The organism is Thalassoroseus sp., from assembly GCF_984380535.1.
Genome location: NZ_CFHRBF010000002.1, coordinates 519,042 through 576,712, shown reverse-complemented (window position 1 = coordinate 576,712; position 57,671 = coordinate 519,042). Strand labels below are relative to the sequence as shown.

The 57,671-nt window shown below is 55.2% G+C and carries 45 protein-coding genes and 1 tRNA gene (2 of these 46 cut by a window edge); 23 read left to right on the top strand and 23 right to left on the bottom strand.

Translation table 11 applies throughout. The annotated features are described in order from the left end of the window. From AC5DDB_RS04625 to AC5DDB_RS04610, 4 genes are all read left to right on the top strand, one after another. On the top strand, positions 1 to 1,261 hold the 3' portion of the coding sequence (locus tag AC5DDB_RS04625) for an MFS transporter (protein WP_491738506.1). It extends 314 nt beyond the left edge of the window; only the last 1,261 of its 1,575 coding nucleotides appear in the window; its start codon lies beyond the left edge, outside the window; the stop codon is at positions 1,259 to 1,261. A gap of 268 nt (positions 1,262 to 1,529) precedes the next feature. Next, the gene (locus AC5DDB_RS04620; RefSeq protein ID WP_491738505.1) at positions 1,530 to 2,288 is read left to right on the top strand and encodes a 4'-phosphopantetheinyl transferase family protein; all 759 of its coding nucleotides are present in this window, start codon (positions 1,530 to 1,532) and stop codon (positions 2,286 to 2,288) included. Positions 2,289 to 2,477: 189 nt separating this feature from the next. After that, a complete protein-coding gene (locus AC5DDB_RS04615) occupies positions 2,478 to 3,518 on the top strand; it encodes a ribose-phosphate diphosphokinase (RefSeq protein ID WP_491738504.1) in 1,041 nt (346 codons plus the stop codon). Positions 3,519 to 3,694: 176 nt separating this feature from the next. Next, a complete protein-coding gene (locus tag AC5DDB_RS04610; protein WP_491738503.1) occupies positions 3,695 to 5,200 on the top strand; it encodes a sigma 54-interacting transcriptional regulator in 1,506 nt (501 codons plus the stop codon). Position 5,201: 1 nt separating this feature from the next. Here the strand turns inward: AC5DDB_RS04610 and AC5DDB_RS04605 are convergent, their stop codons facing one another. The 5 genes from AC5DDB_RS04605 to AC5DDB_RS04585 form a co-directional block, all read right to left on the bottom strand. After that, complete coding sequence (locus AC5DDB_RS04605) at positions 5,202 to 6,080, bottom strand: phosphoribosylaminoimidazolesuccinocarboxamide synthase (protein WP_491738502.1); 879 nt, start codon at positions 6,078 to 6,080, stop codon at positions 5,202 to 5,204. Between the two features lie 97 nt (positions 6,081 to 6,177). Beyond that, positions 6,178 to 7,773 (bottom strand): hybrid sensor histidine kinase/response regulator, encoded by a 1,596-nt coding sequence (locus tag AC5DDB_RS04600; RefSeq protein ID WP_491738501.1) that lies wholly within the window; start codon positions 7,771 to 7,773, stop codon positions 6,178 to 6,180. A gap of 190 nt (positions 7,774 to 7,963) precedes the next feature. After that, positions 7,964 to 8,266: a circadian clock KaiB family protein gene (locus tag AC5DDB_RS04595; RefSeq protein ID WP_491738500.1), complete on the bottom strand. Its 303-nt coding sequence runs from the start codon at positions 8,264 to 8,266 to the stop codon at positions 7,964 to 7,966. Positions 8,267 to 8,369: 103 nt separating this feature from the next. Next, on the bottom strand, positions 8,370 to 9,164 hold the full coding sequence (locus AC5DDB_RS04590) for a response regulator (protein ID WP_491738499.1): 795 nt from the start codon (positions 9,162 to 9,164) through the stop codon (positions 8,370 to 8,372). A 338-nt stretch (positions 9,165 to 9,502) separates the two neighbouring features. Then, complete coding sequence (locus AC5DDB_RS04585; protein ID WP_491738498.1) at positions 9,503 to 10,009, bottom strand: hypothetical protein; 507 nt, start codon at positions 10,007 to 10,009, stop codon at positions 9,503 to 9,505. A gap of 190 nt (positions 10,010 to 10,199) precedes the next feature. Between AC5DDB_RS04585 and AC5DDB_RS04580 the strand changes: the two genes are divergently transcribed. The 4 genes from AC5DDB_RS04580 (at position 10,200) to AC5DDB_RS04565 (ending at position 16,829) form a co-directional block, all read left to right on the top strand. Next, entirely contained in the window at positions 10,200 to 12,671 is a 2,472-nt protein-coding gene (locus tag AC5DDB_RS04580; RefSeq protein WP_491738497.1) for a BatA domain-containing protein, read from the top strand. A 40-nt stretch (positions 12,672 to 12,711) separates the two neighbouring features. Beyond that, entirely contained in the window at positions 12,712 to 15,009 is a 2,298-nt protein-coding gene (locus AC5DDB_RS04575) for a hypothetical protein (RefSeq protein WP_491738496.1), read from the top strand. A gap of 233 nt (positions 15,010 to 15,242) precedes the next feature. After that, the gene (locus AC5DDB_RS04570) at positions 15,243 to 15,596 is read left to right on the top strand and encodes a hypothetical protein (protein ID WP_491738495.1); all 354 of its coding nucleotides are present in this window, start codon (positions 15,243 to 15,245) and stop codon (positions 15,594 to 15,596) included. 219 nt (positions 15,597 to 15,815) lie between these two features. Beyond that, the gene (locus tag AC5DDB_RS04565; protein ID WP_491738494.1) at positions 15,816 to 16,829 is read left to right on the top strand and encodes a zinc-dependent alcohol dehydrogenase family protein; all 1,014 of its coding nucleotides are present in this window, start codon (positions 15,816 to 15,818) and stop codon (positions 16,827 to 16,829) included. A gap of 69 nt (positions 16,830 to 16,898) precedes the next feature. On the opposite strand, the gene smpB is transcribed toward AC5DDB_RS04565, so the two are convergent. Both smpB and AC5DDB_RS04555 read right to left on the bottom strand, forming a co-directional pair. Next, positions 16,899 to 17,393, bottom strand: a complete 495-nt coding sequence (gene smpB / locus AC5DDB_RS04560; RefSeq protein ID WP_491738493.1) for an SsrA-binding protein SmpB — start codon at positions 17,391 to 17,393, stop codon at positions 16,899 to 16,901. Positions 17,394 to 17,560: 167 nt separating this feature from the next. Then, entirely contained in the window at positions 17,561 to 20,446 is a 2,886-nt protein-coding gene (locus AC5DDB_RS04555; RefSeq protein WP_491738492.1) for a TolC family protein, read from the bottom strand. Positions 20,447 to 20,621: 175 nt separating this feature from the next. Between AC5DDB_RS04555 and AC5DDB_RS04550 the strand changes: the two genes are divergently transcribed. Next, positions 20,622 to 21,521, top strand: a complete 900-nt coding sequence (locus AC5DDB_RS04550; RefSeq protein ID WP_491738491.1) for a CpsB/CapC family capsule biosynthesis tyrosine phosphatase — start codon at positions 20,622 to 20,624, stop codon at positions 21,519 to 21,521. Positions 21,522 to 21,623: 102 nt separating this feature from the next. On the opposite strand, the gene AC5DDB_RS04545 is transcribed toward AC5DDB_RS04550, so the two are convergent. Next, a complete protein-coding gene (locus tag AC5DDB_RS04545) occupies positions 21,624 to 24,221 on the bottom strand; it encodes a heme-binding protein (RefSeq protein WP_491738490.1) in 2,598 nt (865 codons plus the stop codon). 213 nt (positions 24,222 to 24,434) lie between these two features. Between AC5DDB_RS04545 and AC5DDB_RS04540 the strand changes: the two genes are divergently transcribed. Then, a complete protein-coding gene (locus AC5DDB_RS04540) occupies positions 24,435 to 26,276 on the top strand; it encodes a glycoside hydrolase family 15 protein (RefSeq protein ID WP_491738489.1) in 1,842 nt (613 codons plus the stop codon). Positions 26,277 to 26,373: 97 nt separating this feature from the next. Next, positions 26,374 to 26,646, top strand: a complete 273-nt coding sequence (locus AC5DDB_RS04535; protein ID WP_491738488.1) for a hypothetical protein — start codon at positions 26,374 to 26,376, stop codon at positions 26,644 to 26,646. A gap of 6 nt (positions 26,647 to 26,652) precedes the next feature. Here the strand turns inward: AC5DDB_RS04535 and AC5DDB_RS04530 are convergent, their stop codons facing one another. The 4 genes from AC5DDB_RS04530 to AC5DDB_RS04515 form a co-directional block, all read right to left on the bottom strand. Then, positions 26,653 to 27,858, bottom strand: a complete 1,206-nt coding sequence (locus tag AC5DDB_RS04530; protein ID WP_491738487.1) for a sialidase family protein — start codon at positions 27,856 to 27,858, stop codon at positions 26,653 to 26,655. Between the two features lie 32 nt (positions 27,859 to 27,890). Beyond that, a complete protein-coding gene (locus tag AC5DDB_RS04525) occupies positions 27,891 to 29,327 on the bottom strand; it encodes a pectate lyase (protein ID WP_491738486.1) in 1,437 nt (478 codons plus the stop codon). A 65-nt stretch (positions 29,328 to 29,392) separates the two neighbouring features. Continuing rightward, entirely contained in the window at positions 29,393 to 31,186 is a 1,794-nt protein-coding gene (locus AC5DDB_RS04520; RefSeq protein WP_491738485.1) for a M3 family oligoendopeptidase, read from the bottom strand. Between the two features lie 12 nt (positions 31,187 to 31,198). Next, entirely contained in the window at positions 31,199 to 32,680 is a 1,482-nt protein-coding gene (locus tag AC5DDB_RS04515) for an endo-1,4-beta-xylanase (protein ID WP_491738484.1), read from the bottom strand. Between the two features lie 285 nt (positions 32,681 to 32,965). Here AC5DDB_RS04515 and AC5DDB_RS04510 point away from each other — a divergent pair, with 285 nt between their 5' ends. Beyond that, positions 32,966 to 33,850 (top strand): hypothetical protein, encoded by an 885-nt coding sequence (locus AC5DDB_RS04510; RefSeq protein ID WP_491738483.1) that lies wholly within the window; start codon positions 32,966 to 32,968, stop codon positions 33,848 to 33,850. Here the strand turns inward: AC5DDB_RS04510 and AC5DDB_RS04505 are convergent. From AC5DDB_RS04505 to AC5DDB_RS04490, 4 genes are all read right to left on the bottom strand, one after another. After that, positions 33,794 to 35,932: a DUF1553 domain-containing protein gene (locus tag AC5DDB_RS04505; RefSeq protein ID WP_491738482.1), complete on the bottom strand. Its 2,139-nt coding sequence runs from the start codon at positions 35,930 to 35,932 to the stop codon at positions 33,794 to 33,796. The genes AC5DDB_RS04510 and AC5DDB_RS04505 overlap by 57 nt on opposite strands. Beyond that, the gene (locus AC5DDB_RS04500; protein ID WP_491738481.1) at positions 35,929 to 36,492 is read right to left on the bottom strand and encodes a sigma-70 family RNA polymerase sigma factor; all 564 of its coding nucleotides are present in this window, start codon (positions 36,490 to 36,492) and stop codon (positions 35,929 to 35,931) included. Before AC5DDB_RS04500 ends, AC5DDB_RS04505 begins: the two co-directional genes overlap by 4 nt. Before the next feature lie 76 nt (positions 36,493 to 36,568). Beyond that, positions 36,569 to 37,840 (bottom strand): DUF1501 domain-containing protein, encoded by a 1,272-nt coding sequence (locus AC5DDB_RS04495; protein ID WP_491738480.1) that lies wholly within the window; start codon positions 37,838 to 37,840, stop codon positions 36,569 to 36,571. Positions 37,841 to 37,916: 76 nt separating this feature from the next. Continuing rightward, complete coding sequence (locus AC5DDB_RS04490; protein WP_491738479.1) at positions 37,917 to 39,554, bottom strand: DUF1549 domain-containing protein; 1,638 nt, start codon at positions 39,552 to 39,554, stop codon at positions 37,917 to 37,919. 295 nt (positions 39,555 to 39,849) lie between these two features. On the opposite strand from AC5DDB_RS04490, the gene AC5DDB_RS04485 reads away from it, so the two are divergent. From AC5DDB_RS04485 to AC5DDB_RS04470, 4 genes are all read left to right on the top strand, one after another. Beyond that, on the top strand, positions 39,850 to 40,629 hold the full coding sequence (locus AC5DDB_RS04485) for an SDR family NAD(P)-dependent oxidoreductase (RefSeq protein ID WP_491738478.1): 780 nt from the start codon (positions 39,850 to 39,852) through the stop codon (positions 40,627 to 40,629). A 165-nt stretch (positions 40,630 to 40,794) separates the two neighbouring features. Next, a complete protein-coding gene (locus tag AC5DDB_RS04480; protein WP_491738477.1) occupies positions 40,795 to 41,154 on the top strand; it encodes a 4a-hydroxytetrahydrobiopterin dehydratase in 360 nt (119 codons plus the stop codon). Between the two features lie 128 nt (positions 41,155 to 41,282). Next, positions 41,283 to 41,759 (top strand): hypothetical protein, encoded by a 477-nt coding sequence (locus AC5DDB_RS04475; protein WP_491738476.1) that lies wholly within the window; start codon positions 41,283 to 41,285, stop codon positions 41,757 to 41,759. Between the two features lie 284 nt (positions 41,760 to 42,043). Further along, on the top strand, positions 42,044 to 43,789 hold the full coding sequence (locus tag AC5DDB_RS04470) for a di-heme oxidoredictase family protein (protein WP_491738475.1): 1,746 nt from the start codon (positions 42,044 to 42,046) through the stop codon (positions 43,787 to 43,789). A gap of 77 nt (positions 43,790 to 43,866) precedes the next feature. Here the strand turns inward: AC5DDB_RS04470 and AC5DDB_RS04465 are convergent, their stop codons facing one another. Then, the gene (locus AC5DDB_RS04465; protein ID WP_491738474.1) at positions 43,867 to 46,320 is read right to left on the bottom strand and encodes a hypothetical protein; all 2,454 of its coding nucleotides are present in this window, start codon (positions 46,318 to 46,320) and stop codon (positions 43,867 to 43,869) included. A gap of 435 nt (positions 46,321 to 46,755) precedes the next feature. On the opposite strand from AC5DDB_RS04465, the gene AC5DDB_RS04460 reads away from it, so the two are divergent. Then, positions 46,756 to 47,511, top strand: coding sequence for a Bax inhibitor-1/YccA family protein (locus AC5DDB_RS04460; RefSeq protein ID WP_491738473.1), 756 nt, complete (start codon positions 46,756 to 46,758; stop codon positions 47,509 to 47,511). A gap of 230 nt (positions 47,512 to 47,741) precedes the next feature. On the opposite strand, the gene rpsD is transcribed toward AC5DDB_RS04460, so the two are convergent. After that, on the bottom strand, positions 47,742 to 48,350 hold the full coding sequence (gene rpsD / locus AC5DDB_RS04455) for a 30S ribosomal protein S4 (RefSeq protein WP_491738472.1): 609 nt from the start codon (positions 48,348 to 48,350) through the stop codon (positions 47,742 to 47,744). Positions 48,351 to 48,764: 414 nt separating this feature from the next. Here rpsD and AC5DDB_RS04450 point away from each other — a divergent pair, with 414 nt between their 5' ends. Next, positions 48,765 to 49,334: a YqgE/AlgH family protein gene (locus AC5DDB_RS04450; protein ID WP_491738471.1), complete on the top strand. Its 570-nt coding sequence runs from the start codon at positions 48,765 to 48,767 to the stop codon at positions 49,332 to 49,334. A 91-nt stretch (positions 49,335 to 49,425) separates the two neighbouring features. Here AC5DDB_RS04450 and AC5DDB_RS04445 read toward each other — a convergent pair whose 3' ends face one another. After that, a complete protein-coding gene (locus AC5DDB_RS04445) occupies positions 49,426 to 49,998 on the bottom strand; it encodes a hypothetical protein (RefSeq protein WP_491738470.1) in 573 nt (190 codons plus the stop codon). Positions 49,999 to 50,200: 202 nt separating this feature from the next. Next, positions 50,201 to 50,271, bottom strand: a tRNA-Gln gene (locus AC5DDB_RS04440). A gap of 221 nt (positions 50,272 to 50,492) precedes the next feature. Between AC5DDB_RS04440 and AC5DDB_RS04435 the strand changes: the two genes are divergently transcribed. The 5 genes from AC5DDB_RS04435 (at position 50,493) to AC5DDB_RS04415 (ending at position 55,506) form a co-directional block, all read left to right on the top strand. Next, positions 50,493 to 50,786: a hypothetical protein gene (locus tag AC5DDB_RS04435; protein ID WP_491738469.1), complete on the top strand. Its 294-nt coding sequence runs from the start codon at positions 50,493 to 50,495 to the stop codon at positions 50,784 to 50,786. Between the two features lie 166 nt (positions 50,787 to 50,952). After that, positions 50,953 to 51,882 carry an FAD-dependent thymidylate synthase gene (gene thyX / locus AC5DDB_RS04430; protein WP_491738468.1) on the top strand — a complete coding sequence of 310 codons (930 nt, stop codon included), beginning with the start codon at positions 50,953 to 50,955 and terminating at the stop codon, positions 51,880 to 51,882. Beyond that, a complete protein-coding gene (hemB, locus tag AC5DDB_RS04425) occupies positions 51,879 to 52,886 on the top strand; it encodes a porphobilinogen synthase (protein WP_491738467.1) in 1,008 nt (335 codons plus the stop codon). The genes thyX and hemB overlap by 4 nt, the downstream gene beginning before the upstream one ends. Before the next feature lie 133 nt (positions 52,887 to 53,019). Further along, positions 53,020 to 54,687, top strand: coding sequence for an energy-dependent translational throttle protein EttA (ettA, locus tag AC5DDB_RS04420; RefSeq protein ID WP_491738466.1), 1,668 nt, complete (start codon positions 53,020 to 53,022; stop codon positions 54,685 to 54,687). A 69-nt stretch (positions 54,688 to 54,756) separates the two neighbouring features. Next, positions 54,757 to 55,506 (top strand): DUF4058 family protein, encoded by a 750-nt coding sequence (locus AC5DDB_RS04415; RefSeq protein ID WP_491738465.1) that lies wholly within the window; start codon positions 54,757 to 54,759, stop codon positions 55,504 to 55,506. 1 nt (position 55,507) lies between these two features. Here AC5DDB_RS04415 and AC5DDB_RS04410 read toward each other — a convergent pair whose 3' ends face one another. The 3 genes from AC5DDB_RS04410 to AC5DDB_RS04400 form a co-directional block, all read right to left on the bottom strand. Continuing rightward, the gene (locus tag AC5DDB_RS04410) at positions 55,508 to 55,846 is read right to left on the bottom strand and encodes an exodeoxyribonuclease VII small subunit (RefSeq protein ID WP_491738464.1); all 339 of its coding nucleotides are present in this window, start codon (positions 55,844 to 55,846) and stop codon (positions 55,508 to 55,510) included. Further along, on the bottom strand, positions 55,843 to 57,084 hold the full coding sequence (gene xseA, locus AC5DDB_RS04405) for an exodeoxyribonuclease VII large subunit (protein ID WP_491738463.1): 1,242 nt from the start codon (positions 57,082 to 57,084) through the stop codon (positions 55,843 to 55,845). The genes AC5DDB_RS04410 and xseA overlap by 4 nt, the downstream gene beginning before the upstream one ends. A gap of 93 nt (positions 57,085 to 57,177) precedes the next feature. Further along, positions 57,178 to 57,671, bottom strand: the 3' portion of a protein-coding gene (locus tag AC5DDB_RS04400; RefSeq protein ID WP_491738462.1) for a sugar phosphate isomerase/epimerase family protein. 295 nt of this gene lie beyond the right edge of the window; only the last 494 of its 789 coding nucleotides appear in the window; its start codon lies beyond the right edge, outside the window; the stop codon is at positions 57,178 to 57,180.

Sequence of the window (57,671 nt, the reverse complement as noted above, 5' to 3'; positions counted from 1 at the left end):
GGAATCGACGCCCGAACCCGATCGCAGTGGGTTCGTGGTGCGTTGTCCCGCTTGTGATACTCCATTCGCACCGACATTGATCAATCAGCCACAGGTCGTGTTGTGTCCGGAGTGCTTGGAAGACGTGCCCGTTCCAGCCAAGGACGATGTTCCCGAGCAAAAGACGAAGGACAAGGTTTCGAGGAAGACCACGCCGAGCAAGTCGTCACCGTCTCTTCCACCGAAGAAAACACGTGCGGTTCCCGCCGCGGACGGTATTTTCGACGCAGAGGAAATCCCATATGAGACCAAAGAGCCGAAGTCCCGCACAAAAACGTCTCGCCCCGGTGCACGAAAGAAAAAACGGAAACGCCAGGAGCATCGAGACTACGAGGAACGTGACCGCGGCAACAATCCCACGGTCAGTCGCGAGGCGGTCGGTCGAGTTTTTGATCGGATGGCGGAAATCCGCACGGTGGGCGAAGCGCCGCCGCCACGCTGGACGTTCTTCACCGGCACATTGAATTTTCCTTGGCGAGCAGATACTTGGTTCCGCTGGACCGTCTTGTCGGTCGCGATGACAATTTCACTGCTACTGATGGCCATGATGACGGTTCTTTACACCGCTCAGCACCAGGGCACCATTCTCGGGGTGGCCTTTCTCGCGATGCCCACGTTCTGGATTCTCATGGGGACACTTGCCTATGCCGCTTCGGGCGGGTTGTGCATTTTGATCGAAACCGCCGGCGGCAGCGATACCATCGACGAATGGCCCGAACGGGATTGGAAAGAATGGGCCGGTTCGCTGGTGTTCGTTGTCTTTCAGCTCTTCGTGGCCAATGTCATCGCGTTTTTTCTTGGGCAGTTCATTGGTCTATTCGTGGAATTGTCCTGGTACTGGACGGGATTCGCGATGTTGTTGATTGCCCCGGTGGTGTTGCTTTCGTCACTGGAGGCCAATCACCCGCTCACGCCGATCACCGAACCGATTCTCCGCACACTCGTTTTCTATCCACAAGGGTGGATGTTGTTCCACCTCATTACCGGCAGTTGGGTGGTGGGAATGGTCTTCGTCAGTGACGCACTCCGCGAGCACCCATTTCTTGCGGCGTTAGTGCTCGGGCCGATTGTCGCCGCGTTTTTAATGATCTATCCGAGGTTGCTCGGTCGTGTTGCGTGGGGGGCGTCGACGATGTTGGAAATCGACGATGATGAAGACGACGCTCCCGACCGAAAGAAAAAACGCCGCTCGCGAAAGCGTCTGCCACCCCCATCGGAGTGAAGGACCACTTACAACGATGGTGCGGAATTCATCACCTCTAGGTGTTCTGCGGACAGGTTCCGGAATTGTCGACGCTTTCGGTGACAAGCCGTAGGCAATTGTGGTTTCGGGTATCGGATGTGAAGACAATAGTTCTACTGATCGTTGAGTTTGAACTTTACTTCACATCAATTGTTTGACAACCCGAACGACATCGGCCCCGAACGTCCTATGATTTCAAGAGTTCTGCCTACCGGGTGCCGGTGACGTCCGTTGCCGAGCCAATCTTATGCAATCACCCGCCTACAGTACGCAGTACGTATTGTTTGACGATGTTCGTCAACAATCCCTAGCGGAATGTTCCCAAAAACTAACATCCGACGAGCAGTCCGAGTGCGTCCGTCTGCCAGTCGGTCCGTCACGTGATCGATGGCTGATTGGTCGCTGGGTCGCCAAGCAGGTCATTAGGGACTCGCTCGCTACGATCGAACTGCGGAACAATTCCATCGAAATTCTCTCACGGAACACGACCGGCGGTCGGATGCGTCCGCAAGTGAGGATTGATGGAACCTTCAAACCATGGGGGTTGTCCATCGCGTATTCCGAGCAAGCGGTTTACGTCGGATTCACACGGGAACCGGAATTTCGGATCGGTGTCGATCTGGCGGAACCCGAGCAACTGGCTTCGGAAAGCTTGGTGTTCTGGTTCAGTGAACGTGAACGAAATGCGATTCGTACCGGAGATCGCTGGCGGATCGCAGAGATCTGGGCGATGAAGGAAGCTGTTTACAAAGCGTGTCACCGGGGCGAAAGTTTTGTTCCGCGTCGCGTCGAAACGATTCCGTTGTCCGGCGACCGTTGGCATATCCATTATGATTGTTCGCCATCCGTGTATGTGCCGCACTTCCGACTGCAAAAGCACGATGGCATCATTTTATCCACAGTGCTTGCAACCGATCGACTTCAACCGCGACAATCACGAGTTCGGACCGAATCCCAGTCATCGCCCGTGAGCCAACTTGTTTCACGGTCTGCCTTTGTGCCGTAGGACCGTTGACGGCTCGTCAGTCGTCCGGTGACAGGCGAGATAGCAATCTTCATGAATTCTTGATATCTCGCTTGACCACCAAAGTCGCCGGTCTTTACTCTCTGGGCTGTCGGCGTCGGTGTCGTGAAACCGAGAGTGGAAGTGGGTTCGATCGGCGGTCGTAACCTGCCGCAATGAGGACGTTTACCCTTGAACAATTTCCGTCTTTTCGGGCTAGACGGCTCGCGTGTGTTTGCTCAGCATGTCTCGCGGTTTCTCGACGCGCCAGTTGCCAGCCATGTCGAGCAGCACTTCGAAGACACCGAACCCTACATTCGCAGCAATGTGAACGTGCGGGGATGCGACGTGTACGTCATCTCCTCGCTGTTTTCCGACAGCAACCAGTCCGTCGGCGAGAAACTCGCGAAATTGCTGTTCTTCCTCGGTTCGCTGGTCGATGCCTCCGCGAAACGGATTACAGTCGTTGCGCCGTATTTGCCATTCGCCCGGCAAGACCGCAAAACCGAAAGCCGGGCACCGATTAGCATCAAATACCTGGCTCAATGCTTGGAAGCTGTTGGTGCCAGTCGGGTGTTGACGATGGACGTCCACAATCTTTCGGCGTTCCAAAATGCGTTCCGCATCCCGACCGATACGTTGGAAGCGAAGAACCTTATTGCGGATTTCCTTTGTGGAGTCGACGGCGGTGGCCAAAGTCAGCTCCCGGTCGAAGCCCACGCCCCGGACCCGCTCATCGCGGACCCGCACGACTTGGTGGTGCTCGCCCCGGACAGCGGTGGCATGGGCCGAGCCAAACGATTCCGGAACGCCCTCGAAAAACGCCTGAAAACTCCCAATCGCATCGACGTGGCATATCTCGATAAAGAACGCCTCAGCGGAAGTGAAGTGTTGGGCAGTAAGATCGTGGGGAATGTGAAGGACAAACGCGTCATCATTCTTGACGACATGATTTCCAGCGGCGGGACCATCGCGATCGCAGCCGATGCCGTCGAAAAACACGGTGGCGAAGTCTGGGCAGCTTGTGCCACGCACGGGTTGTTCGTCGGAAAGGCGAACGAAAATCTGGGGCAAATTGAACGCGTCATCGTGACGGACACCATCGACCCGTTTCGTCTCGACCGTGAAGCCTTCGCGAATCGGTTATTCGTGATTCCCACATCCATGATGTTCGCCCAAGCCATCCGTCGCACTCATGAAGAGGGCGGCTCAATCAGCGAACTGCTCAATTAGTCGGTGGAAATTGGTCGGTTAGGCTATCCCTGAACGACTTCTACACTCCGCCGGCCGTCTTCCTTCCGGTTGTTCCGATTGGTGAAGTCGTTATGATTGCGCAGCGTGTGAGGAGAAGTCATTTTGACTTCACCTGACTGTGGAACTGACGACACCTTCCCGGTAGGGCTGGGCGAATGGATTCCGAAACCCTGTGGACGACATGGGATGAGTTGCCCTGGTTTGCGCGGGCGGATGGGAGCGGTGTTGCGCTTGCGGTGGCTGATCAACTCTTGCAAGCCGCGACCGAAACCGAAAACCTGCTGGCGTTTCTCGACGAAGAATTGCCAATGATCGCCACCGAGTTTGCGGTGCAGTCGGCGGCAGTTTGGTGTGAGTCACCGGAAGCGGGGTGGAAACCGATTGCCCAATGCGGTCGGCAATCACCAGGCGACATCCCCACGAACTTGCTCGCTGGCTGTCTGACTCGAAACGCGGGTGGTTGTTGTGGATTGGAAAAGCCGGCTGGCTGGACGTTGATCGTTGTCCCTACCACGACGACACCGACTCCGCAAGTTTTGGCCCTCGCCGGTCGTCATTTGAAGGCGGAGGATTTGCCGATGGCGGTCGCGGTTGGGCGGTTGCTCGGCGAATGCTGCGAGATCGCCTCGATGATCGAGCGATCTCGACAAACTCCGGTGGCCGATGGGCCGATGGCACGCTCTCATCGTTTGGCAGTGGAACGTCTTCGGCAAGACACCAAGCTCATCGGCAACAATCCGAGTTTGGTTGCGTTGCGGAAGACCATTCCCGACTTGGCAGCATCTGAATTGCCGATGTTGATCGTCGGCGAACATGGCACCGGCAAATCGCGGATCGCCCAAGCCATTCACGTTCGCGGTCCCCGGGCGTCGGCTCCGTTTATCTCCGTTCCTTGTGCCTCGCTTTCGCCGACCCAGTTGGAAGCGGAGTTGTTCGGGCAGGACAAAGGACTCCAGGAAGACGAGCAAGTCCGCCCCGGTTGGTTCGAGAAAGCGGAAGGGGGAACGTTGTTCCTCGACGAAGTCGGCGTGATCAGCAGTGCGGCACAGACTCAACTTCTGCAAGCCGTCGAGCGACAGCAAATTCGCCGTGTCGGGGGAACCCAACCAATTCCGATCAACGTCCGTGTGATCGCGGCGACCAGTCAGGATCTGCGAAACCAGCCCTCGGGGCAAAGTTTCCGGGACGATTTATTCTTTCGACTTTCGGTGGTCACGCAACGTCTGCTTCCGTTACGCGAACGGCCGGAAGATATTCTGCTATTGGCGGAGTATTTTGCGAAGGAAGCCGCCATGCGATTGCGGCGGTCGCCGGTCATGCTCACGTCGGATGTGCGACGTCGACTGCAAGAACATGTCTGGCCCGGCAACATCCGAGAACTGCGGAACGTGATCGAACATGCCATGCTTCAATGCACGGGCGATCGACTGCAAGCGACTGATTTGAATTTGAGCAACTCGTCGGGAAATCCGGCGAGCATTTCCGTTCCCGAAGCGAATCTCAAGGACGCCACGCAGCAGTTTCAACAGGAGCATATCCGTCGAATTATCCGCCAATGCCAAGGCAACATGAGTGTCGCTGCGGATTCGCTGGGACTGCACCGTTCCAACTTGTATCGCAAGATGCGTCAGCTCGGCATGGAAGAAGCCGAGGAAGATTGAATCACACGAACTCTTCGCCGGTGAGTCGACGATAGGCTTCGAGGTAGCGTTCGCGAGTTTTCTCAATGATTTCGGCAGGCATTTTCGGCGGGGGGCTGTTCTTGTCCCAAGGCGTACTTTCGAGCCATTCCCGCACGAATTGTTTGTCGAAACTTGGTTGGTTGCGACCCGGCTGATACCGATCGATGGGCCAGAATCGGGAACTGTCCGGCGTAAGCACTTCGTCCGCGAGCAACAATTCGCCGTCGACCAAACCAAATTCGAACTTCGTATCCGCGAGCAGAATGCCAGCTTCCTGCGTGATCGATGCCGCCTTCTGATAGATCTCGATGCTGAGGTCACGAAGCTGCTGCGACAATTCCGTCCCCACGCGGTCTTTCATCTCCTCAAAAGAAATATTGAGGTCGTGTCCGCTTTCGGCCTTCGTTGCGGGAGTGAAAATGGGTTCGGGCAGTTGGCTGCATTCCATCAAACCGTCCGGCAAGGGAACCCCGCAAACGGCTTGGTTTGCTTGATATTCTTTCCAACCGGACCCGGCCAGGTAGCCACGCACGACACATTCGATCGGTACAATATCGACTCGCCGCACCACCATCGACCGGCCTTCGAGTGCCGCTAAGTCGGTTCCGGTGGGCAATGGGAGTTCCGTGAGATCGACGTCAAGAAGATGGTTGGGGACTTCGAGTTTCTCGAACCACCAACGACTCAGTTGTGTGAGCAGACGGCCTTTGTCGGGGATTCCGTCGGAGAGAATCCAGTCAAACGCACTGATGCGGTCCGTCGCGACGAGCAGCAGCCGTTCGCCGAAATCGTAAATATCGCGGACTTTGCCTTGGTGAGGTGTAAGGCCAGGTAAGTGAGTCGAAATCAGAGCAGACATGGGGAACTCGGGGCTGGTGTTGAGAGTTCCCCTTTATATGGCGATCACCGGCAGAATGTGCAAGCCCGGCAGGCGAGTGACCAAGAATCGCCAACTCTTACGAGGATTCGGAGCGTTTCGATTGGTGAATCAATGTGGTAGGGCGATCAATGATCACAGTGTCCGCTTCGTTCAGCTGCCGAACTCGATCACTGAGGAAGTCAGTAAGAATGTTGAAGTCGATAGGTTTCGAAAGATGAGTGTCGAAACCACTTTGCTCGGCTTTTTCCCGGTCACTCGGTTGGCCGTATCCCGTCAAAGCTACTAAGTGGATATGCGAATTCGTCGCATCCATACGGACGGTGCGAGCCACTTCGTAACCATCGATGCCGGGTAGTCCAATGTCGATGAACATCAGGTCTGGAGCGTATGACGAAAGCATCTCCAAACCCATGGCACCGTCTTTGGCGGCTTCGACTTCGTAACCTTCCATTTGCAACAAGGATTTCAGCATTCTGCGAACGTCTGTGTTGTCCTCGACAATCAGGATTCGCAGTGTTTTCGGGTTTTCGGCCCAGCCTTTTTCCGGTGGCGTATCTCGCAAATCTTCTGAGAGAGGCAAGTGGAGGATGAACTCACTGCCGGTTCCGGGGCCATCGCTATGGGCTTCGACCAAGCCGCCGTGAAGTTCCACCAAACTTCGGACCAACGACAACCCGATTCCCAATCCACCTTCCGATCGGGAAAGCGACGAGTCGATTTGTGCGAAAGGTTCGAAGATGCATTCCAGTTGGTCAGCCGACATCCCCACGCCTTGATCGCAGACGGCAATTCGCACGGACTCGTCGATTCTCTCGACGTGCAGTTGGACCGTCTGGCCGCGATCAGAGTATTTGGACGCGTTCGAAAGCAAATTGACTAAGACTTGGTGGAGACGAACGGTGTCGGCTTGGAGGAATAATTCCTCAGTGGGAAAGTCGACCTGAAGCGATTGTTCCCGTTCGACGAACATACCGGCCGTGGCTTTGACGGCATCATCGAGAAGGCCTCGTAAGCACACGCAAGTCCGACGGAGTTCGATTTTGCCTTGGGAAATTCGCGAGACGTCGAGTAATTCCTCGAGGAGTCGCGTCATTTGCCCGCATTGGCGTTCGATGACTTCGCGGGCTTCGTGAAACATTTCGAGGGTGATGTTCGGGCGTGCCATCAGCCGCGACGCATTCGAGACCGCAGCCAATGGGTTTCGCAATTCGTGAGAGAGCATCGCCAGGAAGACGTCACGTCGGCGGACGTCTTCTTTTGCGCGGTCCTCGGCTTGACGTCGTTCGGTCACATCGCGGAGCATCGCCAAGTAGGCGGGTTCCCCCTGCCATTCGGTTCTTGTGACTCGCATCTCAGCAATGCGGTGCGGCAGTCCTCCGCGGAGAATGGTGATCTCGGTCCGTTCCGCCGCCGCCAGGGGAATCCCGAACACATCGCCAAGCAATGCATCGCCGGGAGTCGCTAACAGTTTTCGAGCGGCGGGGTTCGAATAGCAGATTTTTCCTTCCATGCTGATGACCAAAACACCGTCACCAGACCGATCCACAATGCTATGGAAGGCGTTGTTACAAGTTTGAAGTGCTCGTTCGAGGTCAGAAATACGAGCCGCATCGTCGCAGCCAGATCGTGACCACTCCCAGGTATCGCCTTCGCGGAGATTGGAACGCCGCATCGTGCGGCTCCTTCTTGCTATCACAAAAAAGCCGTAGAGCCGATTCGAAGCGCGTCGGTTCGGCGAACGGAATCAACTTAGTGTTTTGCTAAGGGGGCCTGTCATGAGATGGTTGGCCATCACCCATCCCGATTTCAACGTTTTTCTGACAAAAAATTGTCGTTGCTTCGATTCTGAAATCGCCCGGTGACTAATCGACAGGGGGAACAAGTTCCGCGAGAATATCGTGGCTCTTGCGGAGATCCCCTACGATTCGTCGTTCAGGACCGGGAGAAACTCTCACCAGTGTTGGTGTTGCATAAACGGCATGTTCTCGGGCGGTTTCCGGATGCACCGACACATCGATGACATCCAAGGAATAAGCCCGAGGGGCTCGTGGCCCTTGTTCAATCGCTTCGCGAAGATTTTGAACCATCTTTTGATGTTCAGAATCGAGGCAAGGGACGTAGAGCGTTAGGGCAAGTTCATCTGCTCGATGATGGCGGATGTTCATTTTCCAATGAATGCGGGAGTCGGCCCCCACACAGTTTATGAAAGAAATCGGAATTACTCAGTGAACCGGTATCCCCGAAGGCGACCGGTTCGCGAGTGCCCAATTAGGACGCAAGGTCTCGGGCCATTTCGCGGGCGAGTTCTTCCGGATCAATTGGTTTGTGGAACCAGCGATCAATTCCTTCCGGACCGGTCTGCACTCCGAGCTTCATCGGTGAAGTTCCACTGACCGCAAAGATTTTGAGGTCGCGAAGTTCGGGATGCTGACGGATTTCGCTAATAGTTGTCGGGCCATCGACATGCGGCATCAGCATGTCCATAAGGACGACGTCAGGCCGTTCGTTGTGAAGCAAGTAATCCAGAGCTTCCCGACCATCACTTGCGGTAATGATTTCAAAGCCAGCCATCCGGAGGAAACCAGCCAGCAGGGATTGCTCGTTCTTATCGTCTTCCACCAACAATGCACGAGGTGGGACAGTGGCGACACTGGGAGCGGGGGCTGCTTTTGGCTGTGGTTGCAGCACTTCGGCTTGCAGCAATTCCAGCTCTTGCAACAGTGTCCGCACGGTCGACTCAGCGTCATCGAGCATACCAGCATCGATTTGACGTCTTAGGAGTTGTGCAGCAATGTTGGTGCTGTTGAGGTGATTTCGGACCTCATGAGTAGCTTTACCGAGCTTTTCCAGCTTCAGTTGACGTTGAAGCGGAATCGACAAGCTTGGTGTTTCCGTCGTGACGCCTTCCTTCTCCGCGATTTCATGACGAAGAATTCGCACTTCGGAGGGGGCATCGACACCGATTCGAGCGCGGGAGCCATTGATGGCGACGAGCTCGACGGTAATTCCAACCTCGGGAAAAACAATCCGTTCATTTTCGCGACGTGTCAGTACAAGCATCATGGGTCTCCATACCAAGGGCCAGATCAGTAAGAACAATCTTACGATCGGTTGCTGTCGGACTTGTGAACGAAGAATCGTTGGTTTGGTGAACGAAATTCGTTCGCCAAAATCAACACTGAAATTCCTGTCTCAGCCGGATGAAGTCGATAACATTCGTCGTTACCAAGACCTCTCCGCATCGGTTCACTTCCGGCGTCCTTGCTGGAAAGTGATGCGTTTTGCACTTCCTTGTGCAATCAGCTGTCACGAGTCAACCACACTTTGTATCGAAACCCAGATAGGGGTGCAATACCAAACCCGAGTTTTTTGTTCGCAAATCGGCTAATGACCCTTGCATTCTACGGCGAATTCGATCCGGCGTCGTTGGCTTTCGTATTCTTGATCGATGGCTCTTGTTGAAGTTGAATCAGGATTTCCGGGTTTGCGTACTTTTCGGGGTTGAGGTTCCAAATCCGAACGGCTTGGCGATCGAACAAGTGAACCTGACGATGGTTATAAGTCACACTGGGGTCGAGTTTGGAAACTCTTCGGGTGGGATAAATCGGACAAAACTTCTGCTTGAGCGGACGTTCAGGAAGATTCAATCCTTTGAGTTGCGGCAAAGTCTTCTTGTCGAGATAGGAGTGCGAATCCATCAGGAATCGGCGAGCCGCATCGTCGCTGCTGAAATAGACTTTGATCCCGTGGTAGCGTTCAAACCGGCTGCCGGCAAACACACGTCGATCGGTGTAAACCGGGCAGTACTCTTGTTTCTCGACGCGAGCAATGAAGACAGAACGGTTGGCGGCAGAGGTCGAGTCGATCCAACTCATCATGAAGCATAGAGCCAACAAAACAGGTTTCATGAGACGATTCACTTTTCAATGTCGCAGGAAGTTCTGCGGGGCATGGGTTCGGCAAACGAGTCTGTTGAGTATAATTGACGTAGCGAGCCAGCTGGGACACTCTTTCCCCGAAACCGTGAGATTTTTCTTGGCGGCGGGAGAGTCCGAGTTTCCATCGCTTAGACGGACCCCGAAGAACTGATCGGATGCCATGTCGTTTTTCAGTCCCAACTTATTTTTGAATCCCGGTTTGCTCGCGGGAGTGGCGTTCGTCGTCGTTCCAATCGTGCTGCATTTTCTGCTGAAGAGTCAGCCAAAGCGATTGCCGTTTCCCGCGTTGCGATTGTTACAGAACCGCCGTAAGCAAACCGTAAGGCGATTGCAGTTGCGGCATTTGTGGCTGCTATTGCTGCGAATTCTGGTGATTGCGTTGTTGGTTCTCGCGATTGCCCGGCCTTCATTACCGGCGGCGAATTACAGTCTGACGCTGACGGAAGCCGCCGTTCTCGCGGGCATCGTGTTGCTCGCTGGGGGTGTGTACCTGTTTTTCGTCCGGCGTTGGCAAAGCCAACGTGTCCCGCCGCAGACGTTGGCTTATCGCCGCAGCGTGTTACGTGGTGGAGTTGGAATCACGGCGGTGGTCCTGTTCGCGTTGCTCGTCGCTTGGCCATATCAGCGACGGATTGCCGCCGAAGTCGATGCACCGGCGGCGGAACTCAAGGACAATCTGCCAGTGGCGGCAGTGTTCATCTTCGACACCAGTGACAGCATGCGATACCGCTTCGAAGGGCAAACGCGGTTGGAAGCCGCCCAGACAGCGGCGGCGGATTACCTTAAGGAACTCCCACGTGGCAGCCGAGTGGCGGTGACGGGCACGAACGAGGATGAACCGCTTGTCTTCCGAGACGATCTCGTGGTCGCCAAAGACGACTTACAAGGTTTGTCGCCCCACGCGGTCAGTATTCCGCTCAATCAACGCACTCGTGCGGCTATATTGGCCCAAGAAGCGGATCGTGGACGCGTGCTGGAATCAACCGCGAACAACGTGACTCCGGCAGAGACGACATCGCAGTCCGATCGCTACCTGCGGGAGATTTATCTCTTCACTGATTTGGCGGCGTCCGGTTGGCAAAATTCCGGAGCGGCTCAGCTCAAAGCGGAATTGGAACGCCTGCCGTTCGTGCATGTCTATTTGATCGATGTCAGTGTGGCCGATCCCATCAATGTCGCGGTGTCGAAGTTGGACCTTTCGAAGGAAGTCATTTCCAGCGGCGAATCGTTGACGGTCGATGTTACGGTCACGGCGGACGGTCCGAAACCGCAGTCCCGGACCATCGAAGTTCGCACCACGGTTCCCGGCGGAGAAGAGGCCACCAAACGCAAACGAAGTATCACGATCAAACCTGGTGAAGCCGTCGTCGAGTCGTTTCAATTGGACGACCTAGGCGGTCCCTACTTGCAAGGCCGCGTGTTGGTGACGAGCGGCGATCCGCTCGATGCGGACAACGAACGTCATTTTACTGTGCGAATGCAAGCCGCCCCACACGTGTTGATTCTCTCTGGCAAGACCGGGGAGGGCGATTACCTGCAGGAAGCACTCGCACCATCGCGATTGGCGGAATTGGGGCAGGCACCGTTTCAGGTCGATCAATACCAGGCGGATTGGCTGAACACGCATCGTGAGGAACTGGGGCAGTACGACGTCGTCTGCTTGGTGCACGTGCCCGGTTTCCCGGAACCGTCTTGGCGTGCGTTGGAGGAATACGTCCGAAGCGGCGGCGGCGTGGCGACTTTCCTGGGTATGCAGAACATCGAAGATTCGGTGTCCTGGAACATGCCGACCGCACAGGAATTTTTACCGGCGGAGTTGCTCGCAATTCGTAATTTCGATCCCGCCGAGACATTGGCACTCGATCGAGCAGGACATCCGATGTTGGATCGACTGTTCGAACTCGATGGTGTCACTGGGTTGGCTTCGCGGTATGTCGAGAAGTGTTGGTCGGTCGAACCGCATGCGGAAGCTGTGGTACTCACCTCCTACACACGAACCGATTTGAACGTGCCCGCTACCCCTGCGTTGCTCGTCCGTCCGCATGTGCTTGGCAAGACGGTGATGTTGACGACCGCTGTCACACCACGTGGTTGGAGCAACATCGCCCAACCGAGTTGGCAGTTTCTGGTGTTCGCTCATGAGATGATGCGATACTTGAACTCGACCGATGCGGTTGCCGCCAATACGCTCGCCGGTGAGGAGATCGTGTTACCTTTGCCGGACGGTGTGCAACTCGATGAGTACATCTTGCGGAAGCCGAACGGTGCCCAATCGGTGGTTCCGATCACTACCGACGAGGATTGGCTCATCGTCTCCGACACCGACGTCGTTGGTTCCTACACCATGTTAAGTACTGAGCCAGAGTCCAAGTTTCGCACCGGGTTCAGTATCAATCGACGTGGCGACGAAAGTGATTTCACGAAACTCACCACGGACGAGTTAGCGGAGTTTTTCGGTGAAGACGGTTACCGAATCGGCACGAACTTCGACGACTTGGAACGTATGATTACCGTAGGTCGGTTAGGGCAGGAACTCTATCCACATGTGCTGACAATTGTCATCATCGTGTTCTGTCTGGAACATCTCGTCGCAAACCGCTTCTACGGTGGCGACCTGCAAACCGAATCCTGATCATTTTTCATCCCCACGAACCGGGATCACCGAAGTCGTGATGACGTTGCATTTCAATCCGATCTGGTCTTGGCCGAGCGTTTTGCTGACCGCCGTCGGACTGATTGCGTTGGTGCTGCGGACTTATCCGCCGCGAATTCAGCATCTCCCGCCCGTTTGGCGACGCTCGCTGCTGGCGTTGCGGTTGCTGGTGGCGTTGGTGTTGATTCTGGCAATGTTCCGGCCCGAGTTGCGACAGCAGGATGACGATGATGACAACGAACGCCGCGTGATGCTCGTGCTCAGCGATGCCAGTCGCAGCATGCAAACTCGTGACATCGCCGGCGGTGCATCTCGGCGGGAGTCCGTGCAACAGACGCTCAACAGCGTGGATGGACTGTTCCGTGAACTGAATGAAATCGTCGATGTGCGGTTCTTCGACTTCGCTGCGGAGCTGAAGCCAACGGAAACGGTAGGACCAGACGCGGATGGTCAGCAAACGGCAATCGGTTATACGCTCGAAGAGGCGTTGAAGATCGTCAACCGGGAGGATCTTGCAACGATTCTGATCCTCAGCGACGGCACGCAACGAGCGTTGCCGCCGAACGAAGTCGATCCGCGTCGCGTGGCCGAACAAATGGCGGCACATCCGGTGCGTCGGGTTCCGGTGTCGACGATCGGTTTCGGAAGTGAAGTCCTCGAAGGGGCGTCTGATTTGTCAGTTGAGGAAATCAACGTTGCCAATGAGGTCTTCGTCAAAACCACCGTCCCAATCACGGGGCGAATTCGCGCGACGGGAGCGGCGGGACGCACATTGACGGTGCGGGTACTTCTGGAAGACCGCAGTGGCAAACAACCCGGCGAGACGGGCGAACTGAAAGAAATTCCCGCAACGAGTACATCGCGACCCGTGATGCAACTCAAACCCCGCAGCAACGCTGAAATGTTGCCGTTTGAACTGTCGTTCGTTCCTCCGCAAGCGGGCGAGTACAAGTTGGCGATCCAAGTCGAAGAACTTGACGGCGAACTAAAAACGACGAACAACCAGCGAGCGACGATCATCAACGTGGGCAAAGGCGGCCTGAAAATCGCGTACTTCGACAAACCATATTGGGAGCAGAAATACATTCGGCTTGCAGGGGCATCGAAGAAGATCGACATCGACTTTTTCGCGATCCGACCAACGCCATTCTCCAAAGTGAACAAACTCGACCCGAAGATTTTTCAAGACCAAGGTGCGGAAAACTATGATGGTTACATCATCGGCGATGTGCCTCGCGAAGTCTTCGGCGATAAGAATCTTCAGCAACTTGCCGACCGTGTTCGCGGTGGAGCGGGGTTGTTGATGCTTGGCGGATTTAACACGCTGGGACCTGGCGGATATGCGGGTTCGGCGTTGGAGCCGTTGTTGCCGGTGGATTTGCGAGCGGACACCGATGACGCGCACTACCTCGAAGATTTGCCAATGCGTCCGACGCGTGAGGGTGTCACGCATTTCGTGATGCGACTTGGTTCCGCTGCGGACTCCCAAGAAGCGTGGAGCAAGTTGCCAGCACTGCAGAGTGGAAACCGACTCCGCGAGAAAAACGCCGCCGTGCAGGTGTTAGCCGCCACGAATCCGGATTATCCCCGGGCGGGAATTCCATTGTTGTTTACGCAGGATGTCGGCGGGTCACGCGTGATGACGTTTGCGGGCGATACGACTTGGCAGTGGGTGATGTCCGGGCAGGAGGAAACGCATCAGCAATTCTGGCGGCAGATGCTGTTGTATCTCACGCACAAGGAACTCGATGCCGACCAACCGGTGTGGGCCACATCGCGGCCGCGTCGTGTGTTTCCCGGGCAACCGGTGGAGTTGGAATTCGGTGCCCGCACCGCGACCGGCGAACCGATTTCCGATGCCAATTTCACCGTTCGCGTGTTGCCACCGGCAAATGACGAAGGCAACGTCGTCGAACGCAAAGTCTCGCCGCGTCGTTCGGCGGACACGCATACGGCGACCGTTCGCGAAACCAACCCGCCTGGCGATCACTGGGTGCGAGTGAGTGCGGAGAAAGACGGGAAATCGCTCGGTGCGGATGCGTGGACGCGGTACCTCGTCGAAGCGCGAGACTTGGAACTCGACAACCCGTCCGCAACCCCGGAACTCTTGCGGGAGATCAGTCAAACCACCGGCGGGCGATTCCTCACACCGGAAGAGTTGCCGGGCTATCTGCAAGACCTGATTGCCAACCCACCGACAAGTTCCGGCGAGCAAATCCAATCCACCCGACTCTGGGATAACTGGTGGTTTCTGTTGGCATTCGTCGGACTACTCACGGTAGAGTGGGCCCTCCGCAAAAAACGCGGCTTGGTGTAGCGCATTTAGATTCTTTGGGATGAGGATTCACGACTGTGCCATTGACCCAAGCCGATGCAATTGCAGTAAAGTCGACAGCTAAACTTGTGAATCTATGCGAGCGAGAATTGATTTCAGACACTGAATTGGTCGAGGCTTTGTTCCAAAACGTTGCACGTTGCGAATCTGATATCGGTATTGAGCAGTGTGTTGCATTAGTCCCTAAACTTCATTGGCAACAAATCGATTCTTGGATGAAAGTGAAGCGGAAGGAACCCTGCCTAAGCGACTTCCTAGCAATATTTCATCCCACAAATCCGACAGAGTTGGAACGGCAAGAACTCAACGAACGAATTCAGCACGCGTTTGGGATTGTCGCCAATTATCTCGCGAACCCGACCGGCATCGTCGAATATGAAATTGACGATTTGGACGGATTACGCAATCAGTGGTTCCTGTTTCGTCAGTTTGAGAGTGTTATCGGCGAACCTTGTCGCAGCGAACAATGCGATGAAGATCGTATTCGCAACAGCGTGTATTGCCCGGTACACCATTACGAGATGGTTTTCGGTCAATCGCCACCAGACTTAGCAGATTCGTGCGAATAGCTAAAGACGCGGGTGCCACTGCTGGCTTGTCCAGCAGTGTTTTTAGCGACTCCCGGATGGTTGGTTACTCGCACTGCTAGGCAAGCTAGCAGTGGCACACAACTACTTTCTTTTTATAGTTTGTGTTTCTTGCAATCTCACAAATCGCAATCGTATGCGACGCACCCTACGAACATCACATCATCACATTACCCCTCATCACATCACCAAGGAAGAACTATGCGGGCGGCTGTGTTTCATGAGTTTGGCGAACCAGGCGATGTGCTGCGTTGCGAGGAAGTTTCGCCGCCAGAGTTGCAAGATGGCATGGTGCGGGTGCGGATGATCGGGGTGCCGGTGAATCCGTCGGACTTGATGACCGTTCGCGGCGGGTACGGAATCGAACCGGAACTTCCCGCAACGCCCGGTTATGAAGGTGTCGGAATCGTCGAAGAGGGCAGTGGAGTCCTCGGCAAACTTTTGAAAGGTCGCCGGATTGCAGTGCTCAACAAACAGGGTGGGAATTGGGCCGAACAGGTAGTGATTCCCGCACGACAAGCGGTGCCGTTGTCGAGCAGCATTCCCTGGGAACAGGCGGCGATGTTCTTCGTCAACCCGACAACGGCTTACGTGATGACGCGAGAAGTCCTCGCGGTCCCGAAAGGCGAATGGTTGCTACAAACCGCTGCAGGATCGGCGCTCGGGCAAATGGTCATTCGACTCGCAAAACATTCCGGGTTTCGCACACTGTGCGTTGTGCGTCGGGAAGAACAAGCCGAAGAACTGCGGCAAGCCGGTGCGGATGCGTGTGTGGTCTTCGACGGTGCCGTTGACGCCCCGGAGAAACTGCGTGACGCGGTTGCGAAAGTCACCGATGGTACGGGCGTGAAATACGCCATCGATCCCGTCGGCGGGACGACGGCGACGGCGGTCGTGCGGTGTTTGGGAGTGGGCGGTCGTTTGCTCTGTTTCGGCACACTCTCAGGGCAAGACGCTACTTTCTCGCCGCGTCATCTCATCGGTACGGAGACACGCATCGAAGGGTTTTGGTTGGCCCGTTGGATGGACGCACAAGGTCTATTTGGTCGCATCAGCACGGTTCGCAAGGTCGCAAGATTGATTTCCAAAGGTGTGCTAACTTCGGAAGTCGGTCATGTGTTCCCTTTAGAAGACGTCGCCGAAGCCGTGCAAGTGGCCGAGGAGCGCGGTCGCGGCGGAAAAGTGTTGATCCAGATCAGCGACGAATCCGGCTGATGATGTGATTGATTGGTTCGGGCCGTTTTTCACATTATCACATCACGCCTCATCACATCATCATCTGTGTCACTGGTGTTTCATCATCGCGCTGCGCATTTCGCGGCGGTCGGCTTGTTGCTTGAGTTTGTCGCGTTTGTCGTGCATTTTGCGGCCGCGGGCAACGGCCATTTGCACTTTGATCCGGCCGTTCTTGAAATACAACGCCAAGGGCACAATCGTGAGACCGGTCTGATCGGCGGATTCAGCGAACTTGCGTAACTCCCGACGATGCAGCAACAGTTTTCGCGAGCGTTTCGGTTCGTGATTCATCACGTTCGCTTGCGGGTACTCGGCGATATCCGCACCGACCAACCATAATTCGCCATCACGCACGCGGCCGTACGCTTCTTCGATCGAGACCTTTCCGTTGCGAATGCTTTTCACTTCGCTGCCCTGCAAGACGACGCCACATTCGAGGTCTTCGAGGATCTCGTACTCATGCCGCGCTTTGCGGTTGCGGGTGACGGTCCGGTTGTTCGGATCGTCGTTGGCCGACTGTTTTTTCTTCTTGGATTTGCTCATCGCCGATTCGGATTGTAGGTCAGGCTGTGCCTGACAAGTCCATGGGTCGGATGGGGCATGTCAGGCACAGCCTGACCTACCGCGTTTCACTTCTCGCGACCGATACCAAACTCAGTCACGAGTGTGAAGTATATACAGCGGGAGCACCGGAACCAAGATGCGGGTCGTTACCGATTCGTACCGAACCGCGAGCGTGGGAAATGGCGAGTCGGTTCTTGACGCGGCATGACCGGTTCTTCGAAGTGAATCGGTCGGATGGCGTTGATCTGTTCCGCCGGGGCTGGTTGTTGCAGTGGTTTCGGCGTAGTTCCCGGCTTAGGCATTGGCAAAGCCGGCGGCAAGAACGGGATGTCAGCTGGTTTGTCGGTCTCTTCGTTCAGTGGAGTGGGAGCCGGTGCCGGGGCCGTTGGCGAGTTCGGCATATCCACGCCCGGTTTTGGAACGGGTTGCAACCAGGTCCCGATCACTTCTGGCGGCAAGTCGTCGCAGACGTAACTTTCGGCAGTTGCGATCGCGAGGTCGAGTGGCTCGTCGATCCAATTATTGTTTTCGTCGACTCGCATCAATCCGAGTTCCCGCATCAATACCATCCGAGTGGCATAATGGTTGAGCCACACGGAAAGGAAGTTGTTCTGTGTGCTCCGCAAGTCGGAGAGGGCGGTCAGCAGGTTGAGTGCAGCAGTCGGGCCGAACCCACGGCTGGCAACGGCTCCATCGGGACCTGCCGGTGGGGCCGGTTGGCTCAAGATTTCCCGTGTTTGATCCACCCGGCGAATCGCAATTGCGACCGCACGGCGTTGAATCTCTAGGTTGATCTCAAGTTCGTTGAGTTGGCGTAACAGTTGCCGAAGCGTTTGATGGACGTTGTCCTCAAACTGAATCAACTGCCGACGCGACTGTTGGTACTCGATCAATTGCTGACGGAAGTTGTTCCGTTCGATCAGTCGCGTAAAGGGCGGATCGAATTCCAAGCCGGCTCGCAAGGTGCCGGTTTCGTCGCGGAATTTTACGGGGTTGTCGCCGCCGAGGGTTTGTAAGTCACCTTCGAAGCGTAGCGTGATATCCGATTTCAACGCGATTGCGTTAAACTCGATCAGTCGCCAGGTGTCGACGAGCGCCGCCCGGTTGTTCATCCAGTCCAAACGGTATCGACGGGCAATTTCTAATGCATTGTGCGGATCGAGCGTGACCGGCTCGACGGTGATGATCTCTAACCGCGCCCGGCCTTGAATGAGTGACAACTCACCGACGAGATTTTCCATGTCGGTAAAGATTTGCACGATTTCGTTGGTCGTTTGTTTGGTGCCGTTTCGTTCCAACTCTTCAGGCAGAGCTTCGAGTACTGCGTCCAACCGGGCGAGTTCCTTCTGCAGCGTTTGGAAGCTTTCACCGAGCCGCCGTCGATCGGCGTTGAACACTTTCTGTTCGGCAACGGTCATGGTGTTGAGTCGGGCTTCCGATTGGTTTTCGAGTTTCTCCAATTCCGCTCGGGTTTGGTCCACCAATGTTTCGACTTCGCCGACCAACTCGACCGCTCGACCGATAAACTCGTTGAGCGTGCGGTTTGTTGGTTCGTCCGCTACGTCGCCGAAGTCTCCCGCGAGTTCGGCTAACGCGTTTTGCAGTTCGATCATATCATCGCCGACGAACTGAAACGGCTGGAGCATTTTGTCATCGAGTTCGACCGGCGTGTCCGGCGGAAGCCCCAATGTGCCCGTGAGGAAGTTCTCGAGCGAATCCGTGTAGTTGTTCTGTGCTTGAAGCAGCGTAGCCCGTTCGGTCTCGATGCTTTGACGGAACTGGTCGACTTGGGCGATGTCGATTAGACCGGCATCCAAGGCGGCTTCGAGGAGTTCGAGCGTACCGAGCTGGGCTTCGAGACTTTGCTCACTGTTACGGATTTGTTGTAACTGTTGGAGCAGCCCAAGGAAGCCACCCAACGTGCCCGCTCCACCGCCTGCGAACCCGGTGGTTCCGCTACCGCCACCGGTTCCGCCGTTACCGCCGCCGAAACCGCGACCGAACCCGGTGGCATCGCCGACACCCCCGAACCCGCCACTCCCTTGGCCGGTAAACCCGGTCAGACCGGTGCCGCCGAAGAAGCCCCCACGTCGACTCGGACCACCCACGCCTGAGTTGCCGATGGCCAAGTCGGTGTAGAAGCCATGTCGATAGCGTTCCAACGCCCGCAAGTTGGCGAGGAGTGCCCGTTCGGCAATCGTCAACTGTTCCAATGCAAACGCTCGTCCGCCGTTTCTAAGTAACGGTTGAACCAAGCTGAAGTTGAGAATCGATGTGGTGAATCCGCGATTCGGACCGACGAACTCCCACACCGTCGAGTTAGCGAACCCAACCAACAATTGTCCGGCCGTTGAAAGTTGTCGTTGAGCACGCAAGCCGTTGTCGAGCGAAACTTGGTTGCTACCATCACGGGCCGGGGAGAATATCCCGCCGGTCCGTGGGGGGACAGAGTTGACCACATTCGATCGTTCTTCGCCGATCGAAGTGAACGCCGGATCGAAACTGCCGAAGAACTGGACGTCGAACCGAAAGCGTTCCGTGCTGACGTCTAACGCCGACAGATACACGGTTTCAAATTGCTGTTGATAGCTGGGCGAGTGGATCAACGCCAACTTGATGGCGTCTTCCAAAGCCAAGTGGACTTTGCCTTCGTCGGTGATTTTATTCGATGCCCGCAGCTCTTCTTTCCAGAAGGGGTTTTCCAAATCGGGGCGGTCGCCGAACTGATGCCAATACGGCCAGTGATGCATCCCATCGACGTGGTGCATGTACTTATGTGAAGTGGGGTCGTCCGGCGGCATGGGCGGTTCGACTTCGTCGTACACGTCGTAGTAGCGGCTGCGTGGATCGACTTCGATCGTGAACCCAGGCGAATCCCAACGCGGGTCGTTGTCTTTCTCGTGAATGAGACAATAGGCTTCGTCGTCGGCCTCCTGCCGATATTCGTAGCGGTTGCAACCCGAGGTGACGAACGACCCGAACAGTGTCGTCAACGCAAGCACTAATGTTCGTTTCGCTCGGAGATTTGTCATTTTTCGCCGCGCCCTTGGTTCGAAGTTGATCTGATGTGTAGCGCGAAATGCGATCTTCCACATCGACTGTTTCCTACGGATCGGTTCACCGGTTGGCGAAACTTTAACGGTCGTAACGGTTTAACGGGCAAGACATGAAGGCTTAGTGAAGCCGGCGAAGATAGGAAGTTTGCTCATGGCCTTTTCGTGGGCCGTCGAGTTCGCTACAGGAGAAATAGGTGGTTCGGTCATGGAATCGAGCGAAATTCTGAAGATCGTCGGATTGATCGGATTTCGTCTTGGTCGGGACCGCTTCAAAAAAGACACCATGCGTTCGCGCGGAACCCAACAACACCCAACGGAGAACGGCGTGCCAGAGCGAATTTTCTTTGATTTGCATTCCCATTTGCTTCCCGGTATCGATGACGGATGCGAACGCATCGAGGAAACCGTGGCCTGTTTGCGAGAACTTCAAGCGGCCGGGTTCGTCGGGTCGGTGTGTACTCCCCACGTCTGCGTGACGCAGTTTGCCGAGAACACACCCGCATTCATCGAGGAGCAACTTCAGCGGTGGCAATCAATTGTCGATCGCGAAGTGCCAGGGTATCAGCTCTGGACTGGTGGTGAGGTGCGGATTTCCGACCACTGCATTTCCGATTTGCAGCGACATGATGTGCCGACAATCGGACCTGGACGATGTGTGTTGATCGATTTTTTCGGTCGTCATTGGCCGGATTGCGGGTGGGAGACGATCGAATACTTGCAATCCGAAGGGTTTCAGCCTGTACTCGCTCACCCAGAACGGATGGAATTCGATGAAGCCGAATGGGACGCCGTCATCGATCGCTTGGAGTCGCTCGGCGTGTGGCTGCAAGGGAATTTGCGTTGTTTATCGGGGTACGAAGGTCGCACCGCTTTGGCTCGCGGGATGAATTTGCTCAAGGCCAAGCGTTATCGTGTGATCGCCACCGACTTGCACGGCACCCATGCACTCGATGAACGCTTGCGAGGCCTCAGCGCCGTCGAAGCGACCATCGGTGAGGACGGACTCATGCAACTATTGCACCATGGTCCGAAGGAAGTCCTGGGACTGTAGTAGCAGGATTGAGGGGACAGGAAATAGGAATCACGGCCAAAACCATGAATTTTCCTAAATCCCAACCCCTAATTCCTGCCCCCTAACTCTTCAAGAGTGACATTACTCGAACATCGGGCTGTCCGGGTTGCCTCGGGAGAGCAGATACGCGATCAAGTCGAGAGCTTCGTCTTCACTGAGCGTGTTGAGCAAGCCCTTGGGCATCATGGACGTGGTGGCCGGTTCCATGATCTCGATCTTCGTGCGATTCACTTCCTGCAAATCATTCGGGTTGAGCATGTCCGTGTTGACGCGGAAGGTATCGCCCGCCAGGTTCACGATTCGCCCGACAATGACGGTTCCGTCTTCCATCAGGAACTTCGTGGCCTGGTACTGATCGCTAACCGTTTTGCTCGGTTCGATGATCGATTCCAGCAAATCGCGTGGGTTAAACCGCCCGGAAACGGCAGTCAAGTCAGGACCGATTGCTCCGCCTTCGTTGTTGAATCGGTGACAGGAATAGCACTTCCCAGCGGCGAACATGGCCCGACCTTGAACAAAATCGCGTCCGGACAAACCGGCCTCGACTTTCGGCAATAATTCCGCGATCGTCCAGTCGCGTACGAATTCCCGAGGTTCGGCGGCGAGTTCCGGAACCGCTTCCGCTTTGGCTTCGAGAATCGGTTTCAGCTTCTTCTTGGTTTCCGGGTCCAACGCATCGACGGCGTCTTTCTTGATCGATTCCACGAACAGGTCGAAACTCGCACCACCTTTGAACTTCGACGCTTCAAGGAACCATTTGAAGTAACTCGTCGCCGACTCGGTCGTCCAACCGCTGTTGAGTTCCCGCAGTGTCTTCGCAATCGCGATTTGCTCCTCTTGAGTCGGAGCAGAGTGCAACAATGCGAGGGATGGCTCGACGATATCATCCGCTTCCAAATACGTCAGCAATTCCATGAGCTTCAAATTCAACGTCGGCGTTTTCGCGGGGAAATGCGGACGGAATCGGCTAATGAGTTGCTTGCGTGCAGGCATCGTCGGCGGACCAAGTCGGCTGAACGCAACTTCCAACACTCGCAATGTGTGAAGTTTTTGTCGCTGACTGAGCGCATCCCACTCCAAACGTTCCAACGATTTGAGCACCTCTTTCAAGGTCGACTTTGCATCATCGCTGAACGCGGCTCGCATTTTCGCGTCTTGTTTCGTCCAGGTCGGCGGGACCGTGTCCAATTCCGGCTCACGCCGGACGGCATCGGGACGACGATATTGTCGCACCAACGCCAACAACGCTTCCAATGATGTTTGAGTATCCGTCTCGCTAAGTGCTTTTTCCCGCCATTGTTCGAGCGGTTGTTGTTCGATCGCCACACGAGCGGCGTAACGCAAGAAACGGTCTTGGCTCTTGAGATTCGGCCAAGCCAGTTCGATCGCCTGGGGGTCTTGTTTCAGGTGATACGTTTCGAGATCCTTCCGCAACGCCCGGGCTTTCGCAGCACCTTTGGGAATCGCTGTCAATGTCTCAGTCGTTTTTTGCTTTTCGCCACCGACATAAGTCACGCGGTACAATCCCGACTGCACACGTCGACCACCGATGGTGAAGTACATCGCTCCGTCTTTGGGATTGACGACGATGTCCGTCAACGGCAGCGGCGTGCCGGTGATGAACTCTTCCAAAGTTCCCGTGTACGACGAACCCTGTGGTGTGAGGTGCACCGCGTAAAGTTTGCCGTAGCTCCAGTCGCAACAGAACAACGCATCTTGGTACTTCTGTGGGAATTTCGCGTCGTATCCAAAGGTCACGCCGGTGGGCGAACCCGGACCGATATCAACAACCGGGGGGACGCTGTCAGGGTAGTAAACCGGCCATTTGCCGGCCCCATTTCGCCAGCCGAACTCGGCACCACTCACAACGTGACATACCCGCGTCGGGCGGTACCACGGTGTGTTCATGTCCCATTCCATGTCCGCATCGTAGGCGAAGAGTTCGCCGTCTTTGTTGAAGGCGGCGTCGTATTGATTGCGGAAGCCGTTCGCGACCAATTCCCAATTTTTGCCATCAGGATCGATGCGGCAAATGAAACCACCTTGGGCCGGTGTGCCTTTCATGAAACCACGACCGTAAATCCGAGGCAGCAACAAGTCTTCATCCCACACTTCAGGCACGTGGGACGAATCGAGTTCGGGTTGCACCGTCTTGTTGCCGCAGACGACGTGCAGCGATTTTTTATCCGGTGACAGCAACACCGCATGCGGCCCGTGCTCGGCTCCGCCATCGAGGATTTTCAACGTTTCGAGCTTGTCGAGTTTGTCATCGCCGTCGGTATCACGAACTCGATACAACCCGCTGGCGTATTTTTGGCCACGATTGACCATCACGTACAAACTGTCGAACGCCCACAAAAGTCCCTGGGCTTCGCCGATTGGGACATCGATTTTTTCGATGGCGGTTTCTTGGCTGCCGTTGATACCTTTCGGTGTCACGCGGAACAGTCCGCCGTATTGATCGCTGACGATCAACCGGCCTTTGGGATCGGTACACAGACTGACCCACGAACCTTCTTTGTCTTTCGGGACCGAGTACAACAACTCGACTTGGAAACCGTCTTTGATTTTCAGCAGGTTGATCGGTGTCGCCTGTGGTTCGGCGGCGAGCAGCGTCGTCGCGAACAACGAGACGCAACCGATCCAACAAACTGTGAGCCAACGAAAGTGGCGTGGCATTCGAATCTCCCCTCGGATGCAATGATGTGAAGCATGAAAATTCGCCGACGAAAATCGCCCAGCGATGTGGTGTGTGATCCCTAAGAATCGTCTTCCAAGCGAGGTCGGTCAACCCAACGACAGAATCGGTTAACTTGTTCCTGCCGCACGACACGACTACAACGCAAGTAGCAAACACGGAAGAAACGACAATCTTCAGCGAAGTAGGCAGTCATGAGTTATCAACCAATCGAGAATTACGGCATCGTCGGCAACATGCGGACGGCGGCTTTGGTGGGCGTGAATGGTTCGATCGATTGGTACTGCTTCCCGTACTTCGATTCCCCCAGCATCTTTGCGAAACTTCTGGACAACGAAAAAGGCGGCTGTTTCTGGATCGCCCCCGTCAACGACGGCCACAACACGAAACAACTGTATTGGCCCGATACCAACGTGTTGGTCACCCGGTTTTTGTCACCCGAAGGAGTCGGCGAACTTCAAGACTTCATGCCCGTGGGAGCGGCTGACGTCGATGATCGGCACGACGAACTCGTCAGGCGGGTCCGAGTGTCGCGTGGAGAGATGGAATTCGAAATTCTTTGCGAGCCGGCTTTCGACTACGCACGTGGCACACACAAAACGATTCTTCTCGAAGAATGTGGAGCCGTGTTCGAAACGGAAAAACTGACGATGGGGTTGTCCACCAATGTCGAACTCAAGGCGACCGACAAAGGGGGAGTCCGCGGACGGTTTCGGCTGAAACAGGGTGAGGAAGTGACCTTCATCTTCCGACCGATCGAAGCCGGGGAATCGCTGGCGGATTGCCCGAGCGGACAGCGTGCCGAGCAAATGTTCGAACGCACCGTCAATTACTGGCGACACTGGCTGTCGAAATCGAACTACAAAGGCCGCTGGCGGGATATCATGAACCGGGCGGTATTGACGTTGAAACTTCTCACGTTCGAACCCACCGGCGCCATGGTGGCTGCTCCGACGTGTAGTTTACCGGAAGAAATCGGCGGCGTGCGGAACTGGGACTATCGCTATTGTTGGATTCGTGATGCCGCGTTCACTGTCTACGCCTTTCTGCGGCTCGGGTTCACCGAGGAAGCGAAAGGTTTCATGGAGTGGCTGCGTGAACGCTATCGACATACTGACGACGAAGGCCCGTTGCAAATCGTCTACGGACTCGACGGGCGAACCGATCTAACCGAGACAACGCTCGACCACTTAGACGGGTATCGCCAATCGAAACCGGTTCGGATCGGCAACGGGGCGCATTCGCAGTTGCAACTCGATATCTACGGTGAGATGCTCGATTCGGTTTACCTCTATAATAAGTACGCCGAACCCATTTCCTACGATGCCTGGTGCGATTTGCGGTATATGCTCGATTGGCTCTGTGAGAATTGGCATCGTAAAGACGAAGGAATTTGGGAAGTCCGCAGTGGACGACAGCACTTTGTGTATTCGAAGTTGATGTGTTGGGTCGCGATGGATCGGGGATTGCGCCTCGCCGACAAACGCTCGCTACCGGCGGATCAAGTTCACTGGCGAACTGTGAGGAACACCATTTACGAGGAGATTCTGACACGCGGTTGGAATCCGAAGCTGCGATCCTTCGTGCAACATTACGAAAGTGATTGTCTCGATGCTTCGAATTTGATCATGCCGTTGGTGTTCTTTATGGCTCCGAACGATCCGAAAATGTTGGATACCCTCGATGCGATCAATCGGCCGCCGCACGAAGGTGGTTTGGTCTCTGACGGAATGGTTTACCGCTACGACGCCGAGCGATCGCCGGACGGCCTTGAAGGCGGCGAGGGCACGTTCAACATGTGTTCGTTCTGGCTGGTGGAAGCACTCACGCGAGCCGGACAAACACACCCTGAGAAACTCGAAGAAGCTCGGCTACTTTTCGAACGTATGCTGGGATATGCGAACCATCTCGGTTTGTATGCCGAGGAAACCGGCTCCAGCGGCGAAGCCTTGGGCAATTTTCCGCAGGCGTTTACGCATCTTGCGTTAATCAGTGCCGGTTTTAACCTCGACCGTGCGTTGGGCGGAAAAGATTAAGCCGACGGGCCGAATTGCCAGTTAAGGTCGAGCTTGTTTCATCCGAAGAATACTTTCCCGGCAGCCGATCAAACTGGTAACGAGAGAGCGTTCCGTTATGTCCTACGTGATTCAAAGTGAACTGAGCTTCGAAGAATTAAAGAAATATTTGTGTCGCGTGGGGTTCGAGAAACCGGCCCGAATCAATAATGCCCTGGCGTTTCATCACACCGAGTCGGGCACGGTGATCGCGTTGGCTGCACCGGAAAACGATGACAAAGTTCGATCGGCCGACCTCGTCACGGTTTCTATGCGACTGAAGACGCTCGGCGTCGTCGAAGACGCCGAGATCGTGCCTTTCAATTCCGGCCAACTTCCGGACGCTGCCTGAGATCCATCACTTTCCGATGACATCGTCGGTGGTGAAACTCGCGAACTGAATGCGGTCGTAGATTTTTCCGCCGGGCTTGTCGGATTCAAACACGACGCCAAAGGAATTCGGAGCGAGTTTGACCATGTCGCTGTAAGCGGCCGGTCCCGCGTAGATCAATGGGCCGTCTTGCCAGGATTTCGCTTCGTCGGTGCTAAAACGAATTCGCATGTCGCTGCGGCCTTTGCCGGTCGGTCCGTTTTCATCAGGGCCAGAGAACAGGATGAGATTGCGTTCGTCACCGTCGGCTTTGCAAGCGGCTCGCAAGAGCGCACATTGCACGACGGGCGGGTCGATCGGATCGAGCACGGGCGTGAACGGCGAATGCTTGGCATCCGCCATTGTCACGAACGATTCCCCGCCATCACGACTCACGGCACCGCCACGTGTTCCCGGTGCAGAGCCATGTTGATCGCGAGTGTTGAAGTACAGATCGCCATTGTCGAGTTCGACGACGGTGGTCTCGTTGGAGTTTAAGCCGTCCTCGTAGCTATCATCGATGGCTCCCAGTTTCCACGTTTCGCCGTGATCATCGCTGTAAACGACTTGCACGCCGTTGACGCCGCGATCTTGCCCCGGCTTGCCAATGCGATGATCTGCCGGGACCACCAATCGGCCTTTGTGCGGTCCGCGTTGGAGTTGAATCGCATGCACCGGACCGGGCGCGTACCAACCCCAACTGTCGAGTTTCACGTCTTTCGTGATTTCCCGTCGCTTCGCCCAAGTTTCACCGTGATCGTCGCTGTAGGTCACAAAGACGCGATCGTTCTCGAGCGTGAAGGGCAACCAAATCCGACCGGCGTGTTTGGGATCCATCAAGTCAACAACCGGGCAGGGGTTGCCGATGGTAATGGCGACTTTTGTGTTCTCGGGGAACAGCTCGCGGAAGTCGTCGCTTTCTTGCACGACTTGCAGCGGACCCCAAGTCTTGCCGTCGTCGGACGAGCGTTTCATCACCAGATCGATCTCGCTCGCATCACCACCAACACGAGCCTCGCAAAAGACGAGCACGTCCCCATTCGCCGCTTTGATCATCGCCGGAATGCGGTACACGTTGTAGCCATCTCGACCGGATTCAAAAACCGGAACCGCGGGGAATTCCTTAGCCTGGACCGTTCCTGTTGCGAACACGAATAAACCCAGCCAAACAGCCAAACGTTGCCAGTGATCCATGTCGAATACTTTCAATTTGTCGAGCGTCGAATTTACTTGTTGGTCAGCAAATAGTCGCTAAGTCGTTCAAGGTTCGTGCTGAAGACTTCGCTGGAGAGATAGTAAAATCCCTTGGCGAATTTGTTGTCTCCGATGTATTTCTGACCATCAGACACGCTGACCCATCGACCAAAGTCGTCAAGATCTTCCAAAATTCGCTGCACATCGTCTTGGCTGACCTCACGGGGTTTGTTCAAGCGACTCGGTTTCCACTCGCGTCCGGCAAGTTTGGCATATTCCTGGCGAAACCAGGGCAATTTCGATCGCGTTTTCCAACCGTAATGGTCCGGGAGATTCGAATCGTCGTAGGTCAGCGAATACACCTTGCCCTGCCGCTGCATATAGAGCGGTTTGTTTGTTTGCAGTTCGTAGTAGCGTGCGAGTTGGCCATCGGGTAACAGCGAGCGTTCGAGGTAATCGAGGGCGTCCGGAATCGGTTTGAGGTACTTGCGATCCCCCGTGACGCGGTAGATTAGCATCAGCGTTTTAATGGTTTCTTGGGATTCATCGCCCGAGATTCCCGGCGGTTCGAATTTGCGTGCCCATACGGGAATCATGTCGTAATTATATTGCTGAGCCCATGCAGGTTGCGGCTTCGGCATTTGGGCGAGAACCAGGAAGTCACCAAGTTTTTTGAGAGCGTGCAGATACTTCTCGTCCTCATAAACTTCGTGGGCGGCAATCAGCGTGTCGGCGACGGTCCCAGGGACGTTGTCGTTAAGGGTGTAGAGATTCCAATAGTCTTTGATTCGGCCTTCGGTCCGCCATTCGTAGTCAGGGAACTGGGGTTTGACAATCGGCGGATCGGGCTGGGGTTCGCCTTGCCAAACTTGTGGAAATGCACCATTCGGGAATTGGGCGGCGAGTAACGCGTTCAATCCGAATTCTGTCGCCTCGTGGATTCGTTGATCTTTGAATTGGAGAGCTTCATCCATGCGGATGAGAAACCGCAAGGCGGTCGCGGTTTGGCCGTCATCGAGTGACGATGTGTTCCGCCCGCGACCACGCCCGTTGCGATACTGCGACACTCGGCCACCTTGCGGATCGAAGTCGATGCAATTCGTCCATCCGCCGGATTTCACTTGGCCGTAAACCAAAGCGTTCGCCGCATCGCGAGCGGCTTCCAAGAAGTATTGATCGCCGGTGGCTTGATACGCCTTGAGATACGCCAGCCCAACGGTCGGGGTGCCGGGGGGTTGCACCCAGATTTGGTCCTTCGTCGCTTCGCCTTCGCCCCACCGGCGGTCCAAGTTGATGTCGTAAAAATACACGTAGCCGCCATGCGTGGCGACATCCTCCCAATAAAATCTCGTCGCTTCCCGCATTGCTTCAGTGACGGTCTCGGTCGTCAATTCTTGAGCCGAGGCAACTGTTGGTTGGCCCGACAGAAGGAAACCAAACAGCAAAAGCGCACTGTGAAAGCGCATCATGACAACACCCTCAATACAAGAAAGCCAACAGGAAGGAATCAGTGTGTGCGAACGCGAGGTGGGATTCAAGTCGCGTCGAGAAACTGTCCCACTCGACTTTCGACGATGTCGAGACTCTTGTTCCAGAAGTCCGGAGCGGTCAGGTCGTAACCGAAGGTCGACTGCACGGCGTCTTCGGTGTTTTGGGAACCGGTTGCGATCAGAAGTTGCCGATACCGTTCGGGAAACTCGTCACCGATTTCGTCTCGCAACGCGTAAATTCCCAGCGAGAGTAAATAGCCGAAGGTGTAAGGGAAGTTGTAGAACGGCAAACCGGAGATGTAGAAATGCAGCTTCGAAACCCAGAACTGCGGGTTCCAACCGTCATCCGCGAGGGCGTCGGAATAGGCGGTTTTTTGCGCGGCTTTCATGAGTTCCGAAAGCCGTTCGGCTGGCACTTCACCGCCGGCACGTTCCTTGTGGAAGGCATCTTCGAACAAGAATCGACAATGGATATTCATTAGAAACGCGACTGCATCGGAGAGCATGTTATCCAAGATCAACGCGCGGTCAGAGTCGCTTTCGCTGCGTTTGAGCCGTTGCTCACCGAGTACGGCTTCGGCGAATGTGGACGCCGTTTCCGCGAGGTTCATCGGATAATGCCGCAGCATCCAAGGTCGTTCTTTCAGGACCCAACTGTGGTAAGCGTGTCCAAGTTCATGAGCCAACGTCGACATACTGTCGGCGGAATTCGTGAAGGTCATGAAGATCCGCGACTGCTTGTGTGTCGGGAAACTCGTGCAGAATCCGCCTTGGCGTTTGCCAGCGCGGTTCTCGGCTTCAATCCAACCGTCCTTCAGCGCCATCTCCGCGAATTCACCGAAGTCCGGGCTGAACCCGTGAAAAGTATCGACCACAGTTTGACACGCCGTTTCCCAATTCAACTCAGCACTCGACCCGGTTCCGGTGGGCAGGGGAGCGGCAACGTCGTACCAGGCGAGACGATCAATTCCCAGCAATTGGGCTTTGCGTTGGAGGTAAGAAACCAACATCGACTTGCGGGCGGAAATCGTGGCCCACATGGTGTCGAGTGTTTCACGTTTCAGGCGGTTGTAACGCAGCGGGGCATCGAGGTGATCTTGCAAACCGAGTCGACGGTAGAGCGTGAGCCGAGTGCCGCTAATGTGATTCAAACAATCTGCACAGGTATCCGCGAGTGTGCTCCAAGCTTTGTCGCTGGCGTAAAAATTGTTCTCGCGGACGGCTCGCTGCGGGGAATCGGTTTGGACTTGGCTGACGGATTTTTCCACCAATTCGCCTTTTTCCATGACCTGCACACGCAGTTCACCGGAAAGCCGATCGTACAATCGCCCCCAGGCGTGAATGCCATCGACGCCCAAATCGGCAGCGAGTAACTCCTGTTCCTTCGGCAACCGCAGCACGGCGTTGTTGCGGGCGTCTTCGAGGGCAAATTGAATTTCTGTCAGCCATTCGTCGCCCTGCACGAGAGCAGTATAGTCGTCGTCGCTGGCGTTCTTCAGTCCGAATTCCAGGTTCGTGGCAATCGTCTCCCGCAGTGGTGCCAGCGAGGCGAGTTGTGCTTCATACCGCTGAAACAACTTGTTGCCCGCATCACCGGCGGCGTGACAACCGACAAAATGATCGAGACTCGTCATCCGCATTGCGGTGGCTTCGTAGCTGGTCAGAAAATCCCGCCAGGTCGAAACGACATGGGCGTCTCCGCTCGGTTCCGGCAACGCCCCCGATTGCTTTGCAAGAGATTCCAACTCCGATTTGACGGCTTCCACCTGCTCTCGAAATTCGTCGGTTTCCGGGTGGGGCAACAGGGAATTGAGATCCCATTGAATCGGGTAGGTCATGATGGTTTCTGATCAGGTCCAATATTCGCGGCGATATTTAATAATGCGATCGAGTGCGGGTTTCGGGCCGCCGTCAGGCCGGACCAAACCGGCATTGGCAAAATCGTGCGGGGCAGCATCGGTAATGTGCGTCCAATAAATCCCCACGACGACTTGCTTGCTCATAAGCATGGGAAGGAAGTTCTCGACAAAGTCGGCCTGCATGCGGTCGCTCCAGGCAGAGGCACCACCCGCACCGTCCAAACGCTGATTCTGTCTCGAAAATTCATCCGGCTGCACGCTCGATGGGAAGGCCAACGTCACACGCAACGGAATTTGCAGGCAACTCCATAAGTCGATCAGTTGAGAGAAATCGAGCAAATCCCGGCGGGTACAACCACGCGGTTGATAACCGATGGCCACTTCCAAATTCACCCCGGAAAGTCCAACGCCGGATCGAACCAAAGCATCCACGAACTGCAACGGACTGAAGCGGTGCTTGCCCTTGGCTTGGTACGCTCCCCATGGTTGATCGACGCGAATCATCAGTTGATTGTCTTGATCGACCTGGCTAGCGATTTCCAATGTGCGGGCAGTGAGAGACAACCGATCTTCTTCAGACAACGCCAACGCTCCGCCAGTGTTGGCCCGAGCGGCCACTTCCCAAAAGCGGATGCGACCGGCATAACGCGTGATAGCCGTCTCGACAAAATCGCTGATGAAACTCTGGAGGTTCAAAACCTCGTGCTGCCATTGCCAAAGCCAATCCGGAAGACCTTCCGGTGAAAGATCCAGCAGAGGCCCCGCGGTCATCAAGAGACGGTTTTTCTCGCACCATTCCACTTGGGCGTCATTGGTTTCCCACTGATAATTGCCTTCGTCGGGCTCGATAAATCGCCACTCGATCGGAACTAAAGCGGCATTGAAGGCGCTGACGAACGAATCTTCCCACTCCGGGTTTGGTGCGGCGTGGCCGAGTCCACAACCGAGAGACGCCGGCAGATGCGTCGTGCGTGCCCGCCGAACCGCGAGTCGCTGAGCAATATACGATTTCGAAAGAATATCCGCGGCTTGAAACGTGGTTTCCAACGATTGCCGGGCAACTTCACTGGCCCGTTCCGGTTCCGCTTGAATCGCAACCGCTTCCGCTAGAAGCTCGTGAGATTGTTTCGACAACGCCTGAAAATCATCAGGAACATCCATTCCCGCGAAGTTCCAGGCGGCGAGTTGGTCGCGAAGTTGAGCGAGTTTTCCCCGCGCGAGTTCCACCAGCAACAGGTAAGGCTCTTCCCGTTCTGGAAGGGAAGACGTGCTGGCCATCGGGCGTCCGAACCCCTCGATCGGCAATGCCACGTGCAACTTGCCACTATCGGAGTTCTGACGCCGGCACGCAATGATGTTGCCTTCGATCTCAACACGCGTGGGGTGTACCCGACCGTCGAAGCCACGCACATATGCACGTCGGAGTTCGGGCCAGTTGTCGAGTTGATCCACAGAGTGGATCGCGAACCGCATCACTCCCATCCGGCGTCCCCGGTGGCTTTCCTGACAGATTTAGTAAAATATCAACACGTCGTTATCGCGGGTCAGTGTAATGCCGCATTTCGAAATCTTCAACAATCCGCCCAGCATCCGTCAAGCATAGGTGTGGTGCGGCGATCCCATTTTCAATTCCCAACGGCGGGAAACAAAAATTCAGCGTCATGATGTTGTCATCCGACAGATGGTGCGTTATGACGAATTGACGAAGCAGTGTGCGGGTCGGCATCTGGATTCTCAAGCGCCTTTGGGAGTTGAATCATGTTCAGGGATGACACAACCCGTCCGCTCGTCGCGGAAACGAACCCGATTTCCGAGCCGGACGATCGAGTGACTCGAACTTGGGTGCTGTTGGTGTGCGGATTGTTAGTCCTGCTGCCGACAGCCTGGTCGGTGTCAGGGGCTCGCACAATTCCGTTTACCGGCGTGGGAGTCGGCGGTCTTGTACCACCCGAGGTGACGGTACTCAGTGTGTTGACCAAGCCGGGGGAAGTGTTGCAGTCCGATATGCCGGTTCTTGTCGTTGAGACGCCGACGGGCGAAGAATTGCCATATGTCTCGCCGGTCGACAATCTCAAAGTTGCCGCCGTGCATATCGAATCCGAACAGACGCTGCGACTTGAAGAACCAGTGTTGACGGTGCGTGATCCCTACCACCGCGATGAATTTGGCTACCGCCTCTTGATGACTGCTGTCGTCTGGCTGATCAGTTTGCCGTTGAGCGTCTTTGCGTTGATGTTGTTGGCCCGGGGACTCGATACAGACTTCTCGAACATTCGCGTGGGGATTCACCGCACGGTGGCGTTTCTCGGTTGGGCCGTTGCCTGCAGTATGATGCTGTGGTTCAATCGCGTTCCGATCGTGGTCATCGGCGACCTTGGTGATGTGGGCATCCTGCTGTGGCTGGGTATCGTCGTGGTGTTGCTATTAATTCAGCTATGGGTCTTCAGTGCGTTGTTCCGTCTCGAATGGTTTGAGACGCTCATTGGCACCTTGGCCGTGCTGTGTTTGACGTCGGTGGTTTGGAAAACTGTCGACGTGGGAACAGCATGGATCCAAACGTCGTTGGTCCAGAACGAAACTGCTGTATCAATGAATCAGCACGAACTCCGCGGAATTCAAGAAGGCCCAGAAGATGTCTTGTAGGGCTTCGATTTTCGCTTGGTTACGATTGGTCGATTGAGCCATTCGGCTTCGCAACATTTTGCGAGCGGCTGCCATCTCCCGGGGAAGGGGTTCACGGGAAAGTGCGGCTAAACACAACTGGCGGATTTTCTCCGCATCGCTGGACGAACTCGTAACGATGTCCCGGAACGAAGTTCCGCCGTCAATGCTGAGTGCCCGATCGACGAGTTCGCTGTTCATCAGCATGAGCGCCTGCGGAATTGTGCCGTTGAAGTTGGTTGCTTCATCGTTTTCTTCGGTGTCAAAGGTGGTTACGAATGGTTGCAACCATTCCCGTCGTTGGCGTTCGATGTCTTCCCAACTTTCACTACCGACATAGTGGGCCTTCGTCGCAACCAGCAGCGAATCGTATAACTGTTCGGCGGTCATCGGTCGCACTGGCATACGATGGAAAAGACGTTCGTCGAGTTCGTCCGCCGTCGCTTCCGGATCGTTGTTGGAACGAGAACGCAATTCCGACGACAATTGATATGCTTCAGACAAGCAAATCCAACGGATCAATTGCTTCACATCGTATCCGCTAGCGACGAACTCCGCAGCCAGTCGATCGAGCAATTGCGGATGCGTCGGTGGGTTGTGCGGTCCCATGTCGTCGACGGGGTTCGTGAATCCAACACCGAAGAAGTGCGACCACATGCGGTTGACCATCGCGCGGGCCACTTGCGGACGATCGCCGCTGGTCATCAAACGAGCCAACTGTTCTCGACGATTAATGACGGCATCATCACTCACGGACACACCGGCGAATTTGGGATACGCCGCCTGCATCACACCGCGACGGTTCTCGAATAGCGTCGGCCCGCCAACCGGTCGCGAGACTAACGCATCTTGGATCACCGTTTGACCGGTTCGCCGATCCCGCACACGTTTCGATTCGATTTCCGTCTGCTTGAAGAAACTGTTGAGTTCCCAAAATTGATTCTGGTCTGCGTCGTTGATCGGATGTGCGTGACACTGCGTGCATTGCACCTGCGAGCAGAGGAACAATCGCGCGGTGATCGCCGTCGCGGGAACAGCTTCGTTGTTCAAGTGAGCCAACAAAAACCCGGTGGCTCCGTTTTCGTTTGGTGTCCCCTCGGCGGAGACCAATTCCGCGACCACTTCACTCCATGGCCGATTGGAGGCGAAACTCCGACGCAAAAACTGATGAAGAGCTTCACGATGGACCGGTCGTTCGGTCGATCGCCCGACAAGCAAGTTCGTCCACACGGTGGAAAAGTGACGCACATAGTCCGGCTCGTCCAAAAGTGCGTTGACAAGTCGTTCGCGTTTGTCCGGCCGTCGGTCAGCGAGAAACTCCTCGACAACAACCGCTGGCGGAATATGGCCGGCTAAATCCAAATGCACCCGGCGAACCCACTCGGCGTCATCGGCTCGGTCCGTGGGAACCACCTCTGCCGTTTGCCAGCCTTGACGAATCTGACCATCCACAAACGCCACCATTTCCGACGTCGAAAATCCGGTGGGTCCATTCGAACTCGGGCCCGGCGATTTCACGTGCGGAGATTTCTCTGCGACGGCTGCGATGCGTTCCGCGGGCTGCGGTTTGGGTTGTTCGGGTTTGTCCGTCGCAAGTCGAATCGGTTCCATGACGCGGTTTGGCCGGCGTCGATTCTCCGTCGATTCTTCCGGAGGATCAACGACCACCACATTGTTCGGTTGCGGCGAACGACCTCTTTCCGGATCGAGTACAACTTCGGCCGGCGAGAAAACCATTCGGTTCAGCACGATACCAATTGCGATCGCCGCACAGATTGCGACTGTCGTCGTTGCGATTCGTCGCCAATCTCGACGGGACGGAACTGCAACGGAATTGGGCAGCGGTTCGGACAAATCAATTGCCGGCAGGTCCGCCGCCGAACCGGTATCCCAGTGCAGGGCACCGTGCAGGTGGATGTAATCCAGGTACAATCGAGACGCCGCTGGGTCGGATAGCACCAACTGTTCGAGCCGTTCGCATTCGGCGTCGCTCAGCCGGTCTTCGCAGAGCCGTTCGAGCAGCGTGAGTAATTCGTTGTGTTTCGGGGATTCATTGTTCTTCATGAGGGGCGTTCCGTCGACAGTTGTCGATTGATGCACTCCATGAGCGTACGGCGAATGCGACCGAGCGATTGGTAAATCGAATTCACAGGACGATCGAGTTGTTCAGCGACATCCTGGCCGCTGTGACCGGTCGAGTAGCGATGACGAATCAATTCGCGGTCGGCTGCTCTCAATTTTTGTAAACAGTTCAGTAATGCCATTCGGCGAGCTTCGAGCTGGTCGGTATCTTCCATGGCTTCTTCAGCGATGTGTCTGACAAATTCATCGCTAAACCGGTGCCGGTCATGGTGTTGTCGTTCTCGCGACTTAAGCACTTCGAAGTGAGCGATCTTACCTGCCCATGCAAGAAAGTTGCTGCCCATGTCGAATTGCCGAAACTTCCGCCAAATGACGATGTTGGTTTCTTGGAGGATTTCTTCCGCCTCCACCGGGTTTGGGCATTGAGCCAAAATGAACAAGTACAACCGCCGTTGGTTGCGTGTGAATAGCTGGACGAACTCCTCCGGCACGGGAGCGTCCGGTGTTCCACCCGTTGATGATGCTTCGGAGGTCTTCGTCATCAATTGCAAAGGTCCCAAAAACTAAGCCGCCGACATGCCGGCGGCTTAGTGAGAGAGAGAAACACACAGATTTGGTCTAGCTGATCAATTCCGGAATCGGAGCAGCACCATTGGCGATTCGCATCGGGCGACCGCGTTTGCTGGTGAAGACCGTGTCGAGCGGGATGCCCAACGCGTGAGCCACCGTAGCCCAGACATCGCCGGGTTGGTAGCTCTTGCCGACCACTCGCACACCGTCGGCATCGGTTTCACCGACTGCTTGACCATTGTTGAGACCACCACCACCAATCATCACACTCCAGCTAGCCGCCCAGTGATCGCGACCGACGTTTTGGTTAATCCGTGGCGTCCGTCCGAACTCACCCATCCAGACCAAGACAACGTCATCGAGCATGCCACGTTGTTTGAGGTCGTTCGTTAGGGCGGCGATCCCTTGGTCCAAGACCGGTAGGCGTTGATCCCGTAGGGTGTTGAACACGTCATTGTGCAAGTCCCATCCACCAAGGCTGACCTCGATGAACGGCACACCAGTTTCCACCAAACGACGAGCCATCAACAAACCCCGGCCGAAGTTGTTGTTGCCGTAGGCTGCAACGGTTTCCGGCGATTCGTCAGCGGTTTTGAACGCCTTCATCTGATCGCTAGTCATCAGGTTCACCGCCTTTTGATACACTTCGCGGTGTGCCTTCGGCGTGTCGCCCCGATCGGAATTGATAAAGTTGGTTTCAACAACATCGAGCATGCTCAGACGCGAGCGGAGACGTTGTTCGGACAAACCGCCCATGTCGGAGTTACGAATGTTGCCGTTGGAGTCGACGACGAATGGAGCGTGAGCCATGCCCAAGAAACCAGGACCGTTGCTGGCTCCACCGATCGACACAAACGCGGGGATTTCGAGTTCCGGACGTTGCTTGCTGAGTTCGTGACTCACCACCGAACCGAACGTCGGGTGCGTGACAGTCGGGTTAGGCACGTAAGCGGTGTGCATGTAATAGCGACCGCGACCGTGATCCGCTTCACGGGTACTCATCGAACGAACGATCGAGAGATTATCCATCACCTTGGCGGTGTTGGGCATGTGTTCGCTGATCTGCACGCCAGGAGCGGCAGTCTGAATCGGCTTGAATTCTCCACCGTTCTTCGAACCGGGTTTGAGGTCCCAAATGTCGATCGTTGGCGGACCGCCACCCATCCACATCAGAATACAGGCTTTTTGCTTTTTCTTGACTTCAGCCGCATTCGCTTGCAAGTGCGAAAGGAACTGCATCGTTGGGATCGTCGTCGCGGCTGTCGCCAAGTGTTGCATAAAGTGACGACGATTCATGCCGCGTGGGATATTCAAATTCATCAAGATCTCCAAGGGTGGTTAGTGGTTCGTTGTGGGTTGTGTTTTCGTAGGGTGCGTCGCGACGCACCCTACGAATCTAGTGATTTAAAATAAACTCGTTGCTGTTGAGCAAAGCCCAGAACACGTCTTGGAAGGCGTCGAGTTGGCTTGTGTAACCGCGGGTGACAATGTTGAACTTCGAAAGTTCCGTTCGTGTCGGTTTGCGGCCGAGTGTGGCTTGGTACAGCGTGTTGAGTTTCTTCGAGGCACTACCCGGGCCGGTGAGTACCGTATGCAAGTAGCTACCGGGTTGGCAGTTGATCGCATTGCGGATCAATTCGCTGTTCATCATCATCAAAGCTTGAGGAATGGTGCCGTTGAACTGGGTGACTTCGTCGGCTTCATCGGTATCGAAAGCGATGACGAACTGCTGCATCCAGCGTTGACGTTCTTGCTCGGCAGAGTCCCAACTGGTGCGTCCGCTCTTGTGAGCTTCGGTCGAAATGATCAGCGAATCGTACAACTGCTCTGGTGAGAATACCTTGATATACATGTGACTGAATAGCGGGATTTCACCGGCAGATGGGTTGTCGATGTCGTTCGTTTTGTTGAACTGACTTGTCAGGTTGTAGGCCTCGCTGTTGGCGATCCAGCGGATGAGTTGTTTCACATCGTAACCGCTTTTGATGAACTCATCGGCCAGTCGATCGAGCAGTTCCGGGTGGCTCGCGGGGTTGTGCGGTCCCATGTCGTCGACAGGGCGGGTGAACCCGTAGCCGAAGAACTGACCCCACATCCGGTTAACCATCGCCTTGGCGACCCACGGTTGATCGCCTTGCGACATCAACTCCGCGAGTTTCTGACGACGATCCATTTGCAGGTCGGTCTGGGCTTCGTCGATGGTTTCATCAAAGAACTTTGGATAAGCAACTTCCAGCACACCGCTACGTTTTTCATAAGTGACGTAGGGTTTCATCAAGTTGGTTTGAACCAACTCGGAATAGTCGTCGACCATTCGCCCGGTGCGTTCGTCGTAACGCTCGTGATCTTCACGCTTCATCTGGCGGAAGAAACTGTTGAACTCCCAGAACTGGCTTTGTTGCCAATCGTTGAACGGGTGATTGTGACACTGCGTGCATTGCACCTGAATCCCCATGAACAACCGAGTGGTCTTCGCGGTGGCTTGCACACCTTCATCAGGCATTTGCATTTGGGCGAGTAAGTAATTGACTGCACCGTTGCGTTCGAAGTGGCCGGTCGCGGAGACGAGATCGTAAACGATTTCGTTCCAAGGTCGGTTCTTGGTGAACGATTCGCGGAAGAACTTCCGCATTCCCAGACGACTCACGCGATCAGGTGTTTGACGACCAATCGTGAGGTTTGTCCAGATGTTCGTCCAGTTACGAACGTAGTCGGGGGAATCCAAGAGTTCGTCGATCAGTTTCAATCGCTTGGCCTTGTCATCGTTCTCGATGAACTTTTCGACTTCTTCGGCCGGGGGAATATGACCGACGATGTCGAGATACACTCGGCGAACCCATTCCGCATCGTCAGCGACTGCTGAGGCGGAAATTTCGTTATCGGTCCATCCTTGCCGAATGCGGGAGTTGATGTACTCGACAATTGCGTCCGACGAACCGGTCGTAAACTCCCGATCCGAATCGGCCGCCGAGATCGTTCCGATCGGCCAGCATACACACGCAAAAGCCAGGCATCTCACCCAGACAGTTCCCATACTTCGTTCTCCTCTTTTCGATCGATGCAAATATGTTGCTCTACCAGTTAACCCATGCCGTACAAAAAACCTGCGTCGCCAATTTTGACAGTTCCGTCGAAACAGATCATTGCGCAGACGTTAACGCGTTATAAATTATACACTTACGATTTTTGCTTTCGCCAGAAAAAATTTCCGTCTCAGCGAGCGAAACCAATGATCACCGGCGGCGATTTGCCAGAAGACGACGGACCTGACAAGATAACGCCTGTTCCATATTCTTCGTGACCTCGATAATCCTTTCAAACAGGTTCCTATGACGACGATCGACCTCTCCAACCGTACTGCAGTCGTAACCGGCGGAGCTAGCGGTATTGGTAAAGCGACCGCGATTTTACTGGCGAAGCACGGTGCGCGGGTCTTCATCGGTGACTATCGTCTCGATTCTGCGAATGATGTACTGTTTCAAGAACTCGGCATCCAGCAGCAAGAATGCGATGTCCGGGATATCACCGCGATTGCCCGGCTTGTCGATGGTGCCGCCGAGCAGACCGGCCGGTTGGACATTTTGGTCAACAACGCCGGGATCGCGATGGTCAAGCCGATTCACGATGTCAGTGAAGAGGATTGGGATAACTGTCTCGACACGAACCTGAAAGCCGCGTTCTTCGGTTGTAAAGTCGCCATTCCGCATATGAAAGACGGCGGAGCCATCGTCAACACCGCCAGTAACGCCGGTTTACTTCCTCGAGCGCATGATCCGGTCTATTCGATCAGCAAAATGTCCTTGGTCGCGTTGACGAAGAGTTTGGCGTTGTGTCATGCTGGAGATCGCATCCGCATCAACTGTGTCTGCCCTGGTCCAGTGGGAGATACAGGCATGGTCAATGCGGACTTGGACAAGGCCGCCGATCGCGAGGCAGAAGCGAAAAAGTTCATCGGAGCCAGCCCATTGGCGGCCGCTTATGATCGGATGATTTCGCCAGAGGAGATTGCCGAATCGATTTTGTATCTTGTGAGTGATGCCAGTGTGATGGTCACTGGGACGGCCCTCGCCATCGACGGCGGCAAGTCGCTCGGCGTACCGCCGAAGTAATGTCGAGGAAGCCGGTGTCAGGCATCCATCAAGAGGAATGCCGAGAATATCGACGTAAACGACAGCTGCTCGTTTCTGAAATCTTGAACAATCCAAATCGAAACTCATGTGATTGTTGTTAGAATTGTGAATCTCACACAGAACCAATGAAGAAGGAGTCTTTCAATGGCTACCCAAACTCCCGACCAACTTCAGGGCAAGACTTGCAAACCCTGTGAAGGCGGCGTCGAGAAGCTCACGCCCCAACAGGCCAAAGAGCAAATCATTGAATTGGCCGGTTGGAAGTTGACACGTGATGGCAATTGGATCGAAAAGAAGTGGGCGTTCGACAACTTCCAGCAATGCCTGAACTTCCTGAATCACATCGGCGAAGTCGCGGAAACCGAACAACACCACCCCGACTTGCACTTGGAAGGCTATAAAACCGTCAGAGTGGAAATCTCCACCCACGCCATCGGTGGCCTCTCCGAAAACGATTTTATCCTCGCCGCGAAAATCGACGGCATTGATGTGAAGAGCTTGTAACGACCGTAGGTCAGGCTGTGCCTGACAACTTCAACGTCATCACAACGTCCTTCCGTCAGGCACAGCCTGACCTACTAGACTGTGCCTGCGTTCCCCGATTGAATGCCAGCATCTCATGATCCTGGGTCATGCCAAACTCTACTTGGAAAAAGCTCGACACAACTGATTTTGCTGTGAAGAATCCTGATTGGATACCCGAGCTCGAGGCAACGGTACTCTTGCAGGACGCTCCTGTGACATTGTTAATCGACGGCACGCTAGAAATGTCGTCAGATTATGTTGACTGCTTCAAGACGCTAATTGATGGCTGGCTCACGAACCGCGAAACCATCGCTCAGCAGACCGAAGAACATCTCGACAGATTCTTGCCGGGCCGCAAGGTTCGCTTAGACGAGTTGTTGATCTGGGGAATCACGCTTCGTATCGATGACGATACCCCAGAAGCTGCCTCATTTTTCTATCGCATTGGTGGAGACTATAGCTCGGCTGCTTATAAGCTCGATGAATTCGACGACCGAAGTGTCGTTGAGCTCTCTTGCTGCTTAGACAATGGCGTCATGAATTGGACTGATCTCGACATTACAATGACCAACGATTTTGACTGACATCCCTGGTCTGCTGAAAGACGGGGAACCATGCTGTGAACCTGAGCAGCAAAGTCAGAGAGATTCTAGTGGAAACTCATACGTTGCCGCACGGTTACGGTCGACGATGATCTTTTGCATCACTGGGTTCGTCAGGCAAGGCATGTCCGACAATTGAATGCAACATTCGATGTCCCCCCTTCGTCACGCGATTGTAACAACCGATTATTTTTTGCGTGATTTCTGGATTGAATACGTTATACCTGAAAAGAGGTTAACTGATTTCGTCCTCGAAGGAGTTGGTCATGAAGCGTAGCCGATACCTGATCGCCGGTGGACTGTTGGTCCTCGGGTTGATCTGCGGACCGTTGTGGAGTACCGCGAAGGAAACGGAATCACCGGAGAAAACCGCGGTTGCCAAAGTTACGGGGGCGGAACTGTTTCAGCGGGAATGGTTGCCCGGCGATACCCGCAGTCATGGCGGAGACGGTTTGGGTCCGGTCTTCAATGACTCCTCCTGTGTTGCTTGCCATAACCAAGGTGGAGTCGGGGGCGGTGGTCCGCTTGGCAAGAATGTGAACATTATCTCTGCCGTCATGAATCACAGCGTCACGCCAGTCGTGAGGTTCCGGCCCCAACGTTCGGTTCCCGAACAACTTTTCCGTTCCCTCATCGGTTTGGACGACAACGCTGTCCAACCTCAAATGGTCAAAATCAGCGATGAAGCTGTCGCCAAGCGTCGCAAGCAATTGATCGAGGAGGTCGCCGCGATTCATCCCGGTTTCCGCACTGCGGGAAGTGTTGTGGTACATCATGGTTCGACGGCCGATGGTTACCCCGTTTGGCGATCGAAATTCCTCACAAATAGTTTCAACCAGTTTCAATCGATGCAGGCCTTTCCTGCAGCGAATCCGATGGGCATGATGAATGAGCCATTTGCGGGGGGCGGGGTTGCTGGGGACGTCGTAGTGTTTGCCGAAGAAGCAGTGTTCGCTGAGGAAGAGGCGGTTTTTGAAGAAGCACTTCCGCAAACGCAAGTCGCCCAACCTATGCAACATAGCGTCGATTGGCAAGCATTGAACAGTGCGAAAATGCAGGCTCGTCATGTTGGCAATCAGGTGATGCAACACGGCCACTTCACTGTGACCGTCACGCAACGCAACCCCACTGCGTTGTTTGGCGTCGGGGCGATGGATCAGGTTTCGGATGAAGCCATCGAAGCCGCCGCGAAACGTAAGCACGAGAAGTTTCCCGAGGTGAGCGGTCGCGTGGCCCGTCTGGCGGACGGACGGATCGGACGGTTCGGGTGGAAAGCGCAGAAGGCGACGCTCGAAGACTTCACACTTACCGCCTGTGCGGTGGAACTCGGTTTGAACGTCCCGGGACATGCTCAGTCCGGCAATCCGCTCGATCCCGAATACACCACCGAAGGTTACGACCTGACAAAAGCGGAGTGTGATTCACTCGTCAATTACTTGCACAATTTGCCGACACCGACGAAAAACCAACCGGCGGAAAAACCGTTGATGGAATACCTTTCCACCGGCGAACATCTCTTCGAGCAAGTTGGCTGTGCAACCTGTCATACGCCGGAACTCGGCGATGCGAAAGATATCTACAGCGATCTGCTGTTGCACGACATGGGGGCCGAACTTGGTGATACCGGAAGTTACGGCGTCTTCGTGCCGAACTCTCCTGGCAGTGAAGATGCCAGCCCCGTTCCGCAACTGACGGAACTCAAGCGAATGATGCAACCGGTGCAACAGCCGGCCGTATCTTTCGGCGCACAAGGTGAGCAGACGCAAGAAGCGAAAATCATCGGGGCATTGCAACAAGAATGGCGAACACCGCCACTATGGGGCGTTCGCGATTCCGCACCGTATATGCACGATGGTCGAGCCGACACTCTGGAACAGGCCATCGCATTGCATGGCGGAGAAGGCAGCCGCTCGGCTCAGTTGTTCTTCAGTCTCAAACCCGCACAACGACTTCAACTGATCTCGTTCCTGAAATCACTTTCCGCACCTACGGGAGAACTAGCTGCTCGTTAAGGAAATCAGTCACGTTCTCGGATGATCAACTCGAACGCCTGCCGGTGAATTCCGGCGGGCGTTTTTCGTTGAGTTCATTAAGGAACCGGCAACGGGGCCACTTCCACTTTTGGAGCTTCCGGGAGTGGGATCTCTTGGTTCGCCTCACTCGCGATAATCGCCGCTGCTTCGTCTTCGGGAACTAACCAGATCGAAACCCAGCCGTTGACCGCGATGATTCGGCGCACAAAGTAGCGAACTGGTTTCTCCTGCATTTTGAGTTCGATATAGCGTGGCATCTCGATGCGTTCGTCGATCATGCGTTCGAACTCTAATCGAATACCCCCCGAGGCAGCGGGCGGAGCATCTTTGGCTTTCTCTTCTTCGGTAAGTTCGCCTTCGAGTTTTGGCAAATCTTTGGCGATCATTTCTTGGGCCGTTCCGCGTCGCAGTAAGGTCTTCTCACCTTCTAGTTCAACCCCGAATGGGATCGCGATCAGTTGCGGCGGAATGTAGTACTGCGTCTCGACGAACTTGGTCTGGACGGTGAAATTCACCAAACCGTTTTCGACGATGATCCGCATGTTATCTCGGTCGAAAAACTTGAATCGGCCTTCGCGTTTGGGGCCGGTTGTTTGTGGGGCGGCGAAGTTCAGGTCCTGTCCGAACAGGTCGCTCAAGTACCGTTCGAATTCCGCCCGCAATCCTTTTTCGTCGAGGATGCGGTTTTCCAAGGAGGCTCGGTCGAGAAACGCAGTCAGTGCACTTTCATGAGCATGGATGGTGATCCCTGTCGGTTCGATGAACTCCACGGGCAATTCGCTGCCGCCGAACTCATCCGCCCGCGTGATTCGGTTCGTGAGGAAGACGAGCGTGTCGGTGGACCGGTACTCGGCAGCTTTCGGGTGCAGGTCGTACTTCTCCAGCCTTGCGAGTTGTCCTTCGCGGAGTGTTCTTTCACCTTCTGCGAGGCCGTTTCCAACTTCCTCGTCCAACCGCTCTTGCAGTCGCGAGACGACTCGTTGTCGCGTCATCGCATTGGCGTTCGGGATTTGTTTTTGCGCGGATTTCAGGGCAAAGTTTTCGAGGGCTGTTCCGAAGACTGGCAAACAGCTGATGGGTGTTTGCGGGTCGTACGGCATATTTCCCGCACGGGCTCCCGCGACGGATGGGGCCGTGCGAAAACCATCGGGGGTGATATAAATCGGCTTCATGGCTTCAAAGTCGGCTCGGCCGGCATTCCGCACGCGAATCTGACACCGCTCGCCGATCGTTTGACTGTTCGTGATGCCATCGACGAGCAAGTGAATTTCGGCAACCGAATCGTTCCGAACCACGTCGACGGTGGTCATCGTCGTGGTATCGCTATGTCCGCTGACCTTGGCGCCTTGGACGACTTCCTGCACCGGTTCAATTTGGCGATCGCGTCGGTCTGCGAGCGATTGCAGGTCGCCTTCGAACACGGAAGCGTGCGTGTCGTAGTTGAAGTACGTTCTTCGCAACCAACGTCCCAACGAGTCAGCCGCATCCCCGGCAATCTTCGCGACTACTTGGAACTCGTTCAGGATATCCGTCGCCAATTGCCCGGTGACATCCCGCTCGATTCGTCGCTTCTCATAATTGGAAACCGTCGGGATGAATCCGATCAAGTCGAACTCGACATCCGGGTTCGGTCGAGACAAAACGTCGCGGAGTTTTTCATAGCGAGTGATGGCGTCGTTCTGCGTCGCGGTGGCTGTGTCCCATTCAACGAGCAAGTTCTCTAAGGAATTGGCAAGAGCGACAAAGGGTTCGGAAGAAAGCGTTTTACGAACTGCTTCGGAGTGTGACGGCGAGAGCCGTAACCGTTCGCGGGTTGCCTCGACCGCAGCGCGAGAACTCACCGCCGCACTGATCGAACCTTTCTTGGCATCGTCGGCGGGTTTCGGGTTGAGCGATTGATCCAGCTCGTCGAGCAGAAGGTATTTCGTCCAGCCGTCACCTGTGTTCCGTTCCGAGTTTGTCTGGTCCGATAAGTGGGACTGGAGATTATCCAGTTGCATCCGGGCCGCCAGTACGGGACTTTGGCTGGCGACCCTTTCCAGCATTTTCAGAACTTCTTCGTAGAGTTCGGCCTTGATTTTCAATTGAGCCGACAAGAATCGGAGCAGGGTGCTTTGCCGGGGATCAGTCTCAGTCCGAGCGGCTTCCAGAAGTTGGGCGGCGTGTCGTTTCCATGTCTGGAGTAATTCGCGTTGAGCGGAAACGCTCTCCGGTTGTTTTTCGTAGAACGCCGAGATATCCGTCGCGATCATCTCCGCTAGCGATTTCCAGCGATCGCCCAAGTTTTCGTCTTGGTAGTCTGCTTTTTGCAACCCGGATGGCGGTCCGACAGGGAGCAGCCCTTGAAGCCCACTGGTTCCCGTCTGTTGATTGTTATTGCCAAACGGAAAACCGAACGGATCCTGCGCGACCGCTCTCGCTTCAACGCCGAAACCGATCCAAACGACTCCCAGGCAAAATGTCCACCAGAATTGACCGCGAAGGGTACAAAGCCAAGGAGCGCCGGTCATGGAATCCCTTTCAACCGTTGAAATTTTTTCGCCGTACGTCCATCGGCATCCGATCGAATGCAACGTCGGTTTTCGGCAGATCGGACACGGCTTTAGTCGGTCTTCATCCAATGTCTTCCACGAACGGTTGTAGCGTTTGTCTGGCCGACGGTGATCGTGGTGCGATCGCTATGCTGCATGCGAACCGAAAAATCGCGAATCTGATTGCCCAATCATGAAATTCCGCGAAGAATAGTTTCAAGCCACTTCGACGGGGCGGTGACGGCCGCCGAAAAAACTAAAAAACACTGTGGATATTCATCCGTGAACTTGCGAGAATGCGATGAGGTTGCACCGCGACGCAGGTGATGATGTACGTCTCCAACACCTCGTGCCGAGTTGTGGTCACTGGCTCACAGAGTTTCTCTCAACATCACTTAGATAGGGACCGTCCAGATGGGTTACGCACAAGAGTACGCCGAATCAGATCGATTCGACGGCCAGAATGCCTTCGCTGCGGATTTGTCACTGGAACACCGCTTATCATTCTTGCGGAAAGTGTACACGCACGTTTTCGGGGCGATCGTCGCGTTTATCGCGTTGGAAGCAGTGATCTTGAGCGTGCCCGCCATTCGTGACGCTCTGTTTGGCATGTTCATCGCCACCAACGGACTCATCTTGCTGGGCTTCATCGCCGTTAGCTGGATTTGTCACAAATGGGCCTACAGCGAGGTCTCCCAACAAACACAGTATGTTGGCTTGGCGGTCTACGTGGTGGCGGAAGCGATTTTCTTTGCCCCACTACTCCACATTGCCTCGGGAACCGATCCACGGTTTGCTGCTTTAGGCGGTAGCCCACATGTTATTCCGACCGCGGCGTTCTTGACGCTGCTCATCTTCGGCGGATTGACCGCTTTCGTCTTGTTGACGAAAACCGATTTCTCCTTCATGCGGGGAATTCTCAGCGTCATTACGATGGCCGCTCTCGGCTTGATCGTGGCGAGCTTCTTCACGCCAATCTCGCTCGGGCTGTGGTTCATCGTCGCGATGGTCGTGCTGTTCAGCGGTTGGATTCTGTACGACACTTCGAACATTCTCCATCACTTCCCGACTCACATGTACGTTGCGGCTTCGCTAGAACTGTTCGCCTCCATCGCGACCCTGTTCTGGTACATGATTCGCCTTGTGATGATGTTCGCCGGCGACGACTAATTCCAACCGATGGCGATGGTTTGACCTTTGGATCATGGGGCAGATATTCCTGTCTGCCCTGAATCCACGGGAACGGTAAACCCTAGGCAGCAACAATGTCGGCTGCACCGGCTTCGTTTCCGTTGCTGGTCTCCCGACGCGAATCCAATGACAATAAGAAAGCCCCGGAGAAGTTTCTCCGGGGCTTTCTTGTGTTTGTATCTCGTTGAGATCCGCCAGGTAGTGACGAATTAACGCGAGAGGAACGCCACGACCTGACCGACATCGACTGGAAGACTCACGTCTTCGAACGTCGGCAAGGTTGAGACCGTTGCGGTAAGGCTGTTGGCATCGAAATCGATCCAGCTGCACCGTTCTGGTGAACCTTCTTCGATGATGCTGGAGTACACGCCTTTCAGGTTCGGTCGGTTCCGCAGAGTGATGACGTCGCCGGGTCGCATCATGATCGATGGTTTGTCGGACTTGCGTCCGTTGATCATGAAGTGGCCGTGGACGATTCCCTGACGGGCTTGCGGACGAGTTTTCGTGAAACCGGCGCGTCGCACAACATTGTCGAATCGTCGTTCGCAGAGGACCAGCAACTGTTCGCCGGTGTTCCCCTTCATCGCGCGGGCTTTGTTGAAGTATTTCAGCAGTTGCTTGTCGCGAAGACCATAATAGAACTTAATCTTTTGCTTTTCGCGAAGAGCCAAACCGTAGGTCGACATTTTTCGCCGTCGTTGAGCCATCCCCGGCGGGAAGTCTCGTCGCTCTTGCGCTTTGATCGCACCAGCGTTCTCGAACACCTGCGATCCCAACCGACGGTTGACCCGACCCTTCGGGCCTGCGTAACGCCCCATTTTCCAAAACTCCCTGTGAGTTCACATGTTGTGTTGGTTGTCTTGACCGCCAAGACCAATTCAAGCACAACGGTTGGGAATGATTGGCGGCTGAAGGAACCAGACCGCGGGAAGATCGAGCTTCGTGAACGAAACCGATCCTGAATTCGCATTCTGAAAGGATACGAATGCTGCCCGATTGGGGCTCCACCTCGTCTCTTGCAATCATTCCCGATAACGTCCCAGACTCCGCACCGCGATCATCGCGTACGGCAGCCGCGAACTGGGAAAGCGTGAAGCTAATAATTCCGGCAGCGAATTGCAAGAGTTAGAGGGACCGGTCAACGGTGGTTTTCTTCAGCGGATAGCAGACAACATACCGCTGTTACATTAGTTACAGTCGCATCCGAGATAGTTCGGTATTACAATGACCGCATGACCGAAACGCTGCGAGGGCACTATCTCATCGCGGGCAAGCAGCTTCGCGATACCAACTTCTATAAAACGGTCGTTTTGATCATCGAGCATAGCGATGACGGGGCGATGGGGTTGGTCGTGAACCGTCCGTCTTCAATTCGCGTCTCGCATGCATTGTCCGAACATTTTTCCTATCCAGAGACCGACGAAGTTGTCTTCCTCGGCGGCCCGGTAGAACCGTCGGCGTTGTTCGTGTTGCATAACGCGGGGGATCTCGACGAGAAGGAATCCTGCGTGCTGCCGGATGTGTTCGTCGGGGGAAGTGCGGAAGCGTTCTCGCGTGTCGTTCAGGCGGCCGCCGCCGGAACACGCGAGGGGCTGGAAATCCGCGTTTTCTCCGGGTGTGCAGGTTGGGGGCCCGGACAATTGGAGAGTGAGCTCAGTCGCGGGGACTGGTACATCCTGCCTGCTGATTCTGATTCGCTGTACGACTCTGATCCGTACGAAATCTGGGACGAACAAATGTCCCGGCTAACGCAAAAGAACCGAATTCTACCGTCTGGACCGTCCGATCCCGAGTGGAACTGACGCGAGGATTTAGGGGTTAGGATTTAGGGACTAGGATTTAGAGGGCAGAGTACGTTGACGCCGCACTTTCTTTGGCACTAACCCTCGGTTCCTAACCCCGATTAGCGAATATCCGCTGGAGTCGGCGTTGGATGTCGCGTTCGAGGAGCACATCGCGTCCCTGGAGGATCCAGCCTGATGGTGCGGTCTGTCCGACGACCAAGTTCAGGTCCCGTTGGAGTGGCGTGTGGTCTTGGAAGGTAGCCCCGCCGGCCGAGTTGGCAGCCAGTCCGACGACATCTTCCAGTTCCTTATACGCTTCGACGGAAATTGTATAGCCACCATCGACCGGGGTTATGTGAACCACGACTTTGCGGCGAACCGATTGGAACGTGCTTTCGAGCCGGTTTTCGAGACCGATCGATTCACTATGCCACGGTTCCTGGATCCCCGAACCGACCTTGTAACGCGTTTCGATGATGCCGTCCAACCGACTTTCACGCTCGATTTCGAACGGGTATTCGTGGAGGACGTCGACCGTGCGTTCCCAGAGGTAGTCCTGATTGGTCGTGGCGACATACAGGGGCGCGTTGTTCGGTGGCAATGACGTGGTCTGCAGTAATTGGCAACCACTCGCCAACACAGCCAACGCATAAAGCCAAATTTGTACACAAGAATGAGGCATAAGACCCGCATCATTCGAGCTAGGGAGTAAGAAAGAGTTGAGAGTTCCGTAGAGAGAAGGGCGGGAGTTTGGCAAAAGTGCCAAAATGCGACAACCCCAATTTTCCTAAGAAATCAACGAAAGTTGATTCGTGTCGTTGGGGTGTTCAAACCAATGGAAAAGCAACCATTGGGGAAGGCTGAGAATAGCCAAAAAGAGAAAATTACCCGGCCAGGATTTGAACCTGGACTAACGGAACCAAAATCCGTGGTGCTACCGTTACACTACCGGGTAAGACAAAACTCAATTGTCTGGCGGATTCTAGACACTCATCGCAAACCTGACAATCCTTCTCCCCAATTGGTTTGCCACTTCCAGCAAAATTTGCCAAAGATTTCGCGAAAAACGCCAATTCGGACGGAATAAACTCGCTTGAAACCGCTCCAAATGATGGCACAATCCCGTCCGGGATTAGTATTCGCGCTTTTTTGAGACGATTGCGAAAGGACACTTTCATGAATCTGCGTAATTTGTTCACGCATGGCTTGGCAGTTCTGTTCATGGCCGGTTTGACCGTCGGCTTCGTGGGTTGCGGCCCGAAGGAAGCTCCACCAGCATCCGGCGATGGCGAAACCGAAGCTCCCGCCGAACCTGGCGATGGCGAAACCGAAGCACCTGCCGAAGCAGAAACCGAAGCGGAAGCTGAACCTACGACCGAAACCGAAGAACCCGTTGTGGAAGAAGTTCCAGACGTGGAACCTGAAAGTGGTTCGGCCGAAAAGAAAGACGACGAGAAACTGCCGGAATAAGTTTCTTGCCGTCGTCTGCGGTCTGGAGGTTTAACTCACTGCTTGTTTTGACCTTCCCCGTCGACACGAAATGAACTCAAGACGCCGTGGCCCTATGTTGCTGCGGCGTCTTTTTCTATGCTGTCTCGACAGTACTCATTTCTTAGTTTGGTCAGGATGGTCGCAAATGACTGCACCGTCACATGCAGCGTCGGCGGAAGAACTCCGCTGGCAGAAATTCCCCGTTCTCGATGATGGTTTCGTGTGTCTTGTCGATGTGATGGGCAACGATTCCTCCGTGGTTCAGGCCGCTCGTGTCAGCTATGGCGAAGGCACGAAGAAGGTGTCCGACGATCGCACATTGATCCGCTATCTCATGCGGCATCGGCACAGCACGCCGTTCGAAATGGCGGAAATTAAGTTGCTGGTTCGAGTTCCGATGGATTGCTGGCGACAGTGGATTCGTCACCGGACGGCGAACGTGAACGAATATAGCACGCGATATTCCCTCGCAATTGACGCCGCTCAGACGACCTCACCGGACGAGTGGCGAAGTCAGGCTGCGTCCAACCGGCAAGGGAGCGGTGACTTTCTGGCGTCCGAGCTTGGTGAAGAACTGACAGCCAGCGAGAAAGATTTCCAAGACCGTTCTCGCACGTTGTATCAGAGCCGGATCGAAGCCGGTGTTGCCCGCGAACAAGCCCGCAAGGATTTGCCGCTTTCGACGTATACAGAAGCCTATTGGAAGATTGATCTCCACAACTTACTGCATTTCTTGAGCTTACGGATGGATTCCCACGCGCAGCTCGAGATACGCGAATATGCCACGACCATCGGCGAGAAAATTGTTCGGCCGCTGTTTCCTGTGGTCTGGGAAGCCTTCGAAGATTACCGACTCGGCGGGCAGTTTCTCACGCGGCTCGATCAAGAAGTGATCGCCAAGCTGATGGCAACCGGCGGGCAAGAAAAATTGTCTCCGCCGTTCACGGACGAGCTATTTCTGCAGTGCCAGGATGACACTTGGAAAGACCTGACCCGATGTCGTGAACGCGACGAGTGCCGGGCCAAATTGCAACGGATGGGAATCTTGAAGTCGGACGAGGCGGCTGCATCATGAGTACTTTCGGACAGTTCCCCGGCACACGGATGCGTCGTAATCGCCGTCACGACTGGTCTCGTCGGCTCGTGCAAGAACACACATTGACCGTAAACGATTTGATCTGGCCGGTCTTCGTGAAAGAGGGGCAGGGCGAACGCGAAGCAATTCCGTCAATGCCGGGTGTCGAGCGGTTGTCGATCGATCGTCTTGTCGATGCGGTCGGTGAAGCGGCGGAACTGGGCATTCCGGCGGTTGCCATTTTTCCCGCGACCGATCCCTCCCTCAAAACCGATGATGCTCGCGAAGCCATTAATTCGGAGAATCTCGTCTGTCGCACCGTGCGAGCCGTTCGCGAAGCTGTTCCAGACATCGGCATCATTTGTGACGTCGCACTTGATCCGTATTCCAGTCATGGCCAAGACGGTTTGGTCAAGGACGGATATGTCGTCAACGACGAAACGGTCGAAATGCTTTGCAAGCAATCTGTTGTGCAAGCGGAAGCGGGGTGTCATGTGATTGCGCCGTCCGACATGATGGACGGCCGCATCGATGCCATTCGATCCGCTTTGGACGAAGCCGGTTTCGCTGACGTGCAAATCCTGGCGTATGCGGCAAAATATGCGTCGGCGTTTTATGGTCCGTTCCGTGACGCGGTGGGATCGTCGGGAAATTTGGGCAGCGGCGACAAACGCACGTATCAAATGAACCCTGCCAATGGCGACGAAGCCCTCCGGGAAGTTGCACTCGACATCGCCGAAGGAGCCGACATGGTGATGGTCAAACCCGGAATGCCGTACCTTGACATTGTGTACCGTGTGAAAGAAGAATTTCGATTGCCGACCTATGCGTATCAAGTCAGCGGCGAATACGCGATGCTCGCCGGTGCAGCGGAGCAAGGTTGGCTCGACCGTGAAAAAGTCGTCCTCGAAAGCCTGCTGGCCTTCAAACGCGCCGGTGCCGACGGCGTGCTGACGTACTTCGCTGTCGAAGCAGCCCGTCTGTTACAGGGTAGAGAGTCATGAGTTGCGAATAGACGTCAATCTCAGAAAACTATCGACTCTTAATCTACGACCCTCTACCCTCTACACATCGCGATCAGACTCCGTAGAATACTCGCGTTCCTGCCCTGAAACCTGACCTCCGAAAAGTCGTTCCATGTCACAGCAATACATTTTCTCGATCGAAAGTCTGACCAAACAGTTTGGCGATAAGGAAGTTCTCAGCAACATTTGGCTGGCGTTTTATCCTGGCGCGAAGATTGGTGTGCTGGGGAACAACGGTTCCGGGAAGAGTACGCTACTCAAAATTATGGCCGGTGAAGACACCGACTTCATGGGCACCGCGCGGCCGATGAAGGGCATTCGCATCGGGTACTTCCCACAGGAACCCCGTCTAGACGAATGGAAAACCGTCGGCGAATGTATTCAGGATGCGGTCAAGGAATCGCAGGCGATTCTTGATCGGTATAACGAAGTGAACATGAAGTTCGCCGAGGTTGATCCTGATGAAATGGACGACCTCATCGCCGAACAAGCGAAACTTCAGGATCAGATCGATCTCAATAATCTCTGGGAACTCGATCGCCAAGTCGAGATCGCGATGGACGCCATCAACGTTCCACCGGCGGAGGCCGAGATCGCGAAACTTTCCGGGGGTGAAAAACGCCGTGTCGCGTTGTGCCGACTGGTATTGCAAGCCCCGGATATGTTATTGCTCGACGAACCGACGAACCACCTCGATGCGGAATCGGTCGCATGGTTAGAGCAGTATCTCCATAAGTTCCCGGGCACGGTCGTTGCGGTAACACACGATCGGTATTTCCTCGACAACGTTGCCGGTTGGATTTTGGAACTCGACCGTGGACGCGGTTATCCGTATGAAGGAAATTACTCCACATACCTGGAAAAGAAGGCCGCCCGGATTGCCGTCGAGCAAAAACGCGAATCGAAACGGCAAAAAGAATTGGCCCGCGAACTCGAATGGGTGCGGATGTCGCCGAAAGCTCGGCAGACGAAAAGCAAGTCGCGGCTCGATCGCTATGAACAACTTGCCGCCCAACAATACGATGCGCGTGACGATGCACCGGACATTCAAATCCCCGTTGCCCGGCCGTTGTCCGATTTGGTCGTGCGAGCCGAGAATGTTCGAAAAGCGTTCGGCGAGAAATTGCTATTTGATGACTTGAACTTCGATCTCCCACGCGGGGGGATTGTCGGCGTGATCGGCCCCAACGGAGCGGGGAAAACGACGCTGTTCAAGCTGATCGTTGGCCAAGAAGAACCCGATGGCGGTACGCTGCGGATTGGGGACAGTGTCGACATTTCCTACGTCGATCAAACTCGCGACGCACTTGCCGCCGACAAAACCGTGTACGAGGAAATCTCAGGTGGCGTCGATCAACTCGAAGTCGGCGGAACGCGGATTCACGCCCGGGCGTACTGCGGACGTTTCAATTTCAAAGGCACCGACCAACAGAAGAAAGTCGGCAAACTCTCCGGCGGGGAACGTAACCGCGTCCACTTGGCAAAGCTACTGCGATCCGGCGGGAATCTGTTGTTGCTCGACGAACCGTCAAACGACTTGGACGTCGATACCCTGCGAGCACTCGAAGAAGGACTCGAAAGTTTCGGCGGCTGTGCGATGGTCTCCAGTCACGACCGCTGGTTCCTCGACCGCTTGGCGACGCACATTCTCGCTTTCGAAGGTGATAGCAAAGTCGTCTTCCACGAAGGCAACTTCGAAAGCTACGAAGCCGCCAAGAAAAAACGCGAAGGCGAAGACGGCGCCCCAAAACGATTCCGCTACCGACCGGCTACCGCATGAATCGGGGCAGACGATGGGGGGCATTCTCGGGTAAACTAAAGAGCGGAGTCGTTCTACTTTGAGGATGCCATGCCAATTCACGATTGGACCCGAGTTCACGACGGTACGTTCCACGCATTTCATTTGGCGTGGATTGCTCAGCTTCAGCAAGTGCTTAACGGCGGTGTGTTGCCTCCCAACTTTTACGCAGTGGGAGAGCAAAAAGCCGGCGTGATTGGGCCGGATGTGTTGACGCTGCAAACCGGCGAACCGGAGGAGTCACGAGTTTCCGATGAATCACTGGAAGGCACAGTTGCAGTGGCCGAAGCGCCTCCGCAGACCGAGATTGTTGTCGAAGCCGACACCGAAACTGCGTTCTATTTGAACCGCCAACGTTCCCTCGTGATTCGGCATGTCAGCGATGACAGAGTCGTAGCGATTTTGGAAATCGTATCGCCAGGGAACAAGCATAATCAGCGAACAACGGAGGCCTTTCTGCATAAGCTCGTGGGAGCGTTGCAGCAGGGCATTCACTTGTTGATTGTGGATGTGTTCCCAGCCGGACGATGGAGTCCCGGTGGTGTTCACGGCTTGGTGTGGGACGATTTGACCGCTGCTGAGAACAACGTCATTCCAGATCGCCCGCTGATTTTGGCGGCGTATCGATCGGGGGATCCGCCCATCGCCTATGTCAATTCGATTGAGGTCGGTGACATGCTGCCGGAAATGCCGTTGTTTCTGACTCGCGAACGCTACGTCAACGTGCCAATGGAAGACACCTACATTTCCGCCTATGCCAGCATGCCAAATCGTTGGCGGTCCGTATTGGAAGCGGAGTGATTCAGAACAAACCGCTGTCGTCCTCTTCGGTTTTTGTTGTGCGTTTGCGGCGGCCGGCTTTGGTTTTGTTCGTGTCTTTCGTTTCGGCGGTGCCGGTGTTGTCGAAAGGTTCGAGGACCGGTTGGCCGTCGTCGTCGAGGCGGGTCAGTAGTTCGATGCGTTGCTCGGTGCGGTCGAGGACGGCGTAACATTGTTTCAATAATTTGACGCCCTCTTCGAACTGCGTCATGGATTCGTCTAAGCCGAGCGTGCCGTCTTCAAGTTGACGGACAATCTCTTGCAATTGCTCCAGCGATTGTTCGAACGAGGCTTCGGATTCCGGCGTTGATTTCTGACTCATGATTCCAAGTGATCGGCAGAAGTTGGATTGATTTTGGTGGGTTCCACGGTTTCGATGCGGCTATGCAAACGGCCGTCGCGGAGCAAAATTTCGAGCGGTTCGTCCGGTTGCACGTCGCGAATACTGCGAACGACCGGACCCGCATTGTCTTTGCGAGCGACACAGTAACCCCGCGCGAGAACTTTGAGCGGGCTGAGACTGTCGAGCGTTTCCGAGAGGCCGACGACGCGTTGACGCTCTGAGGCGAGGAGACGTCGCATGGACTTGGTGAGCCGTTCCGACAGTTCGTCCACGGTCCGCGTTTCTTGATGCACGCGGTCGAGCGGTCGGGCAAAGACGCGACGGGTCGCGAGGTTTTCAAGGGTACTGCGAGCGGTTGTGATGCGGCCACGCAGTCCAGCGATCAAGCGGTCTTGCAGTCGACTGACTTCCGCGCCCACTTCTTGACGGTTCGGCACGACAAGTTCGCCGGCTTCGCTGGGCGTGAGTGCACGCACATCGGCGACGAGGTCGGAAATGCTGACATCGATCTCGTGTCCCACCGCACTGACGACGGGCAGGGGACAATCGAAGATCGCGCGGGCCACAGGTTCTTCGTTGAAGGCCCACAGGTCTTCCAAGCTTCCTCCACCACGGCCGACGATGATAACATCGACATCGGCAATCGACGGTGCCAACCGAATCGCAGTTGCGATCTCTCCGGCGGCTTTGTCACCTTGAACGGCAACGGGCAGGACGACGACATCGCATCCGTTCCAACGTCGTGTAATGACTTGCAACATATCGCGGACAGCGGCTCCCGTTGGACTGGTGACGAGAGCAATTCGCTTGGGAAACCGAGGCAATTCGCGTTTGTGTTCCGGGTTGAACAACCCTTCACGGGCGAGTTTTTCTTGCAACTGGCGGAATGCCAATTCCAGAGCACCAACGCCCTGGGGCAACAGTTCTTCGATGATCAACTGATATTGGCCACGAGGCGGATACACCTCGACACCGCCAATCGCGACAACTTCCAAGCCGTCTGTCAGGTCGAATTTCAGTCGTGAAGCCGAACCCCGCCACATCACGCCCCGGATTTGTGCGTCAGCATCTTTCAGCGTGAGATACACATGCCCCGAACCGGCACGCACGCAATTCGACAACTCCCCCAACACCGCCACGCGGGGGAACGTCATTTCCATCACGCCCTTAATCTGCTGCGTGAGTTCGGCAACACTCAGTGGTTCAAGTTCAGGCATGAAGCTTTGGATGTTTGAAGTCGGAAGGGGAAAGTTTGAAGCACGGTAGCCGACGTGATTGAATTGCTCACATCAAACTTCTGGCTTCGAACTTTACCCTTGTCCAACATTCTGGATGTACTGAATGGCGCGAGATATATCGCCGATGGGGTCTTGGCCGGCGGTTCGTTCTGCGACGAGCCAGCCTTTGTACGGTGTTTCATCGAGGAGTGCGAGGAATTCATCCCACACGACATCGCCGCGACCGACTGCAACTTCCACGCCGCCACCATCGACATCGTGGACCGCGTCGCGTAGTTGCACCTGTTGGACGAATTCGTAGAGCGTCCCATAGGCAGAGGACACGTCGCTATCGCCCATCACAATGCTAGCCGGGTCGAAATGAATCCCAATCGGGCCTTCCTCGACGGCTGCGATCAACTGGTGAATATTGGCAATGGAATCGCGGGACGGCGTGAGTCCCAACACGACGCCGATGTAGTTGGACGTGCGGGCAATGTCGTTCAAAATTTCCACCGCAGATCGGAAAGCCGGTGAATCGGGATCGCTCGGCACACGTCCTAAACGAGCCGTCATGGTTTTGGCCC

Bases quoted from the DNA above. Each gene is read 5' to 3' on its own strand.
- AC5DDB_RS04620 (WP_491738505.1), top strand. From the start codon at position 1,530: ATGCAATCACCCGCCTACAGTACGCAGTACGTATTGTTTGACGATGTT.
- AC5DDB_RS04610 (WP_491738503.1), top strand. From the start codon at position 3,695: ATGGATTCCGAAACCCTGTGGACGACATGGGATGAGTTGCCCTGGTTT.
- AC5DDB_RS04605 (WP_491738502.1), bottom strand. From the start codon at position 6,080: ATGTCTGCTCTGATTTCGACTCACTTACCTGGCCTTACACCTCACCAA.
- AC5DDB_RS04600 (WP_491738501.1), bottom strand. From the start codon at position 7,773: ATGCGGCGTTCCAATCTCCGCGAAGGCGATACCTGGGAGTGGTCACGA.
- AC5DDB_RS04595 (WP_491738500.1), bottom strand. From the start codon at position 8,266: ATGAACATCCGCCATCATCGAGCAGATGAACTTGCCCTAACGCTCTAC.
- AC5DDB_RS04590 (WP_491738499.1), bottom strand. From the start codon at position 9,164: ATGATGCTTGTACTGACACGTCGCGAAAATGAACGGATTGTTTTTCCC.
- AC5DDB_RS04585 (WP_491738498.1), bottom strand. From the start codon at position 10,009: ATGAAACCTGTTTTGTTGGCTCTATGCTTCATGATGAGTTGGATCGAC.
- AC5DDB_RS04580 (WP_491738497.1), top strand. From the start codon at position 10,200: ATGTCGTTTTTCAGTCCCAACTTATTTTTGAATCCCGGTTTGCTCGCG.
- AC5DDB_RS04575 (WP_491738496.1), top strand. From the start codon at position 12,712: ATGACGTTGCATTTCAATCCGATCTGGTCTTGGCCGAGCGTTTTGCTG.
- AC5DDB_RS04570 (WP_491738495.1), top strand. From the start codon at position 15,243: ATGAAAGTGAAGCGGAAGGAACCCTGCCTAAGCGACTTCCTAGCAATA.
- AC5DDB_RS04565 (WP_491738494.1), top strand. From the start codon at position 15,816: ATGCGGGCGGCTGTGTTTCATGAGTTTGGCGAACCAGGCGATGTGCTG.
- smpB (WP_491738493.1), bottom strand. From the start codon at position 17,393: ATGAGCAAATCCAAGAAGAAAAAACAGTCGGCCAACGACGATCCGAAC.
- AC5DDB_RS04555 (WP_491738492.1), bottom strand. From the start codon at position 20,446: ATGACAAATCTCCGAGCGAAACGAACATTAGTGCTTGCGTTGACGACA.
- AC5DDB_RS04550 (WP_491738491.1), top strand. From the start codon at position 20,622: ATGGCCTTTTCGTGGGCCGTCGAGTTCGCTACAGGAGAAATAGGTGGT.
- AC5DDB_RS04545 (WP_491738490.1), bottom strand. From the start codon at position 24,221: ATGCCACGCCACTTTCGTTGGCTCACAGTTTGTTGGATCGGTTGCGTC.
- AC5DDB_RS04540 (WP_491738489.1), top strand. From the start codon at position 24,435: ATGAGTTATCAACCAATCGAGAATTACGGCATCGTCGGCAACATGCGG.
- AC5DDB_RS04535 (WP_491738488.1), top strand. From the start codon at position 26,374: ATGTCCTACGTGATTCAAAGTGAACTGAGCTTCGAAGAATTAAAGAAA.
- AC5DDB_RS04530 (WP_491738487.1), bottom strand. From the start codon at position 27,858: ATGGATCACTGGCAACGTTTGGCTGTTTGGCTGGGTTTATTCGTGTTC.
- AC5DDB_RS04525 (WP_491738486.1), bottom strand. From the start codon at position 29,327: ATGATGCGCTTTCACAGTGCGCTTTTGCTGTTTGGTTTCCTTCTGTCG.
- AC5DDB_RS04520 (WP_491738485.1), bottom strand. From the start codon at position 31,186: ATGACCTACCCGATTCAATGGGATCTCAATTCCCTGTTGCCCCACCCG.
- AC5DDB_RS04515 (WP_491738484.1), bottom strand. From the start codon at position 32,680: ATGCGGTTCGCGATCCACTCTGTGGATCAACTCGACAACTGGCCCGAA.
- AC5DDB_RS04510 (WP_491738483.1), top strand. From the start codon at position 32,966: ATGTTCAGGGATGACACAACCCGTCCGCTCGTCGCGGAAACGAACCCG.
- AC5DDB_RS04505 (WP_491738482.1), bottom strand. From the start codon at position 35,932: ATGAAGAACAATGAATCCCCGAAACACAACGAATTACTCACGCTGCTC.
- AC5DDB_RS04500 (WP_491738481.1), bottom strand. From the start codon at position 36,492: ATGACGAAGACCTCCGAAGCATCATCAACGGGTGGAACACCGGACGCT.
- AC5DDB_RS04495 (WP_491738480.1), bottom strand. From the start codon at position 37,840: ATGAATTTGAATATCCCACGCGGCATGAATCGTCGTCACTTTATGCAA.
- AC5DDB_RS04490 (WP_491738479.1), bottom strand. From the start codon at position 39,554: ATGGGAACTGTCTGGGTGAGATGCCTGGCTTTTGCGTGTGTATGCTGG.
- AC5DDB_RS04485 (WP_491738478.1), top strand. From the start codon at position 39,850: ATGACGACGATCGACCTCTCCAACCGTACTGCAGTCGTAACCGGCGGA.
- AC5DDB_RS04480 (WP_491738477.1), top strand. From the start codon at position 40,795: ATGGCTACCCAAACTCCCGACCAACTTCAGGGCAAGACTTGCAAACCC.
- AC5DDB_RS04475 (WP_491738476.1), top strand. From the start codon at position 41,283: ATGCCAAACTCTACTTGGAAAAAGCTCGACACAACTGATTTTGCTGTG.
- AC5DDB_RS04470 (WP_491738475.1), top strand. From the start codon at position 42,044: ATGAAGCGTAGCCGATACCTGATCGCCGGTGGACTGTTGGTCCTCGGG.
- AC5DDB_RS04465 (WP_491738474.1), bottom strand. From the start codon at position 46,320: ATGACCGGCGCTCCTTGGCTTTGTACCCTTCGCGGTCAATTCTGGTGG.
- AC5DDB_RS04460 (WP_491738473.1), top strand. From the start codon at position 46,756: ATGGGTTACGCACAAGAGTACGCCGAATCAGATCGATTCGACGGCCAG.
- rpsD (WP_491738472.1), bottom strand. From the start codon at position 48,350: ATGGGGCGTTACGCAGGCCCGAAGGGTCGGGTCAACCGTCGGTTGGGA.
- AC5DDB_RS04450 (WP_491738471.1), top strand. From the start codon at position 48,765: ATGACCGAAACGCTGCGAGGGCACTATCTCATCGCGGGCAAGCAGCTT.
- AC5DDB_RS04445 (WP_491738470.1), bottom strand. From the start codon at position 49,998: ATGCCTCATTCTTGTGTACAAATTTGGCTTTATGCGTTGGCTGTGTTG.
- AC5DDB_RS04435 (WP_491738469.1), top strand. From the start codon at position 50,493: ATGAATCTGCGTAATTTGTTCACGCATGGCTTGGCAGTTCTGTTCATG.
- thyX (WP_491738468.1), top strand. From the start codon at position 50,953: ATGACTGCACCGTCACATGCAGCGTCGGCGGAAGAACTCCGCTGGCAG.
- hemB (WP_491738467.1), top strand. From the start codon at position 51,879: ATGAGTACTTTCGGACAGTTCCCCGGCACACGGATGCGTCGTAATCGC.
- ettA (WP_491738466.1), top strand. From the start codon at position 53,020: ATGTCACAGCAATACATTTTCTCGATCGAAAGTCTGACCAAACAGTTT.
- AC5DDB_RS04415 (WP_491738465.1), top strand. From the start codon at position 54,757: ATGCCAATTCACGATTGGACCCGAGTTCACGACGGTACGTTCCACGCA.
- AC5DDB_RS04410 (WP_491738464.1), bottom strand. From the start codon at position 55,846: ATGAGTCAGAAATCAACGCCGGAATCCGAAGCCTCGTTCGAACAATCG.
- xseA (WP_491738463.1), bottom strand. From the start codon at position 57,084: ATGCCTGAACTTGAACCACTGAGTGTTGCCGAACTCACGCAGCAGATT.